Annotated in this window: 40 protein-coding genes, 3 tRNA genes and 2 pseudogenes (2 of these 45 only partly in view); 19 read left to right on the top strand and 26 right to left on the bottom strand. The window is 60.1% G+C overall.

What is annotated here, in order from left to right; genetic code table 11:
* The 3 genes from egtB to ACIQAL_RS03315 form a co-directional block, all read left to right on the top strand.
* A protein-coding gene (gene egtB / locus ACIQAL_RS03325) for an ergothioneine biosynthesis protein EgtB (RefSeq protein WP_401142305.1) crosses the window boundary here: on the top strand, positions 1-83 show its final stretch. The gene continues 2,062 nt to the left of window position 1, outside the view; only the last 83 of its 2,145 coding nucleotides appear in the window; its start codon lies beyond the left edge, outside the window; it ends in the stop codon at positions 81-83.
* Positions 84-444: 361 nt separating this feature from the next.
* On the top strand, positions 445-1,542 hold the full coding sequence (locus ACIQAL_RS03320) for an enoyl-CoA hydratase/isomerase family protein (RefSeq protein WP_401142302.1): 1,098 nt from the start codon (positions 445-447) through the stop codon (positions 1,540-1,542).
* Positions 1,543-1,545: 3 nt separating this feature from the next.
* Positions 1,546-2,697 (top strand): acyl-CoA dehydrogenase family protein, encoded by a 1,152-nt coding sequence (locus tag ACIQAL_RS03315; RefSeq protein WP_401142299.1) that lies wholly within the window; start codon positions 1,546-1,548, stop codon positions 2,695-2,697.
* A gap of 24 nt (positions 2,698-2,721) precedes the next feature.
* Here the strand turns inward: ACIQAL_RS03315 and ACIQAL_RS03310 are convergent, their stop codons facing one another.
* From ACIQAL_RS03310 to ACIQAL_RS03300, 3 genes are all read right to left on the bottom strand, one after another.
* Positions 2,722-7,755 (bottom strand): dermonecrotic toxin domain-containing protein, encoded by a 5,034-nt coding sequence (locus ACIQAL_RS03310; protein ID WP_401142296.1) that lies wholly within the window; start codon positions 7,753-7,755, stop codon positions 2,722-2,724.
* A 180-nt stretch (positions 7,756-7,935) separates the two neighbouring features.
* Positions 7,936-13,302: a dermonecrotic toxin domain-containing protein gene (locus tag ACIQAL_RS03305; protein WP_401142294.1), complete on the bottom strand. Its 5,367-nt coding sequence runs from the start codon at positions 13,300-13,302 to the stop codon at positions 7,936-7,938.
* 159 nt (positions 13,303-13,461) lie between these two features.
* Positions 13,462-14,316, bottom strand: coding sequence for a LysR substrate-binding domain-containing protein (locus ACIQAL_RS03300; protein ID WP_401142291.1), 855 nt, complete (start codon positions 14,314-14,316; stop codon positions 13,462-13,464).
* A 103-nt stretch (positions 14,317-14,419) separates the two neighbouring features.
* Between ACIQAL_RS03300 and ACIQAL_RS03295 the strand changes: the two genes are divergently transcribed.
* Both ACIQAL_RS03295 and phnX read left to right on the top strand, forming a co-directional pair.
* Positions 14,420-15,529: a 2-aminoethylphosphonate--pyruvate transaminase gene (locus tag ACIQAL_RS03295; protein WP_401142289.1), complete on the top strand. Its 1,110-nt coding sequence runs from the start codon at positions 14,420-14,422 to the stop codon at positions 15,527-15,529.
* A 54-nt stretch (positions 15,530-15,583) separates the two neighbouring features.
* Entirely contained in the window at positions 15,584-16,411 is an 828-nt protein-coding gene (gene phnX, locus ACIQAL_RS03290; RefSeq protein ID WP_401142286.1) for a phosphonoacetaldehyde hydrolase, read from the top strand.
* Positions 16,412-16,516: 105 nt separating this feature from the next.
* Here phnX and ACIQAL_RS03285 read toward each other — a convergent pair whose 3' ends face one another.
* Entirely contained in the window at positions 16,517-17,080 is a 564-nt protein-coding gene (locus ACIQAL_RS03285) for an NADPH-dependent FMN reductase (RefSeq protein ID WP_401142283.1), read from the bottom strand.
* Between the two features lie 316 nt (positions 17,081-17,396).
* Between ACIQAL_RS03285 and ACIQAL_RS03280 the strand changes: the two genes are divergently transcribed.
* Positions 17,397-17,609 (top strand): hypothetical protein, encoded by a 213-nt coding sequence (locus tag ACIQAL_RS03280; protein ID WP_341959093.1) that lies wholly within the window; start codon positions 17,397-17,399, stop codon positions 17,607-17,609.
* A 93-nt stretch (positions 17,610-17,702) separates the two neighbouring features.
* On the opposite strand, the gene ACIQAL_RS03275 is transcribed toward ACIQAL_RS03280, so the two are convergent.
* The 4 genes from ACIQAL_RS03275 to ACIQAL_RS03260 all read right to left on the bottom strand — a co-directional run bounded on the left by ACIQAL_RS03275 (position 17,703) and on the right by ACIQAL_RS03260 (position 20,807).
* Entirely contained in the window at positions 17,703-18,275 is a 573-nt protein-coding gene (locus ACIQAL_RS03275; RefSeq protein WP_401142279.1) for a GNAT family N-acetyltransferase, read from the bottom strand.
* A 48-nt stretch (positions 18,276-18,323) separates the two neighbouring features.
* Entirely contained in the window at positions 18,324-19,067 is a 744-nt protein-coding gene (gene dnaQ / locus ACIQAL_RS03270) for a DNA polymerase III subunit epsilon (protein WP_166593791.1), read from the bottom strand.
* Positions 19,068-19,542: 475 nt separating this feature from the next.
* Positions 19,543-20,001 (bottom strand): ribonuclease HI, encoded by a 459-nt coding sequence (rnhA, locus tag ACIQAL_RS03265; protein ID WP_401142276.1) that lies wholly within the window; start codon positions 19,999-20,001, stop codon positions 19,543-19,545.
* Positions 20,002-20,048: 47 nt separating this feature from the next.
* Positions 20,049-20,807 (bottom strand): class I SAM-dependent methyltransferase, encoded by a 759-nt coding sequence (locus tag ACIQAL_RS03260; protein WP_166593213.1) that lies wholly within the window; start codon positions 20,805-20,807, stop codon positions 20,049-20,051.
* A gap of 97 nt (positions 20,808-20,904) precedes the next feature.
* On the opposite strand from ACIQAL_RS03260, the gene gloB reads away from it, so the two are divergent.
* The 8 genes from gloB to fabI all read left to right on the top strand — a co-directional run bounded on the left by gloB (position 20,905) and on the right by fabI (position 31,923).
* The gene (gene gloB, locus ACIQAL_RS03255; protein ID WP_401142273.1) at positions 20,905-21,684 is read left to right on the top strand and encodes a hydroxyacylglutathione hydrolase; all 780 of its coding nucleotides are present in this window, start codon (positions 20,905-20,907) and stop codon (positions 21,682-21,684) included.
* A 99-nt stretch (positions 21,685-21,783) separates the two neighbouring features.
* Positions 21,784-23,424, top strand: a complete 1,641-nt coding sequence (locus ACIQAL_RS03250) for a LysM peptidoglycan-binding domain-containing protein (RefSeq protein WP_341959104.1) — start codon at positions 21,784-21,786, stop codon at positions 23,422-23,424.
* A 259-nt stretch (positions 23,425-23,683) separates the two neighbouring features.
* Entirely contained in the window at positions 23,684-25,513 is a 1,830-nt protein-coding gene (locus ACIQAL_RS03245; protein ID WP_401142269.1) for an extracellular solute-binding protein, read from the top strand.
* Positions 25,510-27,402 (top strand): extracellular solute-binding protein, encoded by a 1,893-nt coding sequence (locus ACIQAL_RS03240; protein ID WP_401142267.1) that lies wholly within the window; start codon positions 25,510-25,512, stop codon positions 27,400-27,402. Before ACIQAL_RS03245 ends, ACIQAL_RS03240 begins: the two co-directional genes overlap by 4 nt.
* Position 27,403: 1 nt before the next feature.
* Positions 27,404-28,477, top strand: a complete 1,074-nt coding sequence (locus ACIQAL_RS03235) for a microcin C ABC transporter permease YejB (protein WP_166593218.1) — start codon at positions 27,404-27,406, stop codon at positions 28,475-28,477.
* Position 28,478: 1 nt separating this feature from the next.
* Entirely contained in the window at positions 28,479-29,498 is a 1,020-nt protein-coding gene (locus ACIQAL_RS03230) for an ABC transporter permease (protein WP_401142264.1), read from the top strand.
* A gap of 1 nt (position 29,499) precedes the next feature.
* The gene (locus tag ACIQAL_RS03225; protein ID WP_401142262.1) at positions 29,500-31,110 is read left to right on the top strand and encodes an ABC transporter ATP-binding protein; all 1,611 of its coding nucleotides are present in this window, start codon (positions 29,500-29,502) and stop codon (positions 31,108-31,110) included.
* Positions 31,111-31,128: 18 nt separating this feature from the next.
* A complete protein-coding gene (gene fabI / locus ACIQAL_RS03220) occupies positions 31,129-31,923 on the top strand; it encodes an enoyl-ACP reductase FabI (RefSeq protein WP_166593221.1) in 795 nt (264 codons plus the stop codon).
* 327 nt (positions 31,924-32,250) lie between these two features.
* Here the strand turns inward: fabI and ACIQAL_RS03215 are convergent, their stop codons facing one another.
* The 9 genes from ACIQAL_RS03215 to ACIQAL_RS03175 form a co-directional block, all read right to left on the bottom strand.
* Positions 32,251-34,125, bottom strand: a complete 1,875-nt coding sequence (locus ACIQAL_RS03215; RefSeq protein WP_401142259.1) for a SurA N-terminal domain-containing protein — start codon at positions 34,123-34,125, stop codon at positions 32,251-32,253.
* 259 nt (positions 34,126-34,384) lie between these two features.
* On the bottom strand, positions 34,385-34,657 hold the full coding sequence (locus tag ACIQAL_RS03210) for an HU family DNA-binding protein (protein ID WP_003174819.1): 273 nt from the start codon (positions 34,655-34,657) through the stop codon (positions 34,385-34,387).
* A 157-nt stretch (positions 34,658-34,814) separates the two neighbouring features.
* Positions 34,815-37,211, bottom strand: coding sequence for an endopeptidase La (gene lon / locus ACIQAL_RS03205; RefSeq protein ID WP_401142257.1), 2,397 nt, complete (start codon positions 37,209-37,211; stop codon positions 34,815-34,817).
* Between the two features lie 183 nt (positions 37,212-37,394).
* Positions 37,395-38,678: an ATP-dependent Clp protease ATP-binding subunit ClpX gene (gene clpX, locus ACIQAL_RS03200; protein WP_401142255.1), complete on the bottom strand. Its 1,284-nt coding sequence runs from the start codon at positions 38,676-38,678 to the stop codon at positions 37,395-37,397.
* A gap of 115 nt (positions 38,679-38,793) precedes the next feature.
* On the bottom strand, positions 38,794-39,435 hold the full coding sequence (clpP, locus tag ACIQAL_RS03195; protein WP_133751554.1) for an ATP-dependent Clp endopeptidase proteolytic subunit ClpP: 642 nt from the start codon (positions 39,433-39,435) through the stop codon (positions 38,794-38,796).
* 91 nt (positions 39,436-39,526) lie between these two features.
* Positions 39,527-40,837 carry a trigger factor gene (gene tig / locus ACIQAL_RS03190; RefSeq protein WP_341959147.1) on the bottom strand — a complete coding sequence of 437 codons (1,311 nt, stop codon included), beginning with the start codon at positions 40,835-40,837 and terminating at the stop codon, positions 39,527-39,529.
* Between the two features lie 371 nt (positions 40,838-41,208).
* Positions 41,209-41,293 (bottom strand) — tRNA-Leu (locus ACIQAL_RS03185).
* A 57-nt stretch (positions 41,294-41,350) separates the two neighbouring features.
* Positions 41,351-41,426, bottom strand: a tRNA-His gene (locus ACIQAL_RS03180).
* A gap of 40 nt (positions 41,427-41,466) precedes the next feature.
* A tRNA-Arg gene (locus ACIQAL_RS03175) sits at positions 41,467-41,543 on the bottom strand.
* 309 nt (positions 41,544-41,852) lie between these two features.
* Here ACIQAL_RS03175 and folD point away from each other — a divergent pair.
* Entirely contained in the window at positions 41,853-42,707 is an 855-nt protein-coding gene (gene folD / locus ACIQAL_RS03170; RefSeq protein ID WP_401142252.1) for a bifunctional methylenetetrahydrofolate dehydrogenase/methenyltetrahydrofolate cyclohydrolase FolD, read from the top strand.
* Between the two features lie 216 nt (positions 42,708-42,923).
* Here folD and ACIQAL_RS03165 read toward each other — a convergent pair whose 3' ends face one another.
* The 6 genes from ACIQAL_RS03165 to ACIQAL_RS03140 all read right to left on the bottom strand — a co-directional run bounded on the left by ACIQAL_RS03165 (position 42,924) and on the right by ACIQAL_RS03140 (position 48,990).
* Positions 42,924-44,729: an ABC transporter substrate-binding protein gene (locus tag ACIQAL_RS03165; RefSeq protein ID WP_401142249.1), complete on the bottom strand. Its 1,806-nt coding sequence runs from the start codon at positions 44,727-44,729 to the stop codon at positions 42,924-42,926.
* 81 nt (positions 44,730-44,810) lie between these two features.
* Complete coding sequence (locus tag ACIQAL_RS03160) at positions 44,811-45,083, bottom strand: DUF2160 domain-containing protein (RefSeq protein ID WP_166593229.1); 273 nt, start codon at positions 45,081-45,083, stop codon at positions 44,811-44,813.
* Between the two features lie 12 nt (positions 45,084-45,095).
* On the bottom strand, positions 45,096-45,896 hold the full coding sequence (locus tag ACIQAL_RS03155; protein ID WP_296181211.1) for a carbohydrate ABC transporter permease: 801 nt from the start codon (positions 45,894-45,896) through the stop codon (positions 45,096-45,098).
* Between the two features lie 10 nt (positions 45,897-45,906).
* Positions 45,907-46,773 carry a carbohydrate ABC transporter permease gene (locus tag ACIQAL_RS03150; RefSeq protein WP_166593231.1) on the bottom strand — a complete coding sequence of 289 codons (867 nt, stop codon included), beginning with the start codon at positions 46,771-46,773 and terminating at the stop codon, positions 45,907-45,909.
* Entirely contained in the window at positions 46,766-47,896 is a 1,131-nt protein-coding gene (locus ACIQAL_RS03145) for an ABC transporter ATP-binding protein (RefSeq protein WP_401142244.1), read from the bottom strand. Before ACIQAL_RS03145 ends, ACIQAL_RS03150 begins: the two co-directional genes overlap by 8 nt.
* Positions 47,896-48,990, bottom strand: coding sequence for an ABC transporter ATP-binding protein (locus ACIQAL_RS03140; RefSeq protein ID WP_401142242.1), 1,095 nt, complete (start codon positions 48,988-48,990; stop codon positions 47,896-47,898). The genes ACIQAL_RS03145 and ACIQAL_RS03140 overlap by 1 nt, the downstream gene beginning before the upstream one ends.
* 326 nt (positions 48,991-49,316) lie before the next feature.
* Here ACIQAL_RS03140 and ACIQAL_RS03135 point away from each other — a divergent pair.
* Both ACIQAL_RS03135 and ACIQAL_RS03130 read left to right on the top strand, forming a co-directional pair.
* A pseudogene (locus tag ACIQAL_RS03135) lies at positions 49,317-50,957 on the top strand (sigma-54-dependent Fis family transcriptional regulator); the annotation flags it as partial.
* Positions 50,958-51,038: 81 nt separating this feature from the next.
* Positions 51,039-51,164, top strand: a pseudogene (locus tag ACIQAL_RS03130) (helix-turn-helix domain-containing protein); the annotation flags it as partial.
* A 270-nt stretch (positions 51,165-51,434) separates the two neighbouring features.
* Here the strand turns inward: ACIQAL_RS03130 and cysS are convergent.
* Both cysS and ACIQAL_RS03120 read right to left on the bottom strand, forming a co-directional pair.
* A complete protein-coding gene (cysS, locus tag ACIQAL_RS03125) occupies positions 51,435-52,817 on the bottom strand; it encodes a cysteine--tRNA ligase (RefSeq protein ID WP_166593235.1) in 1,383 nt (460 codons plus the stop codon).
* Between the two features lie 24 nt (positions 52,818-52,841).
* Positions 52,842-54,539 (bottom strand): glutamine--tRNA ligase/YqeY domain fusion protein, encoded by a 1,698-nt coding sequence (locus ACIQAL_RS03120; RefSeq protein WP_401142239.1) that lies wholly within the window; start codon positions 54,537-54,539, stop codon positions 52,842-52,844.
* Positions 54,540-54,819: 280 nt separating this feature from the next.
* Here ACIQAL_RS03120 and ACIQAL_RS03115 point away from each other — a divergent pair, with 280 nt between their 5' ends.
* Both ACIQAL_RS03115 and lpxH read left to right on the top strand, forming a co-directional pair.
* Positions 54,820-55,323, top strand: a complete 504-nt coding sequence (locus tag ACIQAL_RS03115; RefSeq protein WP_166593237.1) for a peptidylprolyl isomerase — start codon at positions 54,820-54,822, stop codon at positions 55,321-55,323.
* Positions 55,320-56,087 (top strand): UDP-2,3-diacylglucosamine diphosphatase, encoded by a 768-nt coding sequence (gene lpxH, locus ACIQAL_RS03110; RefSeq protein ID WP_401142236.1) that lies wholly within the window; start codon positions 55,320-55,322, stop codon positions 56,085-56,087. Before ACIQAL_RS03115 ends, lpxH begins: the two co-directional genes overlap by 4 nt.
* A gap of 300 nt (positions 56,088-56,387) precedes the next feature.
* Here lpxH and ACIQAL_RS03105 read toward each other — a convergent pair whose 3' ends face one another.
* On the bottom strand, positions 56,388-57,671 hold the 3' portion of the coding sequence (locus ACIQAL_RS03105) for a DHA2 family efflux MFS transporter permease subunit (RefSeq protein WP_401142233.1). It continues 249 nt past the right edge of the window; 1,284 of the gene's 1,533 nt are visible here — the last part of the coding sequence; its start codon lies beyond the right edge, outside the window; it ends in the stop codon at positions 56,388-56,390.

Raw genomic sequence — 57,671 nt, 5'->3', positions numbered from 1 at the left:
TGGCAGCGCGGGCGGGATGGGCGGTGAGCCAATACTGGATCAGCGAGGCGCCGGAAATGGCGCTGTTCCGTTTGCACGCGTGATGCGGCACGGCTTGCCGGCGGTGGCGGCGTCGCTGCCGCCGGCACGCCGGACTGCTACAGAACCTGCGCAAGTCTTGAAGCCGTGCAAGGTCTCAACTGTGGGAGCGAATTCATTCGCGAAGGCGGCTGCACATCCGACACATTTCTATCGCCTGCCCTTCCGTTCGCGAATGAACTCGCTCCCGTCCCGCACCTGGCTCTTCGTCGGACGCGGGATTGTCTGTTCTGCCCTCCCCCGTCTTCGATTCTTCATTTCAATTGCAAAATGTGGCTGTTAGCATCCCGGTTGATTTTCACGGAGTGCGGCCTTCATCGGGTCGCTTGAACGAGCAAGAAGAACAAGAGCCACAGGGAGTCAGCGATGACGGCACAGGTAGTATCGGCCACGTCTTCAGGGCAGGAACCCGCCTGCTACACCGTTCTGTCCGAAGTACGCAATCACATCGGCCACATCACCCTCAACCGCCCGCAAGGGTTGAATGCCATTGATCTGGACATGGTTCGGCAACTGCAACACCAGCTCGACGCCTGGGCCAAGGACGACAAGGTGTACGCCGTCGTCCTGCGAGGCGCCGGGGAAAAAGCCTTCTGTGCGGGGGGCGATATCCGCTCGCTGTACGACAGCTACAAAAACAACCAGACCCACCACCAGACCTTCTTCGTCGAAGAGTACGCGCTCGACCTCACCCTCCATCACTACCGCAAACCCGTCATCGCCTTGATGGATGGCTTTGTGCTGGGTGGCGGCATGGGGCTGGCTCAGGGCGTTGATTTACGCGTGGTTACCGAACGCAGTCGTCTGGCGATGCCGGAAGTGGCGATCGGTTATTTTCCCGACGTCGGCGGCAGTTATTTCCTGCCTCGGGTGCCGGGTGAGCTCGGCGTCTACCTTGGCGTGACCGGCGTGCAGATTCAGGCCGCCGACGCGTTGTACTGCGGCCTCGCCGACTGGTACCTGCAAAGCGCCCGGCTGGCGGACCTCGACCGTCACCTCGACACGCTGAAGTGGACCCTCACCCCGCTCAAGGACCTGCAAGGCGCGCTGGCGAAAATCGCCGTCCAGCAATTGCCCGAACCGCCGCTGGAAAAGCTGCGCCCTGCCATCGATCATTTCTTCGCCCTGCCGGACATTCCGAGCATTATCGAGCAACTGTTGGAAGTGACCGTTATCGACACCCACAGTTGGGCCGTGGACACCGCCAACCTGATGAAAACCCGATCGCCACTGGCCATGGCCGTGACGCTGGAGCTGCTGCGCCGGGGCCGTCATCTGCCGCTGGAAGCCTGCTTCGACCTGGAGCTGCATCTGGATCGTCAGTGGTTCGAACGGGGCGACTTGATCGAAGGCGTGCGCGCCTTGATCGTAGACAAAGACAAGAAACCGCACTGGAACCCGTCGAACGTCGAGGCACTGGATGCCGAACACGTGGCGAGTTTTTTCAGCGGTCATGAGGCGTGACCCATGCAAGACCTTGAACTGACCGAAGAACAAATCATGATCCGCGACATGGCGCGCGAATTCGCCCGCAACGAAATCGCGCCCCACGCCCAAGCCTGGGAAAAAGCCGGCTGGATCGACGACGCGCTGGTGAGCAAGCTCGGCGAACTGGGCCTGTTGGGGATGATCGTCCCCGAGGAGTGGGGCGGCACCTACATCGACTACGTCGCCTATGCGCTGGCCGTGGAAGAAATCTCCGCAGGTGACGCGGCCGCCGGCACGTTGATGAGCGTGCACAGCTCGGTGGGCTGCGGCCCGGTGCTCAATTACGGCACCGAGGCGCAGAAAGAACGGTGGCTGGAGAAACTCGCCAGCGGCCAGGCCATCGGCTGTTTTTGCCTGACCGAACCGCAAGCCGGTTCCGAAGCCCACAACCTGCGCACTCGCGCAGAACTGAAAGACGGCGAATGGGTGCTCAACGGGGCCAAGCAATTCGTCAGCAACGGCAAGCGTGCGCAGCTGGCGATTGTGTTTGCCGTGACCGACCCGGAGTTGGGCAAGAAAGGCCTGTCGGCGTTTCTCGTGCCCACCGACAACCCCGGTTACACCGTTGATCGCATGGAACACAAGATGGGCATCAAGGCCTCGGACACCTGCGCGGTGACTCTGAGCGACTGCCGCGTTCCCGAAGCCAATCTGCTGGGCGAGCGCGGCAAGGGCCTCTCCATTGCCCTCGCCAATCTCGAAGGCGGTCGCATCGGCATCGCGGCCCAAGCACTGGGCATCGCCCGTGCCGCCTTCGAAGCCGCATTGGCCTATGCCCGCGAGCGGGTGCAGTTCGACAAGCCGATCATCGAGCACCAGAGCATCGCGAATCTGCTCGCCGACATGCACACCCGCATCAACGCCGCACGCCTGATGGTCTTGCACGCCGCACGCTTGCGCACGGCAGGCAAGCCTTGTCTGTCAGAGGCGTCGCAAGCCAAACTGTTCGCCTCGGAGATGGCGGAGTGGGTCTGCTCCAAGGCGGTCCAGATTCACGGCGGCTACGGCTACCTCGAAGACTACCCGGTGGAGAAATACTACCGGGACGCCCGCATCACTCAGATCTACGAAGGCTCCAGCGAAATCCAGCGCCTGCTGATCGCGCGCGAACTTCGGCATTACGACCTGTAGCGCACCCTGCGGACGCCGGGCCTGTCAGGGGCTCGGCATCCCAAAACTGCGACGCCCCAGCAATAGCAACAACAACGTCACCGAGTCGGCATTGCGCAAGATCAGCCGGCTGCGTACCGCTGCGTCGGCCAGGAATACATCCCTGGCATCATCGAGGTCCGGCGCCCCCGTGACCTTCAGGATCGTTTCAAAACCTCGCCCATCCTCCGGCTCGAGGTCACGCCGCGTGCCCGAGTCCATCAGCGTGAACAACGCATCCCGATCGCTCAGGTGGGAAAGCCGCTTCGTATGCAGTCGTTCGACGCTGTCGCGAACCCGCGTGTTGAAGGGCGTGTCATTGAGCAACAGGTCCGGGTACGGCGCCATGGATTCCAGATAGGCGATGTCGTGGGTGTCGAGGGTCAGGTGGGACAGTTCGTGAATCAGGTTCGCGGCCCGATGGTGCACGTCCACAGAGAACCCTTGCGCCACGGCGGCGGGCGTGATGAAGAAGGACGGAGAAACGAAAAACTGTTCGGTGAGGTAAAGCCGCTGTTTCGGGTCTGTCTTGATGACGAACGCCGTCACCATTTCATGCCCCGGACGGGTGGAGCCGATGACAAATCGCGGCGACGAATACGGTGACAGGGAGGCATCCATGATCGCGCTGTACAGCGTCTTGGCTGTATTCAACGTCTCGTCCAACAGCGCCTTGTCCGGGACCGTGACGCCGAAATAATCGGCGATGATGCGCGTCACCTGCGGGTCCAGCGGCTGCCCGTTCTGGTGCGGACTCAGGTTGTCGAGGCAGGTTTCCAGATACCGTTTGGCCTTAATGTGAGCCTGCCCGATGCGTCGTGCGCGGTCCCGGTACAGCTGCCGGATCTCGGGCATCCCTCGGGCCTCAATCACCAGGATGTCCTTGGCGCTCTTATCGATCTTGCCCTCTTTCATCTTGGTGACCACCGCCCCGCCGCCCCGCAGGCGCAAGGTCAGGTCCAGATGCCAGCGCTGGTTGATGTCCATGACCAGCTTCGGCCCCGTCGTGCCGTCGGCGCCGACGATGATCCAGTTGTTCTCCGCCTCGATGCGCCGGACTTGGTACACCCGGCCTTTCACCACGGCATAGGTCGCGCCATTCACGGTGTCGGTGAAGAGGTTGAGCAAGTGGTCGTGACGCAGATCGGCGAGGGCTACACCCCGCGCCTCCAGCCCTTTAAGGCGCAGCTTCTGCCCGGCATCCAGTGCGGTGTTGCGCCAGGAAAACGCCGACGGCTGGGCCTCTTGATCCTCGGTGAGACCGTCGCCGCCGAGCCGATCATCGCGAACCTGTTCCTGAAAGGATTGCTCTCGGGCCGTCACCATCACACCGAGTGCCGCGGAGAACTCCGAAAACGCTTCGCCCCAATGCCGACCGGACGCCGAAGCGGCCGACGCGCGCAGCAACGTCTGGCCTTGCCACAACGTGACCATGGCGGACAGTTTGCTGGGCAGCAGGCTTACCAGTTGCTCGAACCCGAGCGTCGCCAGAAAGGTTCGGCCTGCCTGATCCTCCTGCTCATTGGTCACGGTGTTCGCGACGATCAGCTCCAGCAACAGCTTGACCGCGCTGTTGAACAGGTACTGCACCGCATTGCCCTTGACCTCGCTGACGTCCACGGTCACCGGCCCTGGTGCGCGGAAGGGCAAATCGCCCAGCCCTTCCACCGAAAACGGCAAGTGCGGCTCGATGAAGCCTCCGTGGTCATAACGACGATGCACGCTGGGCTCCACCCGCGCCAGCAAAAGCTGCTGGAGCGAGGCGTCGGTGCGAATGGCCTCGTGTAATGCGGACAGGCTGGCGTACTCGCGAAACGTGAACGTTGAATCATGCATGGCGTACAGCACGTGCACGCCCGACTCATCGCCCCCTGCGCCGATCAGATACACCCCGCTCACAGGGTCAGGGGTCATGCCCGCGTCGGCCACCAATCGCACCGGACTGATCATCGCCCGCACGCCATGGATGGGTTCTCGCGCCAGGCCATCGGGCATGTCCAGCACGCCCACCACCAGGTCAAACGCGGCCGGACTGAGTTCTCCCTTGAGTTTCTGCGCCAACGCCACCGCCATCAGCATCGGCGGCAATTGATTGACGAACAGTTGGTTACGCGTCTCGTACAAGGCATCGGTGGGGGTAAGGGCCTCACGTAGCAGGGCCACGTAACCCGCGCCGATGTTCAAACGCCGGACCAACTGACGCACATAGTTCACGGTCATCGTCTCAGCTGCCTGCGGGTACACCTCCGACGTCACGCTCAAAATGGCGCTCTGATGATTGGCGAAGCGATTGATCGCGTACTCGGTCAGGGATTCGGTGTGCGTGATCGTCGCGGCGGGCACGCCTGACGGGAGCTCGCCCGTGGGCGGAAAGGCACTCACGAACTCACGGGAGGTGATCGTGATGTCGTCCGGTTTAAAGCCCAGGCCGGGAAAATCGGCCTCCAGCCCCGCACGCAATTGGGCGCGTGCGTAGCCGTGCAGCGAGGACACGCCAATCAGGAAATCCTTGCCGCCGTCGGTGGCCTCGTAATAGCGCTTGAGCAAATCGCAATACAGCCCCAGGTCGGCAATGGACGCCTCGCTCAACCAAGGGGGCAGCAGCGCTTCGAAGAGGCTGGTTTCGATCCTTACGGACAACCCGTCGATGAGGCTGCACAGGGATGCGTCGGTGTCACAGTGACCGGCGAGCTGGCTGAACAGTTGCGCGTCGAATCGGCAACGTCGGGCGCGCAGACACAGCTGACGCACGTCTTGCAATTGGCGTTGCAACACCCCCTCTTGCAAGGCGTCAAGGGCGTTCCCGTCGATCCGGTCCAGCCGAACCCGTACTGGGCTGTCTGGCACTTGCGCCAGATGACGCTCCAGGCGCACGCGGTCGCGTTCGCTCAACAGCTGCAACCAATCATCGCGCTCCGCGCCGGCCAGCTTGCTCTGGAGCATGCGTTGCAAACGTGCGCCCGACCTGAACGAGCGCCAGCCGGTCAGGCTCGACCAGAACACCAGCGAGCGGGCCTGCGGCTGCGGCGACTGAAGCACCATCGCGTCGCATAACCTGACGCTGGAGGCGTCGCCATACGTCAGCCAGACCTCGAACGCTTCCGCAGCTTCAGGATGGGACGCCGAACGCACCGTGTGGGCGGGTTGATCCAGCATCTGGCGGATCAGGTCTCCGGACGGGGGAACGATCCATTTCTGCCGCGTAGCCAAGGCCGCATACAGTCGCATGGCGTCCTCGCGCAACTTCAGCGCTTCGCGTTCGGGCTGCAAAGGACGATCACCGTGCCGCTGCCCTTCTGGTCGCGACGCCTCGAATTGACGAACGTACCCCTCGACGAAGTCAGGCGTGAGGGTGCGCAACAGGTGTTCGACCAACGCCACCGGGAACTGCCCGGGAGCTGTCGGGTTGTCCACCCTCACGCGCGCACCCGCCGGAAGCTCTGGGCCGCAACGCCCCGTCACCCGCTCCAGCAACAATGACATCAGGTCCAGCGTCTCAATGTCCTGTGTCGCGACGGTGGGCAGTGTTGACACACTCGCCAGATCAGTACGCTGCCACTGGATGTGGACATTCGACGCATTCAGACGCCCCTGGCTCCACACGCACAGGTAACGCTGCAGCGCCTGTTCCGCATAGGCCTGCAACGTGTTGTCGAGCTGCCGCAGTTCGGTGGTACGCCGGTCAAAGTCACGGGTGAGGTCTCGCCATGAGGGCACGGACACGATAGCGGTCGCCTCGGCAAGCGGCGCCAACGCCGGACTGTTCTCTTCGTGCGTAGGGGAGACGGAAGCGGACGGCAGTGTGGAAGAAGCGGGCCGCTGCCAGACGGACATAAAGTCGAACGGCGCCTGCCGACGCCAGCGCCCCGCACTGAAACACAATTGGCGTGGGTCCAGCAGTTGGCGAATATCCAGTGCGTCGTCGATCATCGCAGCCTGTTTTTCCGACCGCTGAGGCAGGGTCAAGGCGTACATCAGGTTGCGCGCCTGCAGGGCGAGAATCGTATCGATCAGTAGCTCACAGGGCCGGGTCTGGAGTTCGGCGAAACCGATCCGCACCTCGCCCTCGCGCTGCAACATGACATGGTCGGAGAGGGCCAGTGCGTAAGCGGCCTGGGCCCTCCCTTCCGGGGTCGCAAAATACGCGGTCAGCGCGACGGTGTCGGCGAAGCTGTGCCATTGGTGATCGGGGGAATACCAGAACAGCGCCCCCTCGGCACCGGCCGTTGGCTTGACCACAAAGGTGCCCGCCAATGAACAGGCCGCACTGTCCCCGACCCTGAGCGCCAGCCGATAGCAGCGTAAATGGCTGTCGAACGTCCCCTGCCCCGGCAACAGGTGCAGCACGGAACACAGCGCCTTCCGGACTTCCGGGGTCAACAGGCCAGCCGCCTCTCGGCGATATACCCGGTCACGCAGGCTGTTCTCGAACGCCTCAATGGCCAAATCCCTGTGTGGAGATGCACCCTCCACCGTGCGCCAGAACGACGCGAGCCGCGTGCTGCACTGGCGGGATACCTCAGCAAGCGTCTCGGCGGTTGAACCTGTCGAGTCCTCCAGCCATCCGGGCGTCTGTTTCAACCGCGCCGTCAGCGTCCCGACGCGCTCGGCCTGATGATCGACGAGGGCGAGCATTTGCGCTTCGAACGGATTACCATCGATTTTTTCGTATTCGAAGATCGCGGCCTCATCGCCTGCGGCATAACGGTTGCGCAACGCGGTCAGCAGGCTGCTGCGGTCGGCGAACACTTCGAGGCCCAGGCCCAGGGTATACAGATAAACTTCAGAAACGTCGGTCAGCCCATGGCTGAGCAACAGCGCGCCCGACAGCTCGGCATGTCGGTGCAACGGGTTGGCGGCGATCAGGCGATCGATCCGCACAGGGTCGAGATCGTCGGCACGCTGCGGGCGGATCAACGCCTGGAGCCAGTGGCACTCGACGGCACTCAAGCGAGCGTCGTGCAGCGCATCTTCCAGTTCGTCAACGTAACGCTGTCGCAGGTTGGCCGTATGGAAATAAGGGAAGGACGGGGTAGACATAAAAGCTCCTTTTTGGCGTGGCCACCCCGGCCCGGCGTACATCCGGGTCAGGGCAGCAATGTCAGGAGCGTAGGGAGAAATCCTCGGTGCCCTGCGTTATATAACGCTGTACACCGAGGCGGTTTTTCCGGATTGACTGAGTGCCGTGCCAAGCGCCGGTTCAGCCCGGTCTTGTTCTTCTCAAGGGTTCAATGCCGTGTAGTTGCGTCGCCCCAGGCGCAGGATCATCAAGCCGACGGAATCCGCATTCTTGAGCATGACCTGACTGCGTTTGTCGACATCGGCCAGAAAGACCGTCCGGGCCTCGTCGAGGGTCTTTGCGCCTGTGATCCGTAAGATGCTCGAATACCCCAGCGCATCGTCGCGACGCACATCCCGCCAATGACCGTCCTCTTCCTGCGTGAACAAATCCTTTTTGGGGGTGCGATGCGAAAGCCGATAGTCCTGCATGCGTTCGATCTGCGCCCGCATGCGCACATTGGCTGCCGTGTCCTCCCTGAGCAAGTCAGGGTAAGGCGCGTTGGACTCCAGGTAGGCGATGTCCTTGGTATCGAGCACCCAGTGCGACAATTCGTGGATCAAGGTCGATGCCTGGAAATGCGGGGTTGTCTCGAAGCCCTCAAGCGCGGCGGCGGGTTTGAGCCGGAAACGCGGCGGGCGGAAGAAACGGTCCGTGAGAAACACCCGGTGCTGAGGGTCCATCGGAATGATGAACGCGGTCACATGGCCGCGCCCTGGCCGGTTGGTCCCGATCACAAAGCGGGTTGACGAGAATGGCGACAACGAGGGGGCCATCACCCCATCCAGCAGCGCCTTGACGGCCACCTGCACCCGCGTCAACAGGGCCTGCTCGGGGCTGGCCGTTCCGAAGAATTCGCCGACGATGCCTGCAACGCGCGGGTCGAGCGTACCGTCCGCCTGACGGGCATTGAGGTTGTCGAGACAATTTTCCAGGTATTGCCTGGCGAGCGAATGGGCCTCGGCGATGCGCCTGGCACGGTAACGGTAGGCTTGACGTATCTCGGCCATGCCGCTGGCCTCGATCACCATGCCGCTCTCGGCGCTGGCGGTGGAGGCGGTGTCAAGAAAGCGGGTGACGGCGCCCCCGCCGCCTCTGAGGCGCAGGTCCAGATCCAACTGCCAGCGCTGGTTGCTGTCCAGTACGATTTTCGGTCCCGGCGCGTTGTCTGAACCGACGATCATCCACTCGCCCCGTTCAGCCAACCGTTTGACTTGATAAACACGGCCGGCCACGACGGAATAAGGCGTTTCATCCTCCCTGTCGAAATACAGGTTGAGCAATTCGTCGTGACGCATTTCATTCAGCGCGACGTTTTGCGCCTCCAGCCCTTGAAGCCTGACGCGTTGTTCTGGCGTCAGGGTCGTCCGGCCCCAGGAAAAAGACGAAGTGGCCGCCTCTTCCTCCGCGACTTCTGCCAACGGAGCCGCTGCGCCCCCTTGAGGAGGTTCCTCCAGTGACTGTTGCTGAGCCGTCACCATCAGTCCCAGTGCCGAGGTGAACTCCGACAACGCCTTCCCCCACCGATGCCGAGAAGCTGACACCGCAGAATTCCGGAACAGCGTGTGGCTCTGCCAGAGGGTGACCAGTGAAGCCAACTTGCTGGGGAGCAGCGTGAGGGCCTGACTGAGCGCCAGTGTGGCCAAAAACCTGCGACCTGCATCATCGGCCTGGGCGTTGGTCACCGAATTGGACGTGCCCATCGCCACCAGCAGGTCCAGCGTGCCAGCGAACAACGTTTGCAACGCGTTACCTTTGATTTCGGCAATGTTCAGCGTGACAGGCCCAGGCACGCGTACCGGCAGTTCATTGAAGGCTTCAGTCGAAAACGGCAGATGCGGCTCGATGAAACCGCCGTGGGCGTAGCGGCGATGCACGTCCGGCGCCAAGCGCTCCAGCAGCAATGGCTGGAGGGATGCGTCCGTACGAATGGCTGTCTGCAGCGCCTCGCGATTGGCGTATTCACGGAACACGAACGCTTCGTGATAAACCGCATACAGCACCACAGGCCCGGCATCGGGTGCCGTCGAGCAGATTAAATAGACCCCGGTGACCGGATCGGGGGTCATGCCTTCGTCTGCCACCAACTGCAACTGGCTCAAGATGACCCATGCGCCACCGATCGGTTCGCGGGCAATGCCGTCGGGCATGTCCAGCACGCGGGCGATGAATTCATAGGCAGTGGCGCTGAGCTTGTCCTGGACCTTGTCCGGCAGCGCGACCGACATCAATGCCGAAGGCAACTGGCCAATAAACAGGCGCTGGCGCGCGGCATAGTGAGGCTCGGTGGGATTGAACGCATTGCGCAGCAAGGTGGTGTAGGCCGCGCCTACGTTCACGGACCTGACCAGCGAACGCAGGTAATCGGGCGTCAGCGCTGCGCCACGGTGAGACGGTCCGGGGTAATGCACACTGAGCGCCGCGTCCTGAGCATCGACGAAGCGGTTGATCGCATAGTCGATGAGGGACTCAGTGCGCACCTCAGTGGCGGCCGGCACCCCCGAAGGCAATTCACCGGTGGCGGGTAACGCCGTGATGTAGCGTCGCGACGTGACCGTGATCTGATCCGGATCGAATGCCTCGGCGGGAAAATCCCGCTTCAAGGTTTCGGTCAGTCGTTGTCGCGCCAGATCCTGCAAGCTCGGGATGCCAAACAGGAAATCCCTGCCGTCGTCGCTGTTTTGGTAATAGCGTTTGAAGATGTTGTAGTAATCCACCAGTTCGGCGATCGACGCCTCGCTCACCCATGACGGCAGCATCGCCTCGAAAATGCTGTTGTCGATTCTCACCGACAGGCCGTCGAGTGACCCGATCAGCAGATCATCCAGTTCCGTCGCGCTCGCCAGGCGCGTGAACAGGCCGGCCTCGAAACGGCAACGTCGCGCTCGCCTGCACAACAGCTGCAGGTCCTGGTGCTGGCGGGTCATCATGCGGTCTTGCAACGCTCGCGACGTGTGACCGTCCAGACGCGTCAGCTCAATTCGGAAATCGCTGTCCGTTGCGTTCGATAGCTTCGCCTGTAACGCACGACGATCCTCTTCACTCAGGAGCTGCAACCAGCGCTCGCGATCGTTTTGAACGTTGTACCGCACGGTGGCTTCCATGCGTTCGATCGACGCGAACTGGCGCCAGCCGACCTCGCACGACCACAACAGCACCGGACTGTCCGGGTTCAGAGGCTGCCGGAGCACCAGCGTATCGCACAAAGAAGCCGCCGGTTGATCACCATGAGCGAACGACACCGAGTACGCTTCCGTCACAGGAACGCCCAGCGCCAGACGCAGACCACGAATCGGGCGATCCAGCACCTGCCGAACCAGGGTCACCGCGATGCTGTCGATCCTGGCTTGACGCTTGGCCAGAGACAGGTCCAGGCGAATCGCATCATCGCGAATGCTCAGCGCAACCTGGTACGGCGTCGAGTGTTGATCATCTTTGCGCTGCACACCGAGCCTGGACTGTTTGAAGGCCTCGACGTATCGCTGATCGAACGCCCTGACCGCTTCGGTGAGCACGTGATTGATCAGGTCGGTTTCCAGCGCCCCCATCGAGACCATCGCATCGACCTTGAGACGGGTACTGGGGTGCATCGCCGCGGAGCGGTGGCCACTCACGCATTCAAGCAGCAACGAAACCAGGTCCAGCGTGACCACATGCAGTGATTCACTGACCGATACGCTGTGCCCTTCCACATCGGAGGTGTCCGCCGGTCCCGATTCCAGCCACTGAGCCTTGAACGATTGCGCAGGCAGGTAGCCGTCGAACAGCACGCACAGATACCGCTGCAGCGTATGACTCGCCGACTGGATCAGCACATTGTCCAGCTGTTGCAGGCGCCCGGCCCGCGCGTCGAAAGCCTGGGCATACTCAACCCAAGAGGCCGTCAGGGAGCGCAGGGGGGCGGGCGTTTCGTCCTCTTTATCAGCAGGCTCTGGCGCGGGCTCGGTCAGTTCGCCGGCCGGGACAGGTTCGGATGAGTTGACCCCTTCGCTCACCTGAGCGACAGGCTCCGGGGCCGCTTCGATGACCGGCACGATCATCGGTTCGGCCGGCACCGTTGCCGCTTCGTGCTTAAGCCACGTTTGAGCGAAATCGGTCGAAACGCCCTCACACCAGCGCCCCGACCCGAACGCCAATTGCCGGGGATCAAGCAGCGCCCGAACGTCCAGCGCATCATCGAGCATGGCCGTCAGTTGTTCCGAGGCGCAGGTCTGACGCCTGGCGAACGCGAGGTTGCGTGCCTGCTGGGCGATCACCGAATCGACACGCTCGGCGCACAATGGCAGCTGAATTTCTTCCAGCTCGATCTGCAGCGCCCCTACCCTGTCGAGGACCGCTTGATCGGCCAACGCCAGGGCTGGTCGCAGCCGATCGCGCCCGGCCGCCGTGGACAGGAACCCGGTCAATGTTGACAGGTCGGCAAAATGCAGCAGCCGATGATCGGGAGAGAACCAGAGAATTTGCCCCTCGGCTCCGTTTGCAGGCTTGACCAGAAAGGTAGCGGCCATCGGACAGGCGGGGCCGTCTCCTGCCTTGAGCGACAAACGATGGCAGCGAAGATCACCGCCTACCGTTCCTGACGGCAGTTGCAACACCGGCAGCAGCGCATTGAGCGTGTCCACGTGCAAGGTGCCATCGTTACGGTGGTCATACAGTTCGCGGCGCAAGCCAGCGACGAACCCCTCGATGGCCAGGGCGCGTCGAGTGGTCGGGCCGGACACCGTCGCACGCCAGTAGGCCGTCAGCAATTCACGATGGCACGCCTCCAGCCCGGCGTGGGCCGCCGTGAAAGCCTGATGGAACAGCGCGCTGTCCGCCGTCGTCGCCAGCAGTCCCCGGGTGTCGAGGAAACGACGCTCATAGCCGACGTCCAACGTGACTTTGCAGCTGTCGTCGAATGCCGCTTGCGCCAGAGTCTGGACCACCAGGTCCGGCTCGGCATCGCCGTCGTCGATGGGCGCGATCTGCAACACATGCGTCACCGGGTCGAGGGGCATGTGCGGCAGCAAGCGTTGCAGCTCTCGGGTCAACGAGGCAGTGGAGGCCTCCAGCAGCGAAGGGATCTGACTCAATTGCGTCGTCATTTGCCCGACCGCCTCTACCTGCTGATCGACGATGGCCAGCATTTGCGCCCTGAACGGGTTGCCTTCGATCTTTTCGTACTCGAACAGGGTGTCGGCGCCCCCGGCGAAACGTTCACGCAGGACGGCCAGCAGCGCACGGCGATCCTCGAAGGCTTCGACGCCGTTCGCCAGGCTGAACAGATACACATGGGGATCGTCGGTTTGGCCATGGCTGAGCATCAACGTCGCGGTCAGCTCGAAGGGCCGTCGGGCGCCATCGCTGAACACCAGCCGATCCACCCTCAGTGGATCAAGGTCGTCCTCGTCGGGATCGTGGGCCAGGCATTGCAGCCATACGCGCTCGTCGGCCGTCAGGCGACGTGCTTGCGCAGCGTCATCCAGGCCATCGAGAAAGCGCTGTCTGAGCGAAGCCCGGTGGAAATAGTTGACGGTATTAATAGACATGAAAGCTCCTTTTCACGAAATGCCCAGGCCGGTGTTCACCGGCCATGGGCCACATGCCAAGGAGCGTAGGGAGAAACCTCGCACGCCCTGCGCTACATAATGCTGTGCACGCAGGCGGATATCTCAGATTCACTGATGCCAGCGCGGGCGAGCCGATCGCTACAGGACCAGCGCAAAAAACGCCTGGATCAATCGCAGTTCACGTCGCCGCTCCAGGCAGCCGATGAAATGCTGATTCACCAACCCCTCCCCCACCAGCGGCACCGCCACCACGCGCGGGTCGTGGCTGACTTCGACCGACGACACAATGCCAATACCGAGGTCCGCCGCCACCGCTTCCGTCACCGCTTCACGACTGTCCAGCTCCAGTAACACCCGTGGATTGACCTCGACCAAAGCGCACGCCGCATCGAAGGTCTTGCGGGTCACCGAGGTCGATTCGCGCAGCACCATGATCTGCCGATTCAGACGCTCAACCGCGATCTCGATCTCATTCGCCCATTCATGCCCGACCGGCAATAACGCGCAGACTCGCGACTGGGTCAGGTTCTTCACATGCAAGCCCTTGCGCGATTCCACCTCGGTCAACACCGCCACATCGGCATGTTCCGAAACCAGCGCGGCCAAGGTGTCCTGAGCATTGCCCAAGCGCAAATTGACCGTGATCCCCGGGTACTTCGCACGCAGCCGCGCCAGGATGGGCATGACCAGATGCGGCCCATCCGCTACCACCTCCAGACGCCCCGTCAACAATTCGCGATGGGCCTCCAGCAGCGCTTCGGCTTCCTCGGCCATGCCAAACATCGCACGGGTGATCGCCGCCAGTTTCACCCCCTCTTCCGTCAGCTCGACCCGCCGCGCCGTGCGCCGCAGCAGGGTGATCTGATAGCGATCTTCCAGCGCCTTCACGTGCCCGGTCACGGCGGGCTGGCTGATGAACAGGCGCGCGGCTGCGCGGGTGAAGCTGCCTTCGCGGGCCACGGCATCGAAGGCGCGCAGTTGAAAGAGGTTCATGAATCGGCCTGACTTATAGTTCGGATAACAACAAGCAATTTGATTGATAGCCGCCCGATCGTCAACGTAGCCCCATCACGTCCTGACACTGCGAGGCCCCATCATGAGCAACACCGCACCCATTCTGCTGACACCCGGCCCGTTGACCACGTCCGCCCGCACCCGGCAAGCAATGATGGTCGATTGGGGTTCGTGGGACGAACGCTTTAATGCCCTGACCGCCAGCGTCTGTTCGCAATTGCTGGACATCCTCAACGGCCACGGCACCCATCGCTGCGTACCGCTTCAGGGCAGTGGCACCTTCGCCGTCGAAGCCGCCATCGGTACGCTGGTGCCTCGCGACGGCAAGGTGCTGGTACTTATCAACGGCGCTTACGGCAAACGACTAGCAAAGATTTGCGACGTGCTGGGCCGAGCGTTTTGCACGTTCGAAACCCCGGAAGACCAGCCCATCACGGAGGCCGATCTCGAAGCGATGTTGCGAGCCGATTCGCGTATCACCCATATCGCGCTGATTCATTGCGAAACCAGCACCGGCATCCTCAACCCGCTGCCGGAGATCGCGGACGTCGTCGCTCGCCACGGTAAACGGCTGATCATTGATGCCATGAGCTCATTCGGCGCACTGCCGGTGGATGCCGCGAACATCCCGTTCGACGCGCTGATCGCCGCTTCGGGCAAATGCCTGGAGGGCGTGCCGGGGATGGGGTTTGTCTTCGTCCGCAAAGAAACGCTGGATGCCGCAGCGGGCCATTCGCCCTCGCTGTCGCTGGACTTGCACGACCAGTACGCCTACATGGCCAAGACCGGGCAATGGCGTTTCACCCCGCCAACCCACGTGGTCGCGGCGCTGCACGAAGCCCTGCTGCAATACCGGGAGGAAGGCGGCCTGCCCGCGCGCAATGCCCGCTACACCGCCAACTGCCAGACGTTGATCAAAGGCATGGTCGAACGGGGATTGCGCCCGTTTTTGCCCCCCTTGATTCAAGCGCCGATCATCGTCACCTTCCACGCCCCCCGCGATGCGCGTTATCAGTTCAAGGAGTTCTACGAGCGGGTCAAGGCCAAGGGTTTCATCCTCTATCCCGGAAAACTGACCCAAGTTGACACCTTCCGCGTTGGCTGCATCGGCCATGTGGACCCCCAAGGCATGCGGGCTGCCGTCGATGCCATCGGTGACGTGCTGCGGGAAATGGAGGTGCTGGACATCTGAGCCTCACTCCTTTGTTGTTAACCCTGAATTCGCCACAACTATGAGGATTGACCGATGAACTATCAGCACCCTACTCACCTGCAGGCTGCGATTCTCGACTGGGCGGGCACGGTCGTCGATTTCGGCTCGTTCGCCCCGACGCAGATTTTCGTCGAGGCCTTCGCCGAATTCGACGTGCAAGTCTCCATCGAAGAAGCTCGCGGCCCCATGGGCATGGGCAAATGGGACCACATTCGGGCGCTGTGCGATCAATCACCGATTGCCGAGCGTTACCGCGAGGTGTTCGGCCGCGTGCCCACAGACGAGGACGTGACGGCGATCTATGAACGCTTCATGCCGTTGCAAATCGAAAAAATCGCCGAGCACTCGGCACTGATCCCCGGCGCATTGGACACCCTCACCCGTCTGCGCCAACAAGGACTGAAGATCGGTTCCTGCTCGGGCTATCCGGCGGTGGTGATGAAAAAAGTCGTCGAACTGGCCGCGCAAAACGGTTACGTGGCCGACCATGTGGTCGCCGCTGATCAGGTGCCAAACGGGCGCCCCTGGCCTGCACAAGCGCTGGCCAATGTGATTGCGTTGGGGGTCGACGATGTAGCGGCGTGCGTCAAAGTAGACGACACCGTGCCGGGGATTCTCGAAGGCCGGCGCGCGGGAATGTGGACAGTGGCACTGCTCTGCTCGGGCAATGCGCTGGGGCTGATGTACGAGGCGTATCGCGCGCTGACGCCTGACAAGCTCGACGCTGAACGCACTCGCATTCGCGGGATGTTCGAAGGCTCACGCCCGCACTATCTCGTCGATACGATCAATGAGTTGCCCGAGGTGATCGCCGACATCAACCGGCGTCTGGAGAAAGGGGAAGTGCCGCAGGGCTGCTGAAACCGGTCACCGCTGCCGTAGCTGCCCGGCTGGCCGGCTGGCCGGCGGTGACGATTTCATTTTCGCGACCGACGGCAAGCCGGACTGCTACAGAGGCTTCAGCTCTCAGGCCTTGACCGTGCGCTCAACGTGCGCCGCAAACGCATCGATGATGGCCTGCAGGAACGGGCGGGTCTTCTCGCTCAGCTTGCCTTGCTCATCGAAGAACGTCCCGGCGTTGCCCAGATACGCCTCAGGTTGCTGCATGCACAGCACGTCGAGAAACACAAAGCTCTGGCGCAAATGCTGGTTCGCACCGAAACCACCGATGGCACCCGGCGATACGCTCACCACGGCCGCAGGTTTGGCCTTGCCCCACGAGCTCTTGCCGTACGGACGCGAGCCCACGTCGATGGCGTTTTTCAGTGCACCGGGCACCGAGCGGTTGTACTCAGGGGTGACGAACAGGAAACCGTCGGCGCCCTGGAGCGACTGACGGAACGCCGTGTAGGCCGCCGGAGGAGAATCGAGGTCGATGTCTTCGTTGTACAGCGGCAGGTCGCCGATTTCGACGATGCTCAGTTTCAGGCTGGGCGGTGCCAACTCTGCCAGTGCGCGGGCGACTTTGCGGTTGAGGGAGTCTTTTCGCAAGCTGCCGACGATCACTGCAATGGTATGGGGCTGGCTCATGAAGCTGACCTTCTTCTGATGGAGGAGTGGACAGTTATAGATGAAAGATGCCGTTCAGTCCGCCCTGTTTTTTGGTTGCTACTCATCGAATCCGCCGATCTTCGTGGCGAATCTCGTCGCGTCCACACCTACCGTTGGTCGCGACTATTTTTTCCCTCAACGAAAACTCCCCCTCAAAACGGCGGTCTGAAAGGCTTGAGCGAGGAAGGTGCCTACAGATCCTACGGATTTGCCTTACGAGCGGACACGGATTCACGGCGCGCAGTGGTACGATGCGAGCGAAAACGAGCAGTTATTTCCAGAGGTTACAAAGCAAATGGCTTCAGTTCTAGTTGGGCAATTTCATGCCAGAGATGCGGAAGGTCGCATCTACCCGGTGCATGAATTCCGCGAATCACAGCCCGACGAGGCTGACGGCAAGGAGCCCGTGTCCACCTATCGCCTGGCCATTGGCGACCGCGTGAACCACTTGGGTGGCGATGAATTCGAATTGGTGCAGTCAGGGATCAAACTTACCCGCACCAGCTGACAGCAGCCATAAGCTGCAAGTGGCGAGCTGCAAGCAGAAGCAGTGCGCGGTGTCTGGGAATGCGTTGTTTGCTTTTAGCTCGTGGCTTGCAGCTTATAGCTCGAAGCTGTCGACGGAGTCGAAAAGCAGGTACCAGAAGATCGCTGATTCTTGCGTCGTCGGGTCGATGGCGCGGTAGCGCAGGTGGTCGATTCCGCCGACCACGAACCCGTAGCGTTCATACAGTTTGCATGCTGCCAGGTTGTTGTTCTGGGTTTCCAGCACGATGCCGGGCAGGTGGTGTTTGCGGGCCCAGAACTGTGCGACGTCCAGCAGCTTCCGAGCCACGCCGTTGCGTCGGGCCACGGTGTCCACCGCCAGCTCATCGATGTGGGCAAAACCATTCCAGTGCTTGCTGATGACGATATGCCCTACCGGGTCCTCGCCCAGCCACGCCACCAACACGGTGCCGTCGCCACCGTCGCGGTAGTTGCAGAACTCTTCCGAATCAATCCCGTAATTCTTCAGATAAGGTTCGACCGGCGTCACGGGCCATTGCGCCACGGGCTGACCGATCTGCACCTGCGCGTAGCCGGTGACCTCAAAGGTGAACTCACAATTAAGGATGTAATCCTCGAAGCACTCGTCCGCGACACGAATGCTCAGGGTCGGGCTGGCCATTGTCACCGGGAGCCTCCTGCGCCTTGGATAAACGGAGTCAAGCCTGCCTGCGGCTCAGGCTTGCTGGGCCTGCGCTTCCAGCAACTGAGTCCAGAGTGCCGGAGCGCCAGCCGACTTGGCGATGACCGCCAGGCGCGCTTCGTGCTCGGCCCTTTCGGCCTCACTCGCCATGACGATCCGGCCCGGCGTGCGGTTGACGATCTTCCGCACTTCGGAAGGACGGTCCGCACCGCCCTCGCCATCGTTGTTACCCGCCAGGGACAGGGCCGTCTGGCCACCGGTCATCGCCAGGTAAACATCCGCCAGAATCTCGGAGTCGAGCAACGCGCCGTGCAGCTCACGACCGGAGTTGTCGACGTCGTAGCGTTTGCACAGGGCGTCAAGGCTGTTGCGTTGACCCGGATGACGCTCACGGGCCATGGCCAGGGTGTCAAGGATCGAGCAGTAGCTGGAAAGATTGGCGCGGTCGTGCTGGCCAATCAGATTGAATTCGTTATTGAGGAAGCCAACGTCGAAGGGCGCGTTGTGGATGATCAGCTGTGCGCCCTTGATGAACTCGTAGAACTCATCGGCGACTTCGGCGAAGCGCGGCTTGCCGATCAAGAACTGGTCCGTGATGCCGTGAACGCCGATGGCGCCCTCGTCGCTGTCACGGTCCGGTTGCAGGTACACGTGGAAATGACGCCCGGTCAATCGCCGACCGATCACCTCGACACACCCGATCTCGATGACCCGGTGGCCATCAGTGACGGGCATACCGGTGGTTTCGGTGTCGAGTACGACTCGACGTTCAGTGATGATGTTCTGTGCAGTCATTGCCTGGCGCCTCGGTTGCAGGCGCGGATATTAACACGGGAGTTTTCGGGATGTGTGCACGACCGATTGGATGAAGCCCACTCCCACAGAGTTTATCTGCGCCGCGAATCCGGGCCAGACAAGGACCCCACTGTAGGAGCGAATTCATTCGCGAAGGTGGGTCAGGCGTAGGAGATGCTCGGCTGCACCGGCCAATCGCGAATAAATTCGCTCCTACAGGGTCCATCTGCGCCGCGAATCCCGGGCTTAACATGGACTCAACTGTGGGAGCGAATTCATTCGCGAAGATGGGTCAGGCGGCGGAGATGCTCGGCTGCACCGGCCAATCGCGAATAAATTCGCTCCTACAGGGTCAATCTGCGCCGCAAAGTCCGGGCCTAGCAAGGACTCAACTGTGGGAGCGAATTCATTCGCGAAGATGGGTCAGGCGGTGGAAATGTATCGGCCGCACAGGCCCTCAACCGTGCTTGATCCCCCGCACCTCATCCACCCCGCGATTCGCCAACTGGTCGGCTCGCTCGTTGCCGGGGTGGCCGATGTGCCCGCGCACCCACTTCCAGGTGACATTGTGGCGATTGACCTGCTCGTCCAGTTGCCTCCACAGGTCGGCGTTCTTCACCGGTTCTTTCGCCGCCGTCTTCCAGCCGCGCTTCTTCCAGTTGACCATCCACTCGGTGATGCCCTTCATCACGTACTGCGAGTCGGTCACCAGAATCACGTCACAGGAACGCTTGAGCTCTTCCAGCCCGCGAATCGCCCCCAGCAGTTCCATGCGATTGTTGGTGGTGTTGGCCTCACCGCCCCAGAGTTCCTTTTCAACGCCTTTGCAGACCAGCAATGCGCCCCAGCCGCCAGGACCGGGATTGCCCTTGCAGGCGCCATCGGAGAAGAGTTCGACGGTATCGGTATCGCTCATTACATTCGTTCCAGAATTGATGAAGCCCGGCTATCAACCCTAAGGCATCAAAGCTCGGGGGTGCGCCGATTGACCTTGGCCATCGGCAGCGGCAGCAGTTTGCCCATGGGCTCCCGGCGGGGCATGCGCACCGGTCGCAGCCCGACCACCATCTTGCGTGCCACTAATAAATAGAAGCCGCCACCGGGGCTCTGCCAGCCACCACCCAGTCGTTCAAGGCCTGACAGGCGGTTTTGCCACTTGGGCGAAGCAAGCGGCGGACGATAGCACCCGAACCGGCGTTTCTCCAGCGCGAAGCCCAGCAGATTGAGCCAGTCGCCGACCCGCGATGGCGAGATGCAACGCGCCCGACGCAAGGCATCGTTGGCGAAGAAATGACGGACGCCCCACGTGCTCCAAGGGTTGATGCCGACGATCACCAAATGGCCACCAGGTCGCACACTGCTGGCGGCTTCGCGCAACAGACCGTGGGGAGAAAGACAGAAATCCAGCCCGTGCTGCATCACCACGACGTCAGCCGCGTGCTCGCTCAACGGCCAGGCCTGCTCTTCGCAAACGATCTCAACCCCCGGCAACGGCGCGCCAAGCCGTACGTTGCGCTGCACCTGCTTGGCTTCGGGCGGGTTTTGCGCCGACGGTCCGTAATGCACCAGATAGCCGCCAAAGAACCGTTCGAGCTCTTCTTCGAGCACCTTTCGTTCTTCTTCCAGCAACAACTGCCCTAAAGGGCCGGACAGCCACTCACGGGCAGCGCTGATCAACTCAAGCCACTCGGGGTCGGCCTGGGCGAACGCTTCATCGGTCATTTCCGGTCTCCATGAGATGGCCCGCGCGAGGAAGGCTCGCGTGGACGCTATTCAGACTCTAAGATTGCGCTTTGTTTCCAGCCAAGTGAATCGCGCCATGATACAGATCGATGCCCTGCCCGCTTTCACCGATAACTACATCTGGTTGTTACAAGACAATGCCAGCCAGCGTTGCGCCGTGGTCGATCCCGGCGACGCCGCGCCCGTGCTGGCCTGGCTGGGCAACCACCCAGGCTGGGAACTGAGCGACATCCTGATCACCCATCACCACGCGGACCACACCGGTGGCGTGGCCGAGCTCAAGGACGTGACTGGCGCCAGGGTTTACGGCCCGGCCAACGAAAAAATTCCGGCCCGGGACGTTGCGCTGTCCGATCACGATGAAGTCACCGTACTCGGCCTGACCTTCGCCGTCCATGCGGTCCCCGGCCACACCCTGGGGCACATCGCCTTTTATCACGCCGATCCGCAGACGCCCCTGCTGTTCAGCGGCGACACGCTGTTCGCGGCGGGCTGCGGTCGCCTGTTCGAAGGCACCCCGCAGCAGATGCATCATTCGTTGAGCCGTCTGGCCGAGTTGCCCGACAGCACTGAGGTGTACTGCGCTCATGAATACACCCTCAGCAACCTGCGTTTTGCCGTGGCCGTGGAGCCGGAGAACCCGGACGTCACTGGCCGTTTCGAGCAAGTGACCCGCTGGCGCGAGGAAAACCGTATCAGCCTGCCCTCGACATTGGGGCTGGAACGCAAGACCAATCCGTTTTTGCGAGCTTCGCAACCTTCGGTAAAACAAAAAGCGGACGAACGGACGGGTATAGACAACGCGTCGCCTGTAGCCGTTTTTGCCGCCTTGCGGGCTTGGAAAGATAAGTTCTAAACGGGTTGCGGATCGGCACAAAAATTCTGAAAGGTTGACCGTTCTTAAGACGCTTTCTAGAATCGCCCGACATTTTCGACTGGAACTATCCCCCAGCCAATGTCGTCATCCATACGCAGAACCTTTAATTCCGACGCATTGACTCGGTTAGCTCAGGCAATCGCGGTGGTCGCGAGCGCAACGTTGGCAGGCTGCCAGACCACCAGCAGCCTGGAGCCCAGCGGCTCGACCAATGTCTCGCACACCCCCGCCGTCGCCAAACCCCAGCCCGTTTTCGTGGCACGCAAACCCGCTCCGCTGGCCCCGCCCCATGACGTGTGGGAACGCATGCGTCAGGGCTTCCAGTTGCAAGACGGCAACGGCCTCAACCCGCGCATCGACCAACAGCGTCTCTGGTTCGCCAACAACCCGTCGTTTCTCGAAACGGCCGGTGAGCGTGGCAGCCTTTATATGCACTACATCGTCGAACGCCTCGAAGAACGCAACATGCCGCTGGAACTGGCGCTGCTGCCGGTCATCGAAAGCGCCTACAACCCGAACGCGCTGTCTCGCAGCGATGCCGCCGGCATCTGGCAGTTCATCCCGTCCACGGGGCGTTACTTCAACCTGCGCCAGACCAGTTTCTACGATGGCCGCCGCGACATCACAGCGTCCACCGCCGCCGCCCTTGACTACCTGACCAAGCTGCACGACATGTTCAACGGCGACTGGCTGCTGGCTCTCGCGGCCTATAACGCCGGTGAAGGCACCGTCAGCCGCGCCATCGAACGCAATGAAAAGCTCAATCTGCCGACCGACTACTGGAACCTGCCGCTGCCGCAGGAAACCCGCGACTACGTGCCGAAACTGCTGGCCCTGTCGCAAGTGGTCATGTCGCCGGAAGCCTACGGCGTCAACCTCAACCCGATCGACAACAAGCCTTACTTCGAAGTCGTCGAGCTGAACCAGCGCATGGACCTGTCCAAAGTCGCGCAGATGGCCAACATCGATGAAGACGAGCTGATGCAGCTCAACCCGGCGTTCAAGAAGCGCCTGACCATCGACGGCCCTCAGCACCTGTTGGTGCCGACCTCCAAATCACAATTGCTGACCGCCAACCTCTCGAACATGAAGCCCGAAGAGTTGGTGGACTGGCAGCAATACCGCGTGCGTCCGGGCGACAGCCTGGCCAGCATCGCCAGCCGCTACAAGGTGTCGACCAGCACGCTCAAGGACTTGAACAAGCTCTCGGGTAATCACCTCAAGCGCGGCCAGGCCCTGACCATCCCCGTACAACCGGGCATGAAAACCGCGATGCCGGTGTTCGAAGAAGTGGCCGAGGTGGATGAAAAGCCTGTCCGCATGCGCACCTATAAAGTGAAGAAGGGCGACACCCTCGCGCAGATCGCCCGCGTCAACAAGGTGGACGCCAAGGACCTGCAGCACTGGAACAAGCTGACCGGCCACAACATGAAAGTGGGCCAGACGCTGGTGATGCAGGACAACAGCAAGCCTGCCCCTGCGCCAACCACCAAAGCCAGCGCCCGCGCCGTGGCCAAGGCCGACACCGGCAGCAAGGCCAAAGGCAAGGCTCAGGACGCCGAACCGAAGGCGATGCAGTACAAGATCCAGAAAGGCGATTCAATGTACGCCGTGGCCAAGCGTTTCAACGTCGAGATGCAACACCTCAAGCGCTGGAACCCGCGCAGCGGCCAGGCGTTGAAGCCTGGGCAGACGTTGACGGTTTATTTGCCGCATTGATTCGCAAAGTCGAGCTGGCAGGGATTGGATAAATTCACCATTTCCCTGCCGAACGCCGATTAACTGTGGGAGCGAATTCATTCGCGAGGCAATTGATCAGTCGACGGATCTTCATCGAATGTACCGGCGTCTCGCGAATAAATTCGCTCCCACAGGGTTTTGCATCAACCTGCCGTAACCCTCACACCCTTCGCCCCCACCTTTTTCCAGCCCATACAAGCTGTTACTGTGACCGACCGCTGCCTGGATCGAACGCCATTTGATACGCCTCCTGCTGCTGACTTTCAGCCTGGTCTTGAGCACGACAGCCGCCGCGACCATCAGCGAAAGCCATGGTTACGCACAGTTCGGTGTCCTCAAGTACCCGGCCAGCTTCACCCATTTCGACTGGGTCAACCCCGAGGCGCCGAAGGCTGGCACCTTGCGAATCATGGCCAACGGCACGTTCGACACGCTCAACCCCTACACTTTCAAGGGCAGCAGCCCGATCTCGACCCCCAATTTCGGCCAGTACGGCGTCAGTGAGCTGAACGAACCGCTCATGGTCGGCACCGGGCAATACGATCCGTCCGGCGATGAACCGACGTCGAGCTACGGCCTGATCGCCAAGACCGTCGAATACAGCGAGGACCGCAGTTGGGTGGTGTTCAACCTGCGCCCCGAAGCGCGCTTTCACGACGGCAAGCCGATCACTGCCTACGACGTGGCGTTTTCCTACAGAACCCTGTTGAAAGACGGACACCCGCAATACCGCACGGCGTTGCAGGAAGTGCAACGGGTGGACATCCTCAACCGCCATCGCATCCGTTTCGTGTTCAAGCGGTCCGGCAACCCATTACTGATCTTGCGCCTCGGTGAACTGCCCGTGCTGCCGCAGCATTACTGGAAGAACCGCGACTTCAAGGCCACCACCTTTGAGGCGCCGCTGGGCAGCGGTCCGTACCGCATCACTCAAGTCCGTCCGGGGCGCAGCCTGGTGTTCGAGCGGGTCAAGGATTACTGGGGCAAGGACCTGCCGGTCAATCGCGGGAAGTACAACTTCAACCGCGTGGAAGTGGAGTTCTACCGCGATGCCGACGTCGCGTTCGAAGCCTTCAAAGCGGGCGAATTCGACATCTATATCGAGCATCAGGCCAAGAACTGGTTCACCGGCTACGACTACCCCGCCGTCAACGAAGGCCGTGTGATCAAGGCGCAGATTCCGCACCAGATCCCGACCCAGACCCAAGGCCTGTTCATGAACACCCGGCGCGGCACCTTCGCTGACATTCGCGTCCGGGAAGCCCTGGGCCTGATGTTCAACTTTGAGTGGACCAACCGCACGCTGTTCAACAACGCCTACCAGCGCTCGACCAGCTACTACCCCAACAGCGAATTTTCCGCGACCGACCTGCCCTCCGGCCGCGAATTCCTGATGCTGTCGCCCTATCGCAATCAACTGCCCGCGCCACTGTTCACCCAGCCGTTTGCAGTGTCGAAAACCGATGGCGGCGGCGTGCCCCGCGACACCATTCGCCGCGCCCTCGGCCTGCTCGCCGACGCCGGTTGGAAATTCACTGACCGTGGCCTGACCAACGCGGCCGGTCAGCCGTTGCGTTTTGAAATACTCCTGGTCAACCCAAGCCTCGAACGAATCCTGCAGCCCTACATCGAAGACCTCACGCGAATCGGCATCGAGGCTCGGCTGCGCACGGTCGATCGCGCTCAATACAAGCAGCGGCTGGACCAGTTCGATTTCGACATGATTCTGATGACCCTCAGCCAGACCCTGAGTCCGGGCCTGGAGCAATGGCAGTATTTCCATTCCAGCCAGGCGAGCATCAAGGGCAGCAAAAACTACGCGGGCGTCGCCAATCCGGTCGTGGATAACCTCCTCAGCCAGTTATTGTCGGCGAAAACCCGTGAAGATCAGGTCGCCGCGACCAAGGCACTGGACCGCGTCCTGCTCTGGCAGCATTACATGATCCCCAACTGGTACCTCAGCACCCATCGTCTGGCGTACCGCAACAGATTCGCCTTCGTCACCACCCCGCCCTATACCCTGGGCCTGCGTGCGTGGTGGCTCAAGCCTTCGGAGAAAAACCCATGACTGCCCTCCGCTCCCTGACGCGGGCTGGCGGCTTGTTGCTGAGCCCGTTCCTGCTGACTCCACTGCTGCTGGGGATGGCCGCCTCATCCCAGGCCGCGCCGCAACATGCCATCACGCTGTACAACGAGGCGCCCAAATACCCGGCGGACTACAAACACTTCGATTACGTGAACCCCGACGCGCCAAAGGGCGGCATCCTGCGCAGCGCCGGGTTTGGCGGCTTCGACAGCCTCAATCCGTTCATCAGCAAGGGCGTGCCCGCCGATGACATCGGTCTGATCTACGACACCCTGATGCGTCAGGGTCTGGACGAGCCGTTCACCGAATACGGCCTCATCGCAGAAAAAGTCGAACGCGCCCCGGACAACAGCTGGGTGCGTTTCTACCTGCGACCTGAAGCCAAATTCAACGACGGCCACCCGGTGCGTGCCGACGACGTGGTGTTCAGCTTCGAGACGCTGATCAAGGACGGCTCCCCGCTGTACCGCAGCTATTACGCCGATGTCGATCAGGCGGTCGCGGAAAACCCGACCACGGTGCTGTTCAAGTTCAAGCACAACGACAACCGCGAGCTGCCGCTGATCATTGGCCAACTGCCGGTGCTGCCGAAACATTGGTGGGCCACCCGCGATTTCAGCAGGGGCAATCTGGAGATTCCGTTGGGCAGCGGGCCGTACAAGGTAGTCGACGTCAAACCCGGACGCTCGGTGCGTTACGAGCGGGTCAGGGATTACTGGGGCAAGGACCTGCCGGTCAACAAGGGCTTCTACAACTTCGACAAGCTGTCCACCGACTACTACCGCGACAACACCGTCGCGCTCGAAGCCTTGAAAGCCGGGGCCTTCGACTTCTGGCAGGAAATGACCGCGAAAAACTGGGCCACGGCCTACGACGTGCCCGCCGTGCGTGAGGGCCGTTTGATCAAGGAAGAAATCCCCAACGGCAACCCGCAAGGCATGCAGGGTTTCATCTTCAACCTGCGCAAGCCGATGTTCCAGGACGTCCGTGTGCGTCAGGCCCTGAGCCTGCTGCTGGATTTCGAGTGGACCAACAAGCAGCTGTTTTTTGGCACCTATACACGTACAAAAAGTTATTTCGACAACTCGGACATGGGCTCCCGTGGCCTGCCGTCCGAGGCCGAGCTGAAAATCCTCGAACCGTTGCGTGACAAACTGCCACCCGCGCTGTTCACCGATGAATTCAAACTGCCCGTCACCGATGGCAGCGGGATCATTCGCGAGCAACAGCGCAAGGCCTTTGCACTGCTGAAAGATGCGGGCTGGAAGATCGTCGGCGACAAGATGGTCGACACCGAAGGCAAGCCGGTTAGCATCGAATTCCTGCTGGCTCAGACTGAATTCGAGCGCGTGCTGTTGCCGTTCAAGCGCAACCTGGCGGACATCGGCATCAACCTGGAGATTCGCCGGGTGGACGTCTCGCAATACATCACCCGCCGCCGCTCGCGGGACTACGACATGATCGTCGGCAGCTTCCCGCAATCCAGCTCGCCGGGTAATGAACAGCGCGAATACTGGGATTCGTCCGCCGCCGACAAACCGGGCAGCTACAACCTGATCGGGCTGAAGGACCCGGCCGTCGACACGCTGGTCAGTGGCCTGATCAACGCTGACTCGCGTCAGAACCTGATCGACCACACCCGCGCCCTCGACCGCACCCTGCTCTGGGGCTATTACGTGATCCCCAACTGGCACATCAAGACCTGGCGCCTCGCGTACTGGGATCACCTCGGTCACCCGAAAAAATCCCCGCTCTACGACATCGGCACCATGACCTGGTGGGTCAAACCCGACGCGACCCCTGCGATTCCGGTGCAAACCACGCAGGACGCCGCCGAGCCTGAAGCACCTTCCAAGGACACGGAGCAATAACATGCTGGCGTACATTCTGCGGCGCTTGCTGCTGATCGTGCCGACCCTGTTCGGCATTCTGTTGATCAACTTCGTGATCATCCAGGCCGCTCCCGGTGGCCCGGTGGAACAGATGATCGCCAAGCTGGAAGGCTTCGAAGGCGCTACCAGCCGCATCGCCGGTGGCGGCGCAGAAGTCTCGGTGGCAGGCTCGACCTACCGCGGCGCACAGGGCCTGGACCCGGCGCTGATCAAGGAAATCGAGCACATGTACGGCTTCGACAAGTCGGCGCCGGAACGCCTGTGGATCATGGTCAAGAACTACGCCCGGCTCGATTTCGGCGACAGCTTCTTCCGCGACGCCAAGGTCATCGACCTGATCGTCGAGAAGATGCCGGTGTCGATCTCGCTCGGGCTGTGGAGCACCCTGATCATGTACCTGGTGTCGATCCCGCTCGGGATCGCCAAGGCCACGCGACACGGCAGCCAGTTCGACGTCTGGACCAGCTCGGCGATCATCGTCGGCTATGCAATCCCGGCGTTCCTGTTCGCCATCCTGCTGATCGTTGTATTCGCCGGCGGCAGTTATTTCGACTGGTTCCCGCTGCGGGGCCTGACCTCCAGCAACTTCGACGAACTGAGCTGGCTGGGCAAGGTCGGCGATTACTTCTGGCACCTTGTACTGCCAATCACCGCGCTGGTGATCGGCAACTTCGCCACCATGACCCTGCTGACCAAAAACAGCTTCCTCGATGAAATCGGCAAGCAGTACGTGATCACCGCCAAGGCCAAAGGCCTGACTCAGCATCGCGTGCTCTACGGCCATGTGTTTCGCAACGCGATGCTGCTGGTGATCGCGGGTTTCCCGTCGGCGTTCATTGGCATTTTCTTCACCGGCTCGCTACTGGTGGAAGTGATCTTTTCCCTCGACGGCCTCGGCCTGATGAGTTTCGAAGCCGCGATCAACCGCGACTACCCGGTGGTGTTCGGCACCCTCTTCATCTTCACCCTGCTGGGGCTGGTGGTGAAACTGATCGGCGACCTGACCTACACGCTGGTTGACCCACGTATCGACTTCGACCGCAGGGATCATTGATATGACGTTGTCCCCTCTCAATCGACGCCGTTTCGAACGCTTCAAGGCCAACAAACGCGGCTGGTGGTCGCTGTGGCTGTTCCTCATCCTGTTCGGCCTGAGCCTCGGCGCCGAGCTGATCGCCAACGACAAACCGCTGATCGTGAAATACGACGGCCAGTGGTTTTTCCCGGTGTTCGAACGCTACCCCGAAACGACCTTCGGCGGCGAATTCCCGCTGGAAGCCAACTACAAGAGCCCGTACATCAAGGAATTGATCGCGGCGAAAGACGGCTGGACGTTATGGGCGCCGATCCCGTTCAGCTACCAGAGCATCAACTACGACCTGAAAGTCCCGGCCCCTGCCCCGCCGTCCCGGGAGAACCTGTTCGGCACCGACGACCAGGGCCGTGATGTGCTGGCCCGAGTCATCTACGGCTTCCGCGTCTCGGTGCTGTTCGCCCTGACCCTGACGATCCTCAGCTCGATCATCGGCGTCATCGCCGGGGCCTTGCAGGGCTTCTATGGCGGCTGGGTCGATCTGGTGGGCCAGCGCTTTCTGGAAATCTGGTCGGGCCTGCCGGTGCTGTACCTGCTGATCATCCTCGCCAGCTTCGTGCAGCCCAACTTCTGGTGGCTGCTGGGCATCATGCTGCTGTTCTCGTGGATGAGCCTGGTGGACGTGGTGCGCGCCGAGTTCCTGCGTGGACGCAACCTCGAATACGTGCGCGCCGCCCGCGCGCTGGGCATGCAGAACGGCGCGATCATGTTCCGCCACATCCTGCCCAACGCCATGGTCTCGACCATGACCTTCATGCCGTTCATTCTCACCGGCGCGATCGGCACCCTGACCGCACTGGACTTCCTGGGCTTCGGCCTGCCCGCCGGCTCGCCTTCGCTGGGCGAACTTGTCGCGCAGGGCAAATCCAACCTGCAGGCACCGTGGCTGGGCATCAGTGCCTTTGCCGTGCTGGCGATCATGTTGAGTTTGCTGGTGTTCATCGGCGAATCCGCCCGTGACGCATTCGATCCGAGGAAATGAGATGAATCAGGACAATCTGATCGAAATCCGCAACCTGTCCGTCGAGTTCGTCACCGGCCAGAAAACCCAGCGAGTGGTCGAAGGCATCAGCTTCGACATTCGCAAGGGCGAAACCCTCGCGTTGGTCGGCGAAAGCGGATCGGGCAAGTCAGTCACCGCCCACTCCATCCTGCGACTTTTGCCCTACCCCTTGGCGCGGCACCCGACCGGCACGATCCAGTACGCGGGCAACGAGCTGCTGACGGTCAGCGAGAAACGCATGCGCGCCATTCGCGGCAACCGCATCGCGATGATTTTCCAGGAGCCGATGACCTCGCTGAACCCGCTGCAATCCATCGAAAAGCAGATCAACGAAGTGCTGGGTCTGCACAAGGGCCTGACCGGCAAGGCGGCCACCCGCCGCACGCTGGAGCTGCTGGAACTGGTGGGCATCCCTGAGCCGCTCAAACGCCTCAAGGCCCTGCCCCACGAGCTGTCAGGGGGCCAGCGGCAGCGGGTGATGATTGCGATGGCGCTGGCCAACGAGCCGGAATTGCTGATCGCCGACGAGCCGACCACCGCGCTGGACGTCACGGTGCAGCTGAAAATCCTCAAACTACTGAAAGAATTGCAGGCCCGCCTGGGCATGGCATTGCTGCTGATCAGCCACGATTTGAACGTCGTTCGACAAATTGCCAACCGAGTATGTGTCATGCAGCGCGGTTGCATCGTCGAACAGGCATCGTGCGAAGAGCTGTTCCGCACACCGCAGCATCCGTACACGAAAGAACTGCTCAGCGCCGAACCCAAAGGCGGTCCGGCGAACAACGTGCCGGGCGCGCCAATGCTGGAAGTCGAAGACCTGAAAGTCTGGTTTCCGATCAAGAAAGGTGTGTTCAAACGCACCGTCGATCACGTCAAGGCCGTGGACGGCATCCACTTCAGTCTGCCCAAGGGCCAGACGCTGGGGATCGTCGGCGAAAGCGGCTCGGGCAAATCGACGTTGGGGCTGGCGATTCTCAGGTTGATTCGCAGCGAAGGCGAGATACGCTTTCAGGGCGATTCACTGGCCTGCCTCAAGCAGGACCAGGTGCGGCCGTTGCGGCGGCAGATGCAGGTGGTGTTTCAGGACCCGTTCGGCAGCCTGAGCCCGCGCATGTCGGTGTGTGACATCGTGGGCGAAGGTCTGCGGATTCATAAGATCGGCACGCCGGTCGAGCAAGAGGCGGCGGTGATCGCGGCGCTCAAGGAAGTGGGTCTGGACCCGGAAACCCGGCACCGCTATCCCCATGAGTTTTCGGGCGGACAGCGGCAAAGGATCGCCATCGCACGGGCATTAGTGTTAAAACCGGCGCTGATTTTACTGGACGAGCCCACATCGGCCCTCGACCGGACCGTTCAGCGTCAAGTGGTGGAGCTTTTGCGCTCCCTGCAAACCAAGTACAACCTGACGTATTTGTTTATCAGCCATGACCTGGCGGTAGTCAAAGCGCTGAGCCACCAGCTGATGGTGGTCAAGCAAGGCCAAGTGGTCGAACAGGGTGTGGCAGAAGATATTTTCGCCGCACCGCAACATCCTTATACACAGCAGCTGCTGGAGGCCGCGTTTCTGGCCCCAGCAACTGTCGATTAACCTGAAGAGGAAAAAACCATGGGTTTTCTCGCCGGTAAGCGCGTCCTGATCGTCGGTGTCGCCAGCAAATTGTCCATCGCATCCGGTATCGCTGCCGCCATGCATCGCGAGGGCGCTGAGCTTGCCTTCACCTACCAGAACGAAAAACTCAAAGGCCGCGTCGAAGAATTCGCAGCGGGCTGGGGTTCAAACGCTGATCTGTGCTTCCCTTGCGACGTCGCCAGCGACGAAGAAATCGCCAAGGTTTTCGAAGAATTGAGCAAGAAGTGGGACGGCCTGGACTGCATCGTGCACTCCGTCGGCTTCGCACCGGGCGACCAACTGGACGGCGACTTCACCCAAGCCACCACCCGCGACGGTTTCCGCATCGCCCACGACATCAGCGCCTACAGCTTCGTCGCACTGGCCAAAGCCGGTCGTGAACTGATGAAAGGCCGCAACGGCAGCCTGCTGACCCTGTCGTACCTGGGCGCTGAGCGCACCATGCCGAACTACAACGTGATGGGCATGGCCAAGGCCAGCCTGGAAGCCGGCGTCCGTTATCTGGCCCGCAGCCTCGGCCCGGACGGCACTCGTGTTAACGCGGTATCGGCGGGTCCGATCCGCACCCTCGCTGCTTCCGGTATCAAGAACTTCCGCAAGATGCTGGACGCCAACGAAGCGCAAACCCCACTGCGCCGCAACGTCACCATCGACGAAGTCGGCAACGCAGGCGCGTTCCTGTGCTCCGACCTGGCGTCGGGTGTGAGCGGTGAGATCATGTACGTTGACGGTGGCTTCAACACCACGGCGATGGGTGATCTGGAAGGCTGATGTTTCAAGCTTTGCGCGATAACTGAAAAGCCCCGGTTCTTTTTGAGCCGGGGCTTTTGTGGTTTTAGGGCGATGGCGCTGTTAGTGATGGAGTGAATATCCGTTTCTTTGGGCGAGGCTAAGATTGGTTCCGCTCTTACAGCGGGTCACTTTTTCAAGAGCCTTGAAAAAGTGACCCGCTGTAAGAGCGGAACCGACACCAGCGCCACCCATTGCAACGGATATGCCCCCATCCCAACGCCACTTCAAAATCTAAAACCCAAAAACAAAAAAGCCCCGACTCTCACGAGCCGGGGCTTTTTGTTTTTCAGCAGGTATTACGACGAATCAGTACTTCTCGATCTTCGCTGCCGATTGAAGCTGTGCCTGATACGACTCGAAGTCCTGACGGCCCTCACGGGACGCGAGGAAGCGACGGTACTGGGTCTTCTCGGCGTCAGTCGCCGGAGCGGCCTGATTCACGCCATTGAGGCGCACCACCACGAAGCTGCCATCGGCAGCGGTCAGGCTGGCGTAAACCGGCTTGTCCTTGCCTTCAGGCTTCGGCATCCGGAACAGCGCCTGCAGCACCTGAGGGTCTACACCCTCTTGTCCACGAGAAGCGGCTTCAACCACTTTCCAGCTCTGGCCTTCCTGTTTGGTCGCGGTGTAGGGCACCTTGCCATCGCGCAACCCGGCCAGCAGCGCTTCGCCCTTGCCCTTGACGGCATCGCTGGCGTGGTTCTTGACCAGTTGCGCGCGAATGGCGTCAGAAACGGCTTCCAGCGGCAACTGTTCAGGTTGACGGTGCTCTTTCACGTGCACCACCACCACGGTCTCAGGATCGAGTTCCAGCGCCGAGCTGTTGGAACCCTCTTCCATCACTTCAGGGCTAAACGCGGCCTGGATCACAGCGCGGTTTGCTGCGACACCTTCGCCACCTTCACGACCGAACGGCGCCGTGGTCTGAACCTTCAGGCCCAGGTCCTGTGCAGGTTGCGACAGATCCGAAGCTTCATACGCCGCATCCTGCAATTTCTTGCTGGCGTCGACATACTGCTGCTCGACCTGCAGCGATTTCAGCTCGTGAGTCAGTTTGTCTTTCAGGCTGGCGAAGGTCGGCACCGACGGCGCTTCAACACCCAGCAGCTTGATCAGGTGCCAGCCGAACTGGCTTTTGACCGGGGCGGACACCTGGTCCTTGTTCAACGCATACAGCGCGTCTTCGAAGCTCGGGTCGTATACGCCCTTGCCTGCATAACCCAGATCACCGCCTTTGCCTGACGAACCCGGGTCTTGCGAGAACTCTTTGGCCAGTGCCGCGAAGTCTTCACCCTTGGCCAGACGCTGCTGGATCTCTTCGATCTTCGCCTTCGCCTGTGCGTCGGTGGTCTTGTCGTTGACCTCGATCAGGATGTGCGCCGCACGACGCTGCTCGGCCAGGTTGGCGGTCTCTTTCTGGTAAGCGGCCTGAAGGTCTTCGTCCTTCACCGACACCTTGTCGAAGAACGACGATTTTTTCAGCTCGATGTAATCCAGAACCACTTGCTCAGGGCTCAAGAATTCCTTGGCGTGCTGGTCGTAGTGCGCCTTGATTTCGTCGTCAGTGATTTTCACGTTGGACGGATCGGCGGGCAGAGTCAGCGTCGCGAAATCGCGGGTCTGTTTTTCCAGACGGGCGAACGCATCGACCTGGGCGTCGGTGACAAAAGCACTGCCGCCGATGCCTGCGCGAATCTGGCCGATCAGCATTTCCTGACCCAGAATCTGGCGGAATTGCAGGCGGCTGTAACCCAACTGACGGACGACCTGATCGAAACGGTCAGCATTGAATTTGCCGTCAACCTGGAATTCAGGCGTCATCAGGATCTGCTGATCCAGCGCCGCTTCCGAGAAGCCAAACTTGGCATCCGCTGCGCCCTGCAGCAGCAGCTTGCGATCAATCAGGCCCTTGAGCGCCGACTCCCGCAGCATCTGTTCATTGAGCATCGCCGGATCGAAATCCTTGCCCAACTGTTGCACGAGCTGGCGGCGTTGCATCTCAACGGCCTGACCCAGGTCGGTCTGAGTGATTTCGTCACCGTTGACCTTCGCCGCGTCCTGGCTGTGGCTGGTGGCCCTGAAAATGGCATCGAAACCCGTCAGCGCCATCAGCGCCATGACAACGCCGATGATGGTCTTGGCAATCCAGCCTTGTGAATTGTCCCTGATATTCTGCAGCATGCGTCCCCCAGAGGGTTGTACTCAACTCACCAAGCTGCGACACACGGAGCGGAGCGTGGGTGTATTCCGGATAGAAGAAAGGCGCATCCGAGGATGCGCCTTCTCGTAACTTTCAAAAACGGGCATAACGGGCGAAGCGGACAGGGTTCGATGTTGCGTCCCCTGGGGTGACAGGCCAGCGCTTGACCAACCGCACTTGCCGCTTCACGCCCGGAACAGAGGTAACGCTGTCCCGGACGGGCAAAGGTAACGAAGAAACTTAGTTGACCGCTTCTTTCAGCGCTTTACCGGCTTTGAAGCCTGGCTTCTTGGCGGCAGCGATCTGCAGTGCCTTGCCAGTCTGAGGGTTGCGGCCGGTACGGGCAGGACGATCAGTTACGGAGAATGTGCCGAAGCCAACCAGTACAACGGAGTCGCCAGCCTTAAGAGCGCCAGTGACGGATTCGATTACTGCGTCCAGCGCACGGCCAGCAGCAGCTTTCGGGATGTCAGCGGATGCGGCGATAGCATCAATCAGTTCCGACTTGTTCACTCTAAGTCCCCTTATATCTATCTATATTGAGTATATTTTCTAAGTTTTTTGGTGTTGCCAAACGAACGCTATGTGGCCTGCCTATAAGGACAGTTTGGGCTTGAAGAGCCGCTTTATAACAAGGGCTCTAAAAAGCTGTCAAGGAAGGCCCCACGGACTAATGCGTGCTAATTCTTTCCTTAGACTCAGACTCGCGTTTTTCATCCTTTGCAACCATCTCCGGAGCCACATCCGGCAAGGGCTCCGGCGCGTATTGCAGCGCAATTTGCAGGACTTCGTCAATCCATTTAACAGGTTTGATTTGCAGGTCTGCCTTGATGTTGTCAGGAATTTCCTTCAAATCGCGTACGTTTTCTTCCGGAATGATCACCGTTTTAATTCCGCCACGGTGTGCGGCCAGCAGTTTTTCCTTCAGACCGCCAATCGCCAGCACTTGCCCACGCAAGGTGATTTCACCGGTCATGGCCACATCGGCACGCACAGGGATCTGTGTCAGCGCCGAAACCAGTGCCGTGCACATGCCTACACCCGCGCTAGGGCCGTCTTTAGGCGTCGCCCCTTCCGGCATGTGGATATGCGTGTCGCGCTTCTCGTGGAAGTCCAGGGGGATGCCCAGGCTCTTCGCACGACTGCGCACCACCGTGAGCGCTGCGGTGATCGATTCGACCATGACGTCGCCCAGCGAACCGGTCTTGATCAACTGCCCCTTACCCGGTACCACGGCCGCTTCGATGGTCAGCAATTCGCCGCCCACTTGCGTCCATGCCAAGCCAGTGACTTGACCGATCTGATCCTGCTGCTCGGCCAGGCCGTAGCGGAATTTACGCACGCCAAGGAAATTTTCCAGCATCGCGGCGGTGACCACGACAGTGAAACGCTTCTCGCCAGCGTGCTCTTTGACCGCCTTGCGGCAGACCTTGGCAATCTGACGCTCCAGACTCCGCACACCTGCTTCACGCGTGTAGTACCGGATAATGTCGCGTATGGCCTCTTCTTCGAACTCGATTTCACCTTTTTTCAGGCCGTTCGCAGCGATCTGCTTGGGCGAGAGGTACTTGGTGGCAATGTTGATTTTCTCGTCTTCGGTGTAACCCGGCAGACGAATCACTTCCATACGGTCCAGCAAGGCCGCAGGAATGTTCATCGAGTTGGCGGTGCAGAGGAACATCACGTCCGACAGGTCGTAATCGACCTCCAGGTAGTGATCGTTGAAGTTGTGGTTCTGCTCGGGATCGAGCACTTCAAGCAGCGCCGACGCCGGGTCACCGCGCATGTCGCTGCCCATCTTGTCGATTTCGTCGAGCAGGAACAGTGGGTTGCGCACGCCGACCTTGGTCATCTTCTGAATCAAACGACCCGGCATCGAACCAATGTACGTCCGACGGTGACCACGAATTTCAGCTTCGTCACGCACACCACCCAAGGCCATGCGCACGAACTTGCGGTTGGTGGCGTGTGCGATCGACTCGGCCAGCGAGGTCTTGCCCACGCCAGGCGGACCGACCAGACACAGCACCGGACCACGAATCTTCTTCACGCGCTTTTGCACGGCGAGATATTCGAGAATCCGCTCTTTGACTTCTTCCAGACCGTAATGGTCAGCGTCGAGAATGTCCTCGGCCCGCGCGAGGTCCAGACGCACCTTGCTCTGAGCCTTCCACGGCACCTGCACCAGCCAGTCGATGTACGAACGCACGACGGTGGCTTCAGCCGACATGGGCGACATCTGCTTGAGCTTGTTCAGCTCGGCAGTGGCCTTGGTCATGGCATCTTTCGGCAGGCCGGCGGCATCGATGCGCTTTTTCAGCTCTTCGATTTCGTTGTGGCCTTCGTCGCCGTCGCCAAGCTCTTTCTGAATGGCCTTCATCTGCTCATTCAGGTAGTACTCGCGCTGGCTACGCTCCATTTGTTTCTTCACACGACCGCGAATGCGTTTCTCGACCTGCAACAGATCGATTTCGGCATCCAACAAGGCGAGCACGTGTTCGACACGGGCGCCCAGGTCGATGATTTCGAGGATTTCCTGCTTCTGCTCGATCTTCAGCGCCATGTGCGCGGCCATGGTGTCGACCAGGCGGCCAGGCTCATCGATGCTGTTGAGCGACGACAGGACTTCAGCCGGGACTTTTTTGCCCAGCTGCACATATTGCTCGAACTGCGACAGCAGGCTGCGCACGAACACTTCAGATTCACGGTCTGGCGCTTCGGCTTCGTCGATCAACGCCACTTCGGCGCGGCAATGGCCGTCCACTTCGATGAAACGCTCAACGGAGCCGCGCTGCTCGCCTTCGACCAACACTTTGACGGTGCCGTCCGGGAGCTTGAGCAGCTGCAATACGGTTGCAATGGTCCCTACGCTATAAAGGGCGTCTTCACCGGGATCATCGTCTGCAGGATTTCTTTGCGCGAGCAGCAAGATCTGCTTGTCACCGGTCATCGCAGCCTCAAGGGCCTCGATCGACTTCTCGCGCCCCACGAACAGTGGGATCACCATGTGCGGATACACCACGACATCACGCAATGGCAAAAGAGGCAGTTCAATGGTCGTCTTCATGATTTCGCCTCTACGGCGGCCTTAAGGCCATGGACAGATAGAAATGAGCTGAAAACCAAGATGGGGGTACCGATTCAAAAAAACAAGCGCCGGTTCGAGTTAATGCGAAAGGAGCCCTTGAAACGCAAAAAGGGCCCGAGGGCCCTTTTCGTTTTCCAGTTGCCCGGTGCGAAGCCGCAAGGCTTACGCGTCGGGTGCCGCCTTCGCAGGTGGCTCACTGTTTTCGTAGATCAACAGCGGCTTGGACGTACCTTCAATCACGCTTTCGTCGATCACCACCTTGCTCACGTCGGATTGCGACGGGATTTCGTACATGGTGTCGAGCAGCACGCCTTCGAGGATGGAGCGCAAACCACGGGCGCCGGTCTTGCGCTCCAGCGCGCGACGGGCAACAGACTTGAGTGCGTCAGTGCGGAACTCAAGGTCCACACCTTCCATTTCGAACAGCTTGCCGTACTGCTTGGTCAGCGCGTTTTTCGGCTCGGTCAGAATCTGCATCAATGCAGCTTCGTCCAGCTCGTCCAGGGTCGCCAGCACCGGCAAACGGCCCACGAATTCAGGGATCAGACCGAACTTGACCAGATCGTCAGGCTCGACTTCACGCAGGGATTCGCCAACCTTCTTGCCCTCTTCCTTGCTGCGAACCTCGGCGCCAAAGCCGATGCCGCCTTTGGTGGAGCGATTCTGAATGACCTTTTCGAGGCCAGAGAACGCACCGCCGCAGATGAACAGGATGTTGCGCGTGTCCACTTGCAGGAATTCCTGCTGTGGATGCTTGCGACCGCCTTGGGGCGGAACGGAAGCCACGGTACCCTCGATCAGTTTCAGCAGGGCCTGTTGCACGCCCTCGCCCGAGACGTCACGGGTAATCGAAGGGTTGTCGGACTTGCGTGAAATCTTGTCGATTTCATCGATGTAGACAATGCCCATCTGGGCCTTCTCGACATCGTAATCGCACTTCTGCAACAACTTCTGGATGATGTTTTCCACGTCCTCACCCACATAACCGGCTTCGGTCAGGGTGGTGGCGTCGGCGATGGTGAACGGTACATTGAGCAAACGTGCCAGCGTTTCAGCCAGCAGGGTCTTGCCGGAGCCTGTAGGGCCGATCAGCAGGATGTTGCTCTTGCCCAGTTCAACGTCGTCGTTTTTCTTGTCGCGCTGGTTCAGACGCTTGTAGTGGTTATACACCGCTACTGCGAGAACCTTCTTGGCACGCTCCTGACCGATGACGTACTGGTCAAGGATGCCGCTGATTTCTTTCGGCGATGGTAATTTATGCGAGCTGCTCTCTGCCTGTGCTTCCTGCACCTCCTCGCGGATGATGTCATTGCACAGGTCGACGCACTCGTCACAGATAAATACCGAGGGGCCGGCAATCAATTTGCGCACTTCATGCTGGCTTTTGCCGCAGAAGGAGCAATAAAGCAGTTTGCCGTTGTCCTCGCCGTTGCGGGTGTCAGTCATTCGATCGATCCAATCCGGTAGGCTTGCAACACAAGATGAAGGCAATTGCGGGCTTTTTCAAGTCCGCAGGTGGCACGGGGGTCCCGACCACCTGGGATTACTGCCAATCAAGCAATCATTTGATCATTTGACGTTTGTCGAGCACCGCGTCCACCAGACCGTATTCAGCAGCGCGTTCGGCGCTCATGAAGTTGTCGCGGTTGGTGTCACGCTCGATCGCTTCCAGCGACTGACCGGTATGGTGCGCCAGCAGCTCGTTCAGACGCTGGCGAATGTACAGGATTTCCTTGGCGTGAATGTCGATGTCCGACGCCTGCCCCTGGAAACCGCCCAGTGGCTGGTGAATCATCACGCGGGAATTCGGCAGGGCAAAACGCTTGCCCTTGGCACCACCTGCCAGCAGGAACGCGCCCATGCTGCAAGCCTGACCCATGACCGTCGTCGAAACGTCCGGTTTGATGAACTGCATGGTGTCGTAGATCGCCATGCCCGCAGTCACCGAACCGCCTGGGGAGTTGATGTAGAGATGGATGTCCTTGTCCGGGTTTTCCGCTTCAAGGAACAGGAGCTGCGCCGAGATCAGGTTGGCCATGTAATCTTCAACCGGGCCGACCAGGAAGATGACGCGTTCCTTGAGCAAACGGGAGTAGATGTCATAGGCGCGTTCGCCACGGGCGGACTGCTCGATAACCATCGGGACCAGGCCGCCAGCGGCCTGGATGTCAGAGTTCTGCTGAATATAAGAATTGCGGGACATGTCTCGCATTCACTCCCAAATAGTCATGTCTTGAATACGCATAAGCCAGCGCGAAGGCTGGCTTATGGTGTTTTCGAACGAGAGAAAGAAATCAGTCGGCTTGTGGAGCTTCTACCGGCTTGACGGCTTCTTCGTACGAGACCGCTTTATCGGTCACGCTCGCTTTCTGCAAAACAGTATCCACAACTTGCTCTTCCAGCACAACCGAACGCACTTCGTTCATTTGCTGTTCGTTCTTGTAGTACCAGGCCACGACCTGCTCTGGCTCCTGATAAGCGGAAGCCATTTCCTGGATCAGCTCGCGAACGCGGGCTTCGTCAGGCTTGAGGTCGAACTGCTTGACCACTTCAGCGACGATCAGGCCCAGCTCGACGCGGCGCTTGGCCTGCTCTTCGAACAGCTCGGCTGGCAGTTGGTCAGGCTTGATGTTGCCGCCGAACTGTTGAACGGCTTGAACGCGCAGGCGGTTCACTTCGTTTTCCAGCAGGGCTTTAGGGACTTCGATCGGGTTGGCAGCCAGCAGACCGTCCATGACCTGGTTCTTGACCTTGGACTTGATGGCCTGACGCAGCTCGCGCTCCATGTTCTTGCGAACTTCGGTGCGGAAACCTTCCAGGGTCGCTTCCTTGATACCGAACTGGTTGAAGAACGCTTCGTTCAGTTCAGGCAGGGTCGGAGCCGAGACGGTGTTGACAGTGACGGTGAACTCAGCAGTTTTGCCAGCCAGTTCCAGGTTCTGGTAGTCCTCAGGGAAGGTCAGGTTCAGAACCCGCTCTTCACCGGCTTTAGCGCCAACCAGGCCGTCTTCGAAGCCAGGGATCATGCGACCCGAGCCCAGCACCAGCTGAGTGCCGGTGGCCGAACCGCCAGCGAATGCTTCACCGTCGATCTTGCCGACAAAGTCGATGTTCAACTGGTCTTCGTTGGCAGCAGCACGGTCGGCGGCTTCGTAACGAACGTTCTGCTTGCGCAGGATTTCCAGCATGTTGTCCAGATCGGAGTCAGCGACGTCAGCGGACAGACGCTCGACGTTCACGGATTCGAAACCGGCAACGGAGAATTCAGGGAACACTTCGAAGGTGGCAACGTATTCGAGGTCTTTGCCTTTTTCGAAGGTTTTTGGCTCGACGGAAGGTGCGCCAGCCGGGTTCAGCTTTTGCTCTACGACAGCTTCGTAGAAGGTCGCCTGGATCAGGTCGCCCAGTGCTTCTTGACGAGCACCGTCTTCGTAACGCTGGCGGATCACGCTCATAGGCACTTTGCCAGGGCGGAAGCCCGGGATCTTGGCTTTACGTGCGGTCTGCTGCAGACGCTTGTTGACTTCGGTCTCGATGCGCTCAGCTGGCACGCCAATGGTCATGCGGCGCTCAAGAGCGGAAGTGTTTTCAACAGAAACTTGCATGGATATTCCTCGTTGCACAGACGTTAGCCGGCCGTTTCCGACCCCAGAATCAAGGGCAAGCATTCTAGTGGGTCAATCTCAAGAAGTCACCCTACTGACGAAGGGTAAATACAGTGGAATGCAACCAGGGGGAAAAGGACGAAGATTCAAAGCTTCGCAAGCGGTCTGGAACGCACTTTCCGCACCCCTATATAAAGGAAGCGAAGCACGACCGAATGTCGATCCAATCCCTGGAAACACTCCGGAAAAGCCCATCATCGACAGCATGGCGGACTCGTACCGGCATGAAACCAATACGTTGAAACAAAAAAAGCCGCACTAGGCGGCTTTTCACTCCCCGGAGTGCTTGACGCACTTTCCAGGGTTGTAGCTGGTGCGGACGGAGAGACTCGAACTCTCACACCTTGCGGCGCTGGAACCTAAATCCAGTGTGTCTACCAATTCCACCACATCCGCGTTTGAAGCGCTTAAAGCAAAGGCGCCAGATTATGCATCTGGCGCCTTTTTCGAATATGGGGTGGACGAAGGGGATCGAACCCTCGACAACGGGAGTCACAATCCCGTGCTCTACCAACTGAGCTACGCCCACCATCTAGCGTTGTAACTTACTTGTGCCAAAGCTGCCTTTATGGCGCACCCGGCAGGACTCGAACCTGCGACCATCCGCTTAGAAGGCGGATGCTCTATCCAGCTGAGCTACGGGCGCTTGGTTAACCTGCATTCTTACGACTGCAAATTAAGAGCTTTCAATCACGCTGAGCCGATTTGAACTCTACCTGACTTATTCAACCTTTCGACCTGACTCACCGCTTCCGGCTTATCCTGTGTGGGGTTGTGCCCGACAAGTGCGACGAATCTTATAGACGGCCTCAAAGGTCGTCAACACTTTTTTCTAAAAAATTCAGTTAATTAAAGGGGTTAGCTTATTAAGCGGACCAACCGCCTTTGCCCTTGCGTCAGGTCATGCGAGAATGCGCGCTCTTTTTCCCTCCCTTCCGATGGTTAATCACGCGTAATGACTGCAAAACTAATAGACGGCAAAGCGATCGCAGCCAGCCTGCGCCAGCAGATCGCCCAACGAGTTGCCGAACGTCGCGAGCAAGGGCTGCGTACGCCGGGCCTCGCGGTGATTCTGGTCGGCAGCGACCCCGCCTCTCAGGTTTACGTCTCGCACAAACGCAAAGACTGTGAAGAGGTCGGCTTCATCTCCCGGGCCTACGACCTGCCCAGCAAAACCACCCAGACCGAGCTGACCGAGCTGATCGACAGCCTCAACGACGACCCCGCCATCGACGGCATCCTGCTGCAACTGCCGCTGCCGGAGCATCTGGATTCGTCGCCACTGCTGGAACGCATCCGTCCTGATAAGGACGTCGATGGTTTCCACCCTTATAACGTCGGGCGTCTGGCCCAGCGTATTCCGCTGCTGCGCCCTTGCACGCCGAAAGGCATCATGACCCTGCTGGAAAGCACCGGCGTTGACCTTTACGGGAAAGATGCCGTGGTGGTGGGCGCGTCCAACATCGTCGGTCGTCCGATGGCCATGGAATTGCTGCTGGCCGGCTGCACCGTGACCGTGACCCATCGCTTCACCCAGGACCTGGCGGGCCATGTTGGCCGTGCTGATCTGGTGGTGGTGGCAGCGGGCAAGCCGGGACTGGTCAAGGGCGAGTGGATCAAGGAAGGCGCGATCGTGATCGACGTCGGCATCAACCGTCAGGACGACGGCAAGCTGGTGGGCGACGTGGTGTACGAGACCGCCCTGCCCCGCGCAGGCTGGATTACACCGGTGCCAGGCGGCGTTGGCCCGATGACCCGCGCATGCCTGCTGGAGAACACCCTTTACGCGGCAGAAACGCTGCACGGTTGATCGAGGCGGTCCGCACATGAAAAACGGCACCCGAGGGTGCCGTTTTTTTATGCGTTTAGCCGATGATCCCTGTAGGAGCGAATTTATTCGCGATCGGCCAGTACATCCGACATGTTTCCATCGTCCGTACCGGCGTCTCGCGAATGAATTCACTCCTACAGGTTCCGCCCACGCCCTCCTGCACCATCGAGTAGGGCTTGAGGGCCGACCCAAGGTTTACTTCTTGGCCGCTTCCCAGCTTTTCAGCAGGTCCGAATAAGCAATCGTTTCACCCTTCGGTTTCTCGTTGGCCAGTTTGCGTTGCGGGGCGAGGAACGCGCCATTGCTCTTCTCGGCTTTGGTGTACCACTCTTCCGCCGAAGTTTCCGGGTTCATCTTCGGTGCGCAACCACTTGCGTCCTGAACCTTCGAACGCTCGATACGGGTCATGATAGCGTCCTGATCCTTGGCCAGGCCATCGAGCGCCGCTTGTGCGGTTTTCTCGCCGGTCACGGCTTCAGCCACATGGCTCCACCACAGTTGCGCCAGTTTCGGATAATCCGGAACGTTGGTGCCGGTCGGCGACCATTGCACACGCGCCGGGCTACGGTAGAACTCCACCAGACCACCGAGCTTCGGCGCCAGCGCGGTCATCTCTTTCGAGTTGATGTCCGACTCACGAATCGGCGTCAGGCCCACGATGGTTTTCTTCAGAGAAACTGATTTCGACGTCACGAACTGCGCGTACAGCCAGGCCGCCAGACGTTTTTTCTCGTCAGCCGATTTCAGGAAGGTCCACGAACCCACGTCCTGATAGCCGAGCTTCATGCCGTCTTTCCAGTACGGACCTTTCGGCGATGGCGCCATCCGCCATTTCGGCGTGCCATCGGCGTTCATCACCGGCAGACCAGGCTTGGTCATGTCAGCGGTAAATGCGGTGTACCAGAAGATCTGCTGCGCAATGTTACCCTGAGAAGGCACTGGCCCCGATTCGGAGAAGGTCATGCCCGCTGCCTCAGGTGGTGCGTAGGCTTTCAGCCAATCGATGTATTTCTGAGTGGCGTAAACGGCAGCCGGACCGTTGGTGTCGCCGCCTCGGGTGATGCTGGAACCGACCGGATGGCAGCTCTCGACACGAATACCCCACTCGTCCACCGGCAAGCCGTTCGGCAGGCCTTTGTCGCCGCTGCCTGCCATGGAGAACCAGGCATCGGTGAAGCGCCAGCCCAGGGACGGGTCTTTCTTGCCGTAGTCCATGTGGCCGTAGACTTTCTTGCCGTCGATTTCCTTCACGTCTTCGCTGAAGAATTTGGCGATGTCTTCATAAGCCGACCAGTTCACCGGAACGCCCAGCTCGTAGCCGTATTTGGCCTTGAACTTCGCTTTGAGGTCAGCACGCTCGAACCAGTCGGCGCGGAACCAGTACAGGTTGGCGAACTGCTGGTCAGGCAGCTGATACAGCTTGGCCGGGGTGATGACCTTGCCCGACTCATCCTTGACCTCAGGCGAAGTGGTGAAGGAGGTGCCAATGAAGTCTTTGATGTCGAGGGTAGGCGAGGTGACTTTCGCGCCTTCCGGGCTGGCCATCAGGTCTGTCAGAGACAGCGCCTTGCCGTAGCGGAAATGGGTACCGATCAGGTCGGAGTCGTTGACCCAGCCGTCGTAAATGCTCTTGTCCGACTGCATCGCGGTTTGCAACTTCTCGATGACGTCGCCCTCTTGCAGGAGGTCGTGAGTCACTTTGATGCCGGTGATTTCGGTGAAGGCCTTGGCCAGGGTTTTCGATTCATATTCATGGGTGGTCAAGGTTTCGGAAACCACCTTGATGTCCATGCCACGGAACGGCTCGGCGGCCTTGATGAACCACTCCAGCTCCTTGAGCTGGTCAGCGTCTGACAGGGTCGTCGGCTTGAACTCGCTGGCTGCCCACTTCTTCGCGGCATCCTCGTATTGATCCGCCCACGCCGAAACGCTCAAGCCGCTGAGCATCACCATCGTCGCAACCGTCACACTATGTCGCAGCTTGTTTTTCTTATTGAACATAGACACCTCCAGTGTTGATTCTTATGTAGTCCCGCTTTGCAAATCCCGCCAATCGACCTGCCACAACAAGCCGGCCAGCCTTCAACCCCAACGCATCACCACCAACAGCCAGACCAGGGACAGCCCCGAGGCGACCCAGATGCTCCAGTCGGTCGCGCCAATCACCAGCAAATGCAGGTAGGCGCTGCCGAGAAGACCGATGAACAGCCGGTCGCCACGGGTGGTGGCAATCGGCAGAAAACCGCGACGCTCGATGCTCGCCGAGCGCAGTTCCCAAACGGTCATCGCGGCCAGAATGGCAGCGATGGACGCAAAGAAAATGGCGGTCGGCAGTGTCCAGGACATCCACTCCATTTTTTCGACTCCTCAGACACGACCAAGGGCAAAACCCTTGACCACGTGATTGCGAACGAACCAGATCACCAGCATGCCCGGCAGGATGGTCAACACTCCCGCAGCCGCCAACACGCCCCAGTCGATCCCCGATGCCGACACCGTGCGGGTCATCACCGCCGCGATCGGCTTGGCGTTGACCGACGTCAGTGTCCGCGCCAGCAGCAGCTCGACCCACGAGAACATGAAGCAGAAAAACGCCGTGACACCGATCCCCGAGCCAATCAACGGGATGAAAATTTTCCCGAAGAACTTGGGGAAGCTGTACCCGTCGATGTAGGCCGTTTCGTCGATCTCCTTCGGCACGCCAGACATGAAGCCTTCGAGAATCCATACCGCCAAAGGCACGTTGAACAGGCAGTGCGCCAACGCGACGGCGATGTGGGTGTCGAACAGGCCAATCGACGAATACAGCTGGAAAAAGGGCAACAGGAACACCGCCGGTGGCGCCATGCGGTTGGTCAGCAGCCAGAAAAACAGGTGCTTGTCGCCGAGGAAACGATAGCGAGAAAACGCGTAAGCGGCAGGCAATGCCACACTCAGCGATATCACGGTATTCAGGCAAACGTAGTACAGCGAGTTGATGTAGCCGCTGTACCAGCTCTCGTCGGTGAAGATCACCTTGTAGTTCGCCAGGGTGAAATCCTGGGGAAACAGCGTCAGACCGCCGAGGATTTCGGTGTTGGTCTTGAAGGACATGTTCACCAGCCAATAGATCGGTACCAGCAGAAACAGCAGGTAGATCCACAGCGGCACGACTTTGCGAAGATTCATGGGCCGCTCCTCAGTTCTTTTCGCCGTGGGTCATGGCGGTGTAGAACACCCACGACACCAGCAGGATGATCAGGAAATACACCAGCGAGAACGCTGCCGCCGGGCCGAGGTCGAACTGACCCAGCGCCATGGTGGTCAGGGTCTGGCTAAGGAAAGTCGTCGAGTTGCCCGGTCCGCCCCCAGTGAGTACGAACGGCTCGGTGTAGATCATGAAGCTGTCCATGAAACGCAGCATCACGGCGATCAGCAGCACGCTCTTCATCTTCGGCAACTGGATGTGTCGGAAAACCGCCCAGTTCGATGCCCGATCGATCCGCGCCGCCTGGTAGTACACGTCCGGAATCGCCCGTAAACCCGAGTAGCACAGCAGCGCTACCAGCGAGGTCCAGTGCCAGACGTCGATGATCAGCACCGTCACCCAGGCATCCGAGGCATTGGCCGCGTAGTTGTAGCTGACGTGCAGCACGTTGTTGAGAAACCAGCCCAGCAGGCCGATGTCGCCACGGCCGAAAATCTGCCAGATGGTGCCAACCACGTTGAAGGGGATCAGCAGCGGAATGGTCATCACGATCAGGCACACCGAAGACCAGCGACCCTTCGTCGGCATGGTCAGCGCAATGGCGATGCCCAGCGGGATTTCGATCAGCAACACGCAGGCCGAATAGATGAACTGGCGCAGCAACGAGTCGTGCAGACGCGGGTCCTGCAACACCTGCCTGAACCAGTCGGTACCGACGAAATAGCGGCTGGACTGGTCGAAGATGTCCTGCACCGAATAGTTGACCACGGTCATCATCGGGATGATGGCGCTGAACGCCACCAACAGAAACACCGGCAGCACCAGCCACCAGGCCTTGTTGTTCTGCACCTTACTCATGGGGCACCTCGCTGGCCGACGCTGCATTGGCGTCGGCTTCCAGCAGAAATTCATCGGCGTAGAGCATCAACCACTGGGCCGGAAAACTGATCCAGGCCTGGCCTTGCGGCACCGGTTTGTCTTCCTGCAGGCGGACCTTCAGCGATTGCCCGGCAAGGTTCAGGGTGAGGATTTTGTAGGTCCCCAAGTCCTCGACATAGGTCACTTCGGCGCACATGGCGTCGTCGAACGGCCCATCCCAAACATGCACGAACTCGGGCCGGATACCGACCTTGAGGGTGCTCCACTTCGTTGCAGCCAAGCGCTGTTGCAGGGCTTCAGGCAAAGGCAGATGAACGCCGCCAAAACCCACGCCGCCAGCTTCAGGCTTGACCTCAATGAGGTTCATGCCAGGGCTGCCGATGAAATAGCCGACAAAAGTGTGATGAGGTTTTTCGAACAGCTCGCGCGGGGTGCCGAACTGCACGATCTGGCCGCCGTACATGACCGCGATCTTGTCGGCGAAAGTCGAGGCCTCCAGCTGATCGTGGGTGACGTAGACCATGGTGATGTTGAACTGCTCGTGGATCTGCTTGAGCTTGCGCCGCAGTTTCCACTTCAGGTGCGGGTCGATCACGGTCAGCGGTTCGTCGAACAGGATCGCCGACACGTCGTCGCGCACCAGACCGCGGCCCATGGAAACCTTTTGTTTCTCGTCAGCCGTGAGGCCCTTGGCTTTCTTTTTCAGCAGCGGTTGCAGGTCCAGGACGTCGGCGATTTCCTGCACCTTGATCTGAATTTTCGCCTCGGCCATGCCTTGATTGCGCAGAGGGAAGGCGAGGTTGTCGTACACCGTCATGGTGTCGTAGACCACCGGAAACTGGAAAACCTGAGCGATGTTGCGCTGCTCCGGCGACATGTCGTTGACCACGGTAGTGTCGAACATCACCTTGCCTTCCGACGGGCTGAGCAGGCCGGAAATGATGTTGAGCAAGGTCGATTTGCCGCAGCCGGACGGGCCGAGCAAGGCATACGCCCCGCCCTGCTCCCAGATGTGGGTCATCTCGCGGATTGCGTAATCTTCAGGGCCAGTGGGATTGGCGCTGTAGCTGTGCGCGAGTTGTTGCAAGCGGATCTCGGCCATCAGGCAACCCTCGCCATGCGCAGACCCGGTGCCTGGATAAGCCCGCCCTGCTGATCGAATACGAACAATTTGTGGGTCGGGATGTACACGCGGATCGGCGTATCAACGTCGTACTCGTGCACCCCCGGCAGGTGCAGGACCAACGAGAAATGCTCGTTGCGCACGTGCAGGAAGGTTTCCGAGCCGCTGATTTCCGCCAGTTCCACGGTGACCGCCAGTTCCAGATCGTCGTCGTTGGACGGTACGAGACTCAGGTGGCTGGGGCGCACACCAAAACCGTATTCGCCATCGCCGATCTTGCGCAGGTCGACGTTGAGCGGGAAATGCACGAAGTTGGCGAAGCTCACTTCGTTGCCATCGATACGGCCCGGCATCAGGTTAATCGGCGGCTCGGAGAACAGCTCGGCGGCCAGCACGGTTTTCGGCTGGTGGTAGACCTCAGGGGTCCTGCCGCTCTGGATCAGACGGCCTTCGTGCAGGATCGTCGTGGTGCCGCCCAGCGCCAGCGCTTCGTTGGGCTCGGTGGTGGCGTAGACCGCGATGGTGTTGCGGGTCTCGAACAGCTGGCGCATTTCCTGACGCAGCTCCTCGCGCAATTTGTAGTCGAGGTTGACCAGCGGCTCGTCGAACAGAATCAGCTCGGCGTCTTTCACCAGCGCCCGCGCCATGGCCGTGCGCTGCTGCTGGCCGCCGGAAAGCTCAAGGGGATAGCGACTGAGGAACTTCTCGATTCGCAGCATCTTGGCGGTTTCCCGCACGCGGCTGTCGATTTCGTCTTTCGACATTTTGGCCTGGCGCAGTGGCGAGGCGATGTTGTCGTAGACGGTCATGCTCGGGTAGTTGATGAATTGCTGATAAACCATCGACACATTGCGATGACGCACGGCCACTTGGGTGACATCTTTGCCATTCATCAGTACGCGGCCGCTGTCTGGCTTGTCCAGACCGGCCATCAAGCGCATCAGGCTGGTTTTGCCTGATAAGGTGCGCCCCAGCAATACGTTGAATGAGCCGGGTTCGAAGCTCAGCGACGCATCGTCGATCCAGATTTGACCGTCGACGGCTCGGCTGACGTGCTCAAGCGTGAGAGACATGGCGTGCCCTTTTTATTTGTCTTGTTCGGGGTGAAGCAGTTGGTCTGTTTTTTTAATGACCACGTGTTGGATAGCGACAATCGTGCCAATCGACCTTCGCTAACGAACACTGCCTCGAAACCTGCGTTATAGAGCGATCAGGGCAAATGAGCCTGTTCGCCAATATTCGTTGATGAACATAAATGAACAAGAAAGGCTGAACACCTGAACAAAATGAACATTGACTTTGAACAATCCTGAACAACAATGGGTGAACGTTTCGAGCACGGATGCTTGGCCCACGCCGTACCCCAAAAACAATAAAAGCTACCGGACGGAGCCAGACCATGGCCGCTACAGGCGCATCCACTGCTCACGACACCATCATTCGGGACTCTTGGGCCCGCTGCCGAGAATTTGGCCTGGACCATCAGTCACGCCCCGCCTTCAATCGGCTGCCTGAACAGCAGGTTTCGCAACTGCTGGAACGCCATCAGTCGCTGGTGCAGACCACCCATCAACAGGTGCTGCCCTTCTACGAGAACATTCTCAGCAACTCCAACTGCCTGATCCTGCTGGCTGACCAACAAGGCCAGGTGCTCAATTCGTGGGGCACCAAGCGCTTCGTCGAACCGGATCAGCAGCGGGGTTTCATCGCCGGGGCAAGCTGGCTCGAACGCGGGGTCGGCACCAACGCCATCGGCACGGCGTTGGCCTGTGAACAGGCTGTTCACATTGAACACGATGAACACTTTTTGAAGGCCAACCGTTTCATGACGGGCTCTGCGGCGCCGATTTTCGATGCCTCGCGGCGTATGGTCGCGGTGCTCGATGTGTCCAGCGACAGCTTCCTGCCGCCCTCCCACACCCTTGGGATGGTGAAGATGATGAGCCAGACCATCGAAAACCGGCTGATCCTGGACCAGTTTCAGCACGGCTATTTTCAGATGACGTTCAACACCGGGCTGAACAACCTCGACAGCCAGTGGGCCGGTTTGCTGATTTTCGATGAGAGTGGCCGCATCGTGTGCGCCAACCGTCGCGCCGACAATCTGCTGGGTGTACGTCTGTTGCAGGCCAACATCGAACAGCTGTTCAAGGCCCCGATTGCGCATTTGCTCGACCAGCAGGAAGGTCAGCCTTTCGCGCTGCAAGCCTCGGGGCATAACCGGTTTCACGGGGTGATCAAACGGCCCAAGGCCCCGGTGCTGAAATTCAGGGCTGCGACTGAGCTGAAGAAACCCCACACCGCTTTGCCCGGTTTCGGCGATGAAAAAGTGGCGAAAGCCACGCGGCAAGCGCAGCGTTTGTTAGAGAAAAACGTGCCACTGTTGATTCTCGGCGAGACTGGCGCGGGCAAAGAGGTGTTCGTCAAACACCTGCATCAACGCAGCTCCCGGGCTGATCAGCCATTCATTGCGGTGAACTGCGCCGCCATTCCGTCAGAGCTGGTGGAGGCCGAGCTGTTCGGTTACGAAAAAGGCGCGTTCACCGGCGCCCACCATAAAGGCAGCGTTGGCCTGATTCGCAAGGCGGACAAGGGCACGCTGTTTCTCGATGAAATCGGCGACATGCCCCTGCCCGTCCAGGCCCGTTTGCTGCGGGTGCTGCAGGAGCGTTGCGTGCAACCGCTGGGCAGCAGCGAGTTGTTTCCGGTGGACATTCGGGTGATTTCCGCAACCCACTGTTCGTTGCGCGAACAGGTGCAGAGCGGGCGTTTCCGGCAGGATTTGTACTACCGCATCAGCGGCTTGAACCTTGAATTGCCGCCCCTGCGCGACCGTACCGACAAGGCTGAATTGGTGCAGATGATCTGGCAGCAGCATCGCGAACCCCAGCAGACGGCGGGCTTTGAGTCGTCGGTGTTGGCGTTGTTCGAGCGGCATCCGTGGCCGGGGAATTTGCGTCAGTTGAGCAATGTGATTCAGGTGGCGTTGGCGCTGGCGGATGACGAGCCGATTTCTACCGAGCATCTGCCGGAGGACTTCTTTGCTGATCTGGAGCTTGTCGATCAGGAGATGGAGAGCGAGAACAGCGAGCGGGTGACGGCGTTCAATCGTAAGGCCGCGCTGGATACGCCGGAGGAGTTGAACGAGCTGTTGCACGCGGCCGGGGGGAATATTTCGCAGCTGGCCAAGCGGCTGGGGGTGAGTCGGAATACGCTTTATAAGCGGCTTCGGGAGCAGGGTTTCTGATTTGAGATAAGTGGCGCCTGACCCGACGCCTTCGCGAATGAATTCGCTCCCACAGGTTGATCGCATTTCAACTTTGGGAGTTGGGTCGTTCTGGCGTCATCGCGGATGAATCCGCTCCCACAGGTTGATCGTATTTCAACTTGTGGGAGTTGGGTTGTTCTGGCGTCATCGTGGATGAATCCGCTCCCACAGGCGATACGCGATCAATCTGTGGGAGCGAATTCATTCGCGAATCGATGTCACAGGCGTTGCCGGATCAAAATTTGCCGATCAATCCGCCAAGCGCCAGGTCGTTGCGCCTTTGCCGTCTTCCAGCACCACGCCCATGGCGGTGAGCTGGTCGCGGATGCGGTCGGATTCGGCCCAGTTCTTGTCGACCCGAGCCTGCAGGCGCGCTGCAATCAACGCTTCAACTTCAGCTGCATCGACACGGCCTTCAGCGCCTGCGCGCAGGAAGTCGTCGGCTTCAAGCTGCAACACGCCCAGCACGCTGGCCAGTTGCTTCAAGCGTGCCGCCAGACCGGCCGCAGCCGTGACATCGCTGTCACGCAGGCGGTTGATCTCGCGGACCATCTCGAAGAGCACCGCACAGGCTTCCGGCGTGCCGAAGTCGTCGTTCATTGCCGCAGAGAAACGCTCGACGAACGCTTCGCCACCGGCAGGCTCGGCGACCGGCAGACCTTTGAGCGCGTGATAGAAACGCTCCAGCGCGCCCTTCGACTCTTTCAGGCTGTCTTCGGAGTAGTTGATCGCGCTGCGGTAGTGGCTCGACACCAACAGGTAACGCACCACTTCCGGGTGATATTTATCCAGCACGTCGCGAATGGTGAAGAAGTTGTTCAAGGACTTGGACATCTTCTCGCCATTGATGCGGATCATGCCGCAGTGCATCCAGGCGTTGGCGTAGGTCTTGCCGGTGGCCGCTTCGCTTTGGGCGATTTCGTTCTCGTGGTGCGGGAATTCCAGGTCGGAGCCGCCGCCATGAATGTCGAAGGTCTCGCCCAGGCAGCAGGTCGACATCACCGAGCATTCGATGTGCCAGCCCGGACGGCCTGCGCCCCAGGGCGATTCCCAGCTCGGCTCGCCCGGCTTGACGCCTTTCCACAGCACGAAGTCCAGCGGGTCGTCCTTCGCTTCGTCGACCTCGATCCGCGCACCGATGCGCAGGTCTTCGATCTTCTTGCGCGACAGCTTGCCGTAGCCCAGGAACTTGCCGACGCGGTAGTACACGTCGCCATTGCCCGGCGCGTAGGCGTAGCCCTTGTCGATCAGGCTCTGGATCATGTCGTGCATGCCGCCGATGTAGTCGGTGGCGCGCGGCTCCATGTCCGGTTTGAGGATGTTCAGGCGCGCTTCGTCCTCGTGCATCGCGTCGATCATGCGCGCGGTCAGGGCATCGAACGCTTCGCCGTTTTCACGGGCGCGGTTGATGATCTTGTCGTCGATGTCGGTGATGTTGCGCACGTAGGTCAGGTCGTAGCCGCTGAAACGCAGCCAGCGAGTGACCAGGTCGAACGCGACCATGCTGCGGCCGTGGCCCAAGTGGCAGTAGTCGTACACGGTCATCCCGCAGACGTACATGCGCACCTTGTTGCCATCCAGCGGCTTGAAGACTTCTTTGCTCTTGGTGAGCGTGTTGTAAATGGAAAGCACGTTCTGCCTCTTATCTGTACTGCATCAAGTCCACGCGTCACGCAGCGTGACGGTCCGGTTGAATACCGGCTGACCAGGTTTCGAGTCTTTGATGTCCGCGCAGAAATAGCCTTCGCGTTCAAACTGGAAACGGTCTTCCGGCTGAGCTTCACCCAACGAGGGTTCAGCCCGACAACCGGTCAGGACCTGCAAGGAGCCCGGGTTGATGTTGTCCAGGAAGGTCTTGCCCTCCTCGGCCTTCTCCGGGTTCGCGGAGAGGAACAGACGGTCGTACAGACGCACTTCACATTCAATGCTTTCAGCGGCGGGGACCCAGTGGACCACGCCCTTGACCTTGCGGCCTTCCGGGTTCTTGCCCAGGGTGTCCGGGTCGTACGAGCAACGCAGCTCGACGATGTTGCCGTCGGCATCTTTGATCGCTTCGTCGGCGCGGATCACGTAGCTGCCACGCAGGCGCACTTCGCCGTTCGGTTCCAGGCGCTTGTAGCCCTTCGGCGGCTCTTCCATGTAGTCGTCGCGGTCGATGTAGATCTCGCGGGAGAACGGCAGCTTGCGCACCCCCAGTTCTTCCTTCTGCGGATGACGCGGCAGTTCGAGGTGATCGACCTTGTCTTCCGGGTAGTTGGTGATCACGACCTTCAATGGACGCAGCACGCACATGGCACGAGGGGCGTTGTGGTCCAGGTCCTGACGGATGCTGAATTCGAGCATGCCGAAATCGACCACGCCGTCGGAACGGTTGGTGCCGATCATTTCGCAGAAATTGCGGATCGATGCCGGGGTGTAACCGCGACGGCGGAAGCCCGACAGGGTCGACATTCGCGGGTCGTCCCAACCATTGACGTGCTTTTCATCGACCAGTTGCTTGAGCTTGCGCTTGCTGGTGATGGTGTAGTTCAGGTTCAGGCGCGAGAACTCGTACTGGCGCGGCTTGCACGGCACCGGCAGGTTGTCGAGGAACCAGTCGTACAGCGGACGGTGGCTTTCGAATTCCAGGGTGCAGATCGAGTGGGTGATGCCTTCGATGGCGTCCGACTGACCGTGGGTGAAGTCGTAGATCGGGTAGATGCACCACTTGTCGCCCGTCTGGTGGTGATGGGCGTGGCGAATGCGGTACAGAATCGGGTCGCGCAGGTTCATGTTCGGCGAGGCCATGTCGATCTTGGCGCGCAGCACGCGGGCGCCGTCTTCGAACTCACCGGCCTTCATGCGGGCGAACAGGTCCAGGTTTTCCTCGACGCCGCGCTCACGGAACGGGCTGTTCTTGCCCGGTTCTGTCAGGGTGCCGCGGTATTCGCGCGCTTGTTCAGGGGTCAGGTCGTCAACATAGGCTTTGCCCGCCTTGATCAGCTCGACGGCCCAGTCGTGCAGTTGATCGAAATACTGCGAGGCGTAGCGCACTTCACCGGACCATTGAAAGCCCAGCCATTTGACGTCGTTTTCAATGGCGTCGATGTATTCCTGGTCTTCCTTGGCCGGGTTGGTGTCGTCGAAACGCAGGTGCGTAACGCCACCGAATTCCTGAGCCAGACCGAAGTTGACGCAGATCGACTTGGCATGACCGATGTGCAGGTAGCCGTTGGGCTCCGGCGGGAAACGGGTCACGATCTGGGTGTGCTTACCCGAATCCAGGTCTGCCTGCACGATGGGGCGCAGGAAGTTGGTTGGAATTGCAGGGCCTGCCTTGGTGGTGGCAGCAGCGTCTTGAGTGGGCTTGCTCATAGGATCCTTGAAAACCTGACAGTCTTGGCCAGGGTAGGCCGAATAAATCAAAGCGCCTATCATAGCCGAACCTGTCAAGCCCCTGACAGCGCGCAGTGACAAAACTGCCGAGATACCTGGCAGGTGATTTCAGGCCGCGGGTTTAATTGCAACTACCCGTAGGGCAACCTGCCTCTGTAAACTGCGCGCCAGGGTGAATCAGCGGCCCTTGCAGCCAGCTTCTATGCTGTAAACCGCGATCGACACGTCCAACCACGAATTCCAAAAGAGCGATTCGAACATGTCCAAAGTAAAACTGACCACCAACCACGGTGACATCGTCCTGCAACTGAACGCTGAGAAAGCGCCGATCACCGTTGCCAACTTCATCGAATACGTCAACGCGGGTCATTACAGCAACACCGTGTTCCACCGCGTCATCGGCAACTTCATGGTCCAGGGCGGCGGTTTCGAGCCAGGCATGAAAGAAAAGAAAGACAAGCGCCCAAGCATCCAGAACGAAGCCGACAACGGCCTGCCGAACAAGAAGTACAGCGTGGCCATGGCCCGTACCATGGAGCCGCACTCTGCCTCGGCCCAGTTCTTCATCAACGTCGCTGACAACAGCTTCCTGAACCACAGCGCCAAAACCGTTCAAGGCTGGGGCTACGCGGTGTTCGGTGAAGTGGTCGAAGGTTCGGACGTGGTCGACAAGATCAAAGGCGTCGCCACCACTTCCAAAGCAGGCCACCAGGACGTACCGGCTGACGACGTGATCATCGAGAAAGCCGAGATCGTTGAGTGATATTGCTGATCTCCGATCTGCATCTGGAAGAAGGACGCCCGGACATTACCCGGGCGTTTCTGGATCTGCTCAGCGACCGCGCCCGTGGGGCCGAGTCGCTGTATATCCTCGGGGATTTTTTCGAGGTCTGGATTGGCGATGACGCGATGTCGCCTTTCCAGCGCTCGATCTGCGAAGCCCTGCGCGCCTTGAGCGACAGCGGCACGCAGGTGTTCCTGATGCACGGCAATCGCGATTTTCTGATCGGCAAGGCTTTTTGCAAGGCCGCGGGCTGCACCCTGTTGAAAGACCCGAGTGTCGTGCCATTCAACGGTGAGCCGGTGTTGTTGATGCACGGCGACAGCCTGTGCACCCGCGACGAAGCCTATATGCGTTTGCGCCGCTACCTGCGCAATCCACTGACTTTATGGGTGCTGCGCCATCTGCCTTTGAGCACCCGGCATAAACTCGCGCGCAAGTTGCGCAGTGAAAGCCGCGCGCAGACCCGCATGAAAGCCAACGACATCGTTGACGTGACCCCGGAAGAAGTCCCGCGGATCATGTCCGAATATGGGGTGAAAACCCTGATCCACGGCCACACCCACCGCCCCGCCATTCACAAGCTGCAGATCGGCAGCGATACCGCGCAACGGATCGTGCTGGGGGATTGGGACCGCGAAGGATGGGCGTTGCAGGTCGATGAACAAGGCTTTCAACTGACCTCGTTCGGGTTTGTGCAGGAGCAGCCGCTGGGGCTGCCTTCTCACACCGCACCTGACCTGTAGCAGCACGGCTTACTAGCGGTGGCGACCGTGAGATCGCCACCGACCTGCTTCTGCCGAAGGCGTGGGAGCGCTGCTTGCTCGCGATCTGCTGCGGAGCAGCAGCAAAACCTGACATTTCCGTTGTGTCAGGCACACCGAGTGCGCAGGATTGGCTGCCGCTTCGCGCCAGATCGCGAGCAAGCAACGCTCCTACGGCCTTCGGCCAGAATCAAAAGCAATAACCATCAACAACGCCACCGGCCAGAATCAAAAGCAATCATCCATGACCGGGAACCTGGCCAGCATCATAAGTACAAATCATCAATGCCCCGCCCCAGGCCCGGCCTTGGCGGCGAACGGGGGTTTGGCCATCCAGATGATGAAGATCAGCACCATGAACCCCCAGCCCATCATGTAGAAATAATCCACCGTGGACATCATGTAGGCCTGGCTGGTGACCATGCTGTCGAGCTGCGCGTAGGCCTGATTGCTCGGCCCGCCGAGCATGTCCAGCGCGTGTCGCGTGGTCGGTTCGTAGGTGTTCACGTTTTCGCTGAGGTACGCGTGGTGCATGTTCGCCCGGCGAATCCAGATCCAGGTCGTCAACGAGGCCGCGAAGCTGCCGCCGAGGTTACGCAAAAACGTCGCCAGCCCCGAACCGTCGGCAATCTGCGACGGCGGCAGGTCCGACAGCAGGATGCTCAAGGTCGGCATGAAGAACACCGCAATCCCCGCCCCCATGAACAGCTGCACCATCGCGATGTGGTAGAAATCCACCTGACTGGTGAAATTCGAGCGCAGGAAACAGCTCATGCCGATGACCAGAAACGCCAGGCCTGCCAATAGCCGCAGGTCGAACTTCGGCGCGTATTTGCCCACGAACGGCGACAGCAGCACCGGCAATATCCCCAACGGCGCCACGGCCAGCCCCGCATAAGTCGGCGTGTAGCCCATCTGCGTCTGCAACCATTGCGGCAAAATCAGGTTGATCCCGAAAAAGCCCGCGTAGCCCAGCACCAGACAAATGGTCCCGACCCTGAAGTTGCGGAACGAAAACAGCCGCAAATTCACCACCGGGTGTTCATCGGTCAACTCCCAGATGATGAAGGCGGCTATGCCGATGGCTGAGATCACCGAACCGATGATGATGAAATTCGACGAGAACCAGTCCAGGTCATTGCCCTTGTCGAGCACCACCTGCAAGGCGCCTACGCCGATGATCAGGGTGATCAGCCCGATGTAGTCCATGGGTTGGCGGACGATGTTCACCGGACGCGCCGCCAGTTGCGTGCGCACCACGGCAGCGGCGAACAGGCCAATCGGCACGTTGATGAAGAAGATCCACGGCCAGGCATAACTGTCGGTGATCCAGCCCCCAAGAATCGGCCCGGCAATCGGCGCCGCCACCGTGACCATCGCCAGCAGTGCCAGTGCCATCCCCCGTTTCGCCGGGGGGTAGACGGCAATCAGGAGCGTCTGCGCCATCGGGTACAGCGGGCCTGCGACCAGACCCTGCACCACCCGGAAGCCCACGAGTTCGGGCATCGACGTCGAAATGCCACACAAGAACGAGGCGATCACGAACAGCAGTGTCGCCCATATAAA

The organism is Pseudomonas sp. NPDC088368, assembly GCF_044753445.1.
Lineage (GTDB): Bacteria > Pseudomonadota > Gammaproteobacteria > Pseudomonadales > Pseudomonadaceae > Aquipseudomonas > Aquipseudomonas bambusae.
This window is presented reverse-complemented; position numbering and strand designations above follow the sequence as displayed.

Bases quoted from the DNA above. Each gene is read 5' to 3' on its own strand.
- ACIQAL_RS03120 (WP_401142239.1), bottom strand. From the start codon at position 54,539: ATGAGCAAGCCCACTCAAGACGCTGCTGCCACCACCAAGGCAGGCCCT.
- clpP (WP_133751554.1), bottom strand. From the start codon at position 39,435: ATGTCCCGCAATTCTTATATTCAGCAGAACTCTGACATCCAGGCCGCT.
- ACIQAL_RS03145 (WP_401142244.1), bottom strand. From the start codon at position 47,896: ATGGCCGAGATCCGCTTGCAACAACTCGCGCACAGCTACAGCGCCAAT.
- ACIQAL_RS03280 (WP_341959093.1), top strand. From the start codon at position 17,397: ATGGCTTCAGTTCTAGTTGGGCAATTTCATGCCAGAGATGCGGAAGGT.
- rnhA (WP_401142276.1), bottom strand. From the start codon at position 20,001: ATGAGCGATACCGATACCGTCGAACTCTTCTCCGATGGCGCCTGCAAG.
- ACIQAL_RS03235 (WP_166593218.1), top strand. From the start codon at position 27,404: ATGCTGGCGTACATTCTGCGGCGCTTGCTGCTGATCGTGCCGACCCTG.
- ACIQAL_RS03165 (WP_401142249.1), bottom strand. From the start codon at position 44,729: ATGTTCAATAAGAAAAACAAGCTGCGACATAGTGTGACGGTTGCGACG.
- ACIQAL_RS03305 (WP_401142294.1), bottom strand. From the start codon at position 13,302: ATGTCTATTAATACCGTCAACTATTTCCACCGGGCTTCGCTCAGACAG.
- fabI (WP_166593221.1), top strand. From the start codon at position 31,129: ATGGGTTTTCTCGCCGGTAAGCGCGTCCTGATCGTCGGTGTCGCCAGC.
- ACIQAL_RS03160 (WP_166593229.1), bottom strand. From the start codon at position 45,083: ATGGAGTGGATGTCCTGGACACTGCCGACCGCCATTTTCTTTGCGTCC.
- lon (WP_401142257.1), bottom strand. From the start codon at position 37,211: ATGAAGACGACCATTGAACTGCCTCTTTTGCCATTGCGTGATGTCGTG.
- ACIQAL_RS03310 (WP_401142296.1), bottom strand. From the start codon at position 7,755: ATGTCTACCCCGTCCTTCCCTTATTTCCATACGGCCAACCTGCGACAG.
- ACIQAL_RS03140 (WP_401142242.1), bottom strand. From the start codon at position 48,990: ATGTCTCTCACGCTTGAGCACGTCAGCCGAGCCGTCGACGGTCAAATC.
- phnX (WP_401142286.1), top strand. From the start codon at position 15,584: ATGAACTATCAGCACCCTACTCACCTGCAGGCTGCGATTCTCGACTGG.
- tig (WP_341959147.1), bottom strand. From the start codon at position 40,837: ATGCAAGTTTCTGTTGAAAACACTTCCGCTCTTGAGCGCCGCATGACC.
- ACIQAL_RS03260 (WP_166593213.1), bottom strand. From the start codon at position 20,807: ATGACCGATGAAGCGTTCGCCCAGGCCGACCCCGAGTGGCTTGAGTTG.
- ACIQAL_RS03315 (WP_401142299.1), top strand. From the start codon at position 1,546: ATGCAAGACCTTGAACTGACCGAAGAACAAATCATGATCCGCGACATG.
- ACIQAL_RS03230 (WP_401142264.1), top strand. From the start codon at position 28,479: ATGACGTTGTCCCCTCTCAATCGACGCCGTTTCGAACGCTTCAAGGCC.
- gloB (WP_401142273.1), top strand. From the start codon at position 20,905: ATGATACAGATCGATGCCCTGCCCGCTTTCACCGATAACTACATCTGG.
- ACIQAL_RS03115 (WP_166593237.1), top strand. From the start codon at position 54,820: ATGTCCAAAGTAAAACTGACCACCAACCACGGTGACATCGTCCTGCAA.
- ACIQAL_RS03155 (WP_296181211.1), bottom strand. From the start codon at position 45,896: ATGAATCTTCGCAAAGTCGTGCCGCTGTGGATCTACCTGCTGTTTCTG.
- ACIQAL_RS03300 (WP_401142291.1), bottom strand. From the start codon at position 14,316: ATGAACCTCTTTCAACTGCGCGCCTTCGATGCCGTGGCCCGCGAAGGC.
- ACIQAL_RS03285 (WP_401142283.1), bottom strand. From the start codon at position 17,080: ATGAGCCAGCCCCATACCATTGCAGTGATCGTCGGCAGCTTGCGAAAA.
- ACIQAL_RS03295 (WP_401142289.1), top strand. From the start codon at position 14,420: ATGAGCAACACCGCACCCATTCTGCTGACACCCGGCCCGTTGACCACG.
- ACIQAL_RS03215 (WP_401142259.1), bottom strand. From the start codon at position 34,125: ATGCTGCAGAATATCAGGGACAATTCACAAGGCTGGATTGCCAAGACC.
- ACIQAL_RS03150 (WP_166593231.1), bottom strand. From the start codon at position 46,773: ATGAGTAAGGTGCAGAACAACAAGGCCTGGTGGCTGGTGCTGCCGGTG.
- ACIQAL_RS03250 (WP_341959104.1), top strand. From the start codon at position 21,784: ATGTCGTCATCCATACGCAGAACCTTTAATTCCGACGCATTGACTCGG.
- clpX (WP_401142255.1), bottom strand. From the start codon at position 38,678: ATGACTGACACCCGCAACGGCGAGGACAACGGCAAACTGCTTTATTGC.
- ACIQAL_RS03240 (WP_401142267.1), top strand. From the start codon at position 25,510: ATGACTGCCCTCCGCTCCCTGACGCGGGCTGGCGGCTTGTTGCTGAGC.
- ACIQAL_RS03320 (WP_401142302.1), top strand. From the start codon at position 445: ATGACGGCACAGGTAGTATCGGCCACGTCTTCAGGGCAGGAACCCGCC.
- ACIQAL_RS03225 (WP_401142262.1), top strand. From the start codon at position 29,500: ATGAATCAGGACAATCTGATCGAAATCCGCAACCTGTCCGTCGAGTTC.
- folD (WP_401142252.1), top strand. From the start codon at position 41,853: ATGACTGCAAAACTAATAGACGGCAAAGCGATCGCAGCCAGCCTGCGC.